The 55,644-nt window shown below is 73.3% G+C and carries 54 protein-coding genes and 1 riboswitch (1 of these 55 only partly in view); of the genes, 32 read left to right on the top strand and 22 right to left on the bottom strand.

Features of this window, described 5'->3' with window-relative positions; genetic code table 11:
• Positions 1–277 carry the beginning of a bifunctional diaminohydroxyphosphoribosylaminopyrimidine deaminase/5-amino-6-(5-phosphoribosylamino)uracil reductase RibD gene (gene ribD, locus AVL62_RS04760; RefSeq protein WP_083518697.1) on the bottom strand. The gene continues 836 nt to the left of window position 1, outside the view, so 277 of the gene's 1,113 nt are visible here — the first part of the coding sequence; it begins with the start codon at positions 275–277; the stop codon falls past the left edge of the window.
• Positions 278–389: 112 nt separating this feature from the next.
• A riboswitch (FMN riboswitch) is annotated at positions 390–520 on the bottom strand.
• A 392-nt stretch (positions 521–912) separates the two neighbouring features.
• Here ribD and AVL62_RS04755 point away from each other — a divergent pair.
• From AVL62_RS04755 to AVL62_RS04740, 4 genes are all read left to right on the top strand, one after another.
• The gene (locus AVL62_RS04755; RefSeq protein ID WP_058890527.1) at positions 913–2,583 is read left to right on the top strand and encodes a DNA repair helicase XPB; all 1,671 of its coding nucleotides are present in this window, start codon (positions 913–915) and stop codon (positions 2,581–2,583) included.
• 347 nt (positions 2,584–2,930) lie between these two features.
• Positions 2,931–3,638, top strand: coding sequence for a response regulator transcription factor (locus AVL62_RS04750; RefSeq protein ID WP_058890526.1), 708 nt, complete (start codon positions 2,931–2,933; stop codon positions 3,636–3,638).
• A 17-nt stretch (positions 3,639–3,655) separates the two neighbouring features.
• On the top strand, positions 3,656–5,146 hold the full coding sequence (locus AVL62_RS04745; protein ID WP_058890525.1) for a sensor histidine kinase: 1,491 nt from the start codon (positions 3,656–3,658) through the stop codon (positions 5,144–5,146).
• Between the two features lie 45 nt (positions 5,147–5,191).
• Positions 5,192–6,556, top strand: coding sequence for a S1C family serine protease (locus AVL62_RS04740; RefSeq protein WP_083518717.1), 1,365 nt, complete (start codon positions 5,192–5,194; stop codon positions 6,554–6,556).
• Between the two features lie 135 nt (positions 6,557–6,691).
• Here AVL62_RS04740 and AVL62_RS04735 read toward each other — a convergent pair whose 3' ends face one another.
• Positions 6,692–8,395, bottom strand: coding sequence for an ABC-F family ATP-binding cassette domain-containing protein (locus tag AVL62_RS04735; RefSeq protein ID WP_058890524.1), 1,704 nt, complete (start codon positions 8,393–8,395; stop codon positions 6,692–6,694).
• A 151-nt stretch (positions 8,396–8,546) separates the two neighbouring features.
• On the opposite strand from AVL62_RS04735, the gene AVL62_RS04730 reads away from it, so the two are divergent.
• The 3 genes from AVL62_RS04730 (at position 8,547) to AVL62_RS04720 (ending at position 12,502) form a co-directional block, all read left to right on the top strand.
• The gene (locus AVL62_RS04730) at positions 8,547–9,764 is read left to right on the top strand and encodes an NAD-dependent epimerase/dehydratase family protein (protein WP_058890523.1); all 1,218 of its coding nucleotides are present in this window, start codon (positions 8,547–8,549) and stop codon (positions 9,762–9,764) included.
• Positions 9,765–9,784: 20 nt separating this feature from the next.
• Complete coding sequence (locus AVL62_RS04725; protein ID WP_058890658.1) at positions 9,785–10,981, top strand: glycosyltransferase family 4 protein; 1,197 nt, start codon at positions 9,785–9,787, stop codon at positions 10,979–10,981.
• A gap of 249 nt (positions 10,982–11,230) precedes the next feature.
• Complete coding sequence (locus tag AVL62_RS04720; protein ID WP_058890522.1) at positions 11,231–12,502, top strand: Nramp family divalent metal transporter; 1,272 nt, start codon at positions 11,231–11,233, stop codon at positions 12,500–12,502.
• Between the two features lie 189 nt (positions 12,503–12,691).
• Here the strand turns inward: AVL62_RS04720 and AVL62_RS04715 are convergent, their stop codons facing one another.
• On the bottom strand, positions 12,692–12,997 hold the full coding sequence (locus AVL62_RS04715) for an MTH1187 family thiamine-binding protein (RefSeq protein WP_058890521.1): 306 nt from the start codon (positions 12,995–12,997) through the stop codon (positions 12,692–12,694).
• A gap of 179 nt (positions 12,998–13,176) precedes the next feature.
• Here AVL62_RS04715 and AVL62_RS04710 point away from each other — a divergent pair, with 179 nt between their 5' ends.
• Positions 13,177–15,318, top strand: coding sequence for a HelD family protein (locus AVL62_RS04710; RefSeq protein ID WP_058890520.1), 2,142 nt, complete (start codon positions 13,177–13,179; stop codon positions 15,316–15,318).
• Positions 15,319–15,339: 21 nt separating this feature from the next.
• Here the strand turns inward: AVL62_RS04710 and AVL62_RS04705 are convergent, their stop codons facing one another.
• Entirely contained in the window at positions 15,340–16,305 is a 966-nt protein-coding gene (locus AVL62_RS04705; RefSeq protein WP_058890519.1) for a glycosyltransferase family 2 protein, read from the bottom strand.
• A 113-nt stretch (positions 16,306–16,418) separates the two neighbouring features.
• Here AVL62_RS04705 and AVL62_RS17485 point away from each other — a divergent pair, with 113 nt between their 5' ends.
• Positions 16,419–17,096 (top strand): hypothetical protein, encoded by a 678-nt coding sequence (locus AVL62_RS17485; RefSeq protein WP_201023201.1) that lies wholly within the window; start codon positions 16,419–16,421, stop codon positions 17,094–17,096.
• A 1-nt stretch (position 17,097) separates the two neighbouring features.
• Here AVL62_RS17485 and AVL62_RS04695 read toward each other — a convergent pair whose 3' ends face one another.
• Positions 17,098–18,084 (bottom strand): phosphotransferase family protein, encoded by a 987-nt coding sequence (locus AVL62_RS04695; RefSeq protein WP_058890518.1) that lies wholly within the window; start codon positions 18,082–18,084, stop codon positions 17,098–17,100.
• A 220-nt stretch (positions 18,085–18,304) separates the two neighbouring features.
• Here AVL62_RS04695 and AVL62_RS04690 point away from each other — a divergent pair, with 220 nt between their 5' ends.
• A complete protein-coding gene (locus tag AVL62_RS04690) occupies positions 18,305–18,976 on the top strand; it encodes a hypothetical protein (protein WP_058890517.1) in 672 nt (223 codons plus the stop codon).
• Positions 18,977–19,583: 607 nt separating this feature from the next.
• Here AVL62_RS04690 and AVL62_RS17235 read toward each other — a convergent pair.
• On the bottom strand, positions 19,584–20,363 hold the full coding sequence (locus tag AVL62_RS17235) for a DUF4031 domain-containing protein (RefSeq protein WP_161937837.1): 780 nt from the start codon (positions 20,361–20,363) through the stop codon (positions 19,584–19,586).
• A 104-nt stretch (positions 20,364–20,467) separates the two neighbouring features.
• Between AVL62_RS17235 and AVL62_RS04680 the strand changes: the two genes are divergently transcribed.
• The gene (locus AVL62_RS04680; protein ID WP_010147143.1) at positions 20,468–20,764 is read left to right on the top strand and encodes a WXG100 family type VII secretion target; all 297 of its coding nucleotides are present in this window, start codon (positions 20,468–20,470) and stop codon (positions 20,762–20,764) included.
• A gap of 289 nt (positions 20,765–21,053) precedes the next feature.
• Here AVL62_RS04680 and groL read toward each other — a convergent pair whose 3' ends face one another.
• Positions 21,054–22,679 (bottom strand): chaperonin GroEL, encoded by a 1,626-nt coding sequence (gene groL, locus AVL62_RS04675; RefSeq protein WP_058890516.1) that lies wholly within the window; start codon positions 22,677–22,679, stop codon positions 21,054–21,056.
• Between the two features lie 280 nt (positions 22,680–22,959).
• Positions 22,960–23,796, bottom strand: coding sequence for an MBL fold metallo-hydrolase (locus AVL62_RS04670; protein ID WP_083518695.1), 837 nt, complete (start codon positions 23,794–23,796; stop codon positions 22,960–22,962).
• A 166-nt stretch (positions 23,797–23,962) separates the two neighbouring features.
• Here AVL62_RS04670 and AVL62_RS04665 point away from each other — a divergent pair, with 166 nt between their 5' ends.
• A complete protein-coding gene (locus AVL62_RS04665) occupies positions 23,963–24,409 on the top strand; it encodes a universal stress protein (protein WP_058890514.1) in 447 nt (148 codons plus the stop codon).
• Complete coding sequence (locus AVL62_RS04660; protein ID WP_058890513.1) at positions 24,406–26,085, top strand: sodium:solute symporter family transporter; 1,680 nt, start codon at positions 24,406–24,408, stop codon at positions 26,083–26,085. The genes AVL62_RS04665 and AVL62_RS04660 overlap by 4 nt, the downstream gene beginning before the upstream one ends.
• A 119-nt stretch (positions 26,086–26,204) precedes the next feature.
• On the opposite strand, the gene AVL62_RS04655 is transcribed toward AVL62_RS04660, so the two are convergent.
• Positions 26,205–27,872, bottom strand: a complete 1,668-nt coding sequence (locus AVL62_RS04655; protein WP_058890512.1) for a formate--tetrahydrofolate ligase — start codon at positions 27,870–27,872, stop codon at positions 26,205–26,207.
• Positions 27,873–28,165: 293 nt separating this feature from the next.
• Here AVL62_RS04655 and AVL62_RS04650 point away from each other — a divergent pair, with 293 nt between their 5' ends.
• The 11 genes from AVL62_RS04650 to AVL62_RS04600 all read left to right on the top strand — a co-directional run bounded on the left by AVL62_RS04650 (position 28,166) and on the right by AVL62_RS04600 (position 36,494).
• On the top strand, positions 28,166–28,456 hold the full coding sequence (locus AVL62_RS04650) for a DUF3263 domain-containing protein (protein ID WP_058890511.1): 291 nt from the start codon (positions 28,166–28,168) through the stop codon (positions 28,454–28,456).
• Between the two features lie 22 nt (positions 28,457–28,478).
• On the top strand, positions 28,479–29,156 hold the full coding sequence (locus AVL62_RS04645) for a uracil-DNA glycosylase (protein WP_058890510.1): 678 nt from the start codon (positions 28,479–28,481) through the stop codon (positions 29,154–29,156).
• Positions 29,157–29,242: 86 nt separating this feature from the next.
• The gene (locus tag AVL62_RS04640) at positions 29,243–30,133 is read left to right on the top strand and encodes an SGNH/GDSL hydrolase family protein (protein ID WP_327281536.1); all 891 of its coding nucleotides are present in this window, start codon (positions 29,243–29,245) and stop codon (positions 30,131–30,133) included.
• A gap of 10 nt (positions 30,134–30,143) precedes the next feature.
• The gene (locus AVL62_RS04635) at positions 30,144–30,821 is read left to right on the top strand and encodes an aldolase/citrate lyase family protein (protein ID WP_058890509.1); all 678 of its coding nucleotides are present in this window, start codon (positions 30,144–30,146) and stop codon (positions 30,819–30,821) included.
• A gap of 75 nt (positions 30,822–30,896) precedes the next feature.
• A complete protein-coding gene (locus AVL62_RS16980; RefSeq protein ID WP_058890508.1) occupies positions 30,897–31,292 on the top strand; it encodes a TOBE domain-containing protein in 396 nt (131 codons plus the stop codon).
• Positions 31,289–32,083 (top strand): molybdate ABC transporter substrate-binding protein, encoded by a 795-nt coding sequence (gene modA / locus AVL62_RS16515; protein WP_153011671.1) that lies wholly within the window; start codon positions 31,289–31,291, stop codon positions 32,081–32,083. The genes AVL62_RS16980 and modA overlap by 4 nt, the downstream gene beginning before the upstream one ends.
• The gene (locus AVL62_RS04620) at positions 32,080–32,880 is read left to right on the top strand and encodes an ABC transporter permease (RefSeq protein ID WP_058890507.1); all 801 of its coding nucleotides are present in this window, start codon (positions 32,080–32,082) and stop codon (positions 32,878–32,880) included. The genes modA and AVL62_RS04620 overlap by 4 nt, the downstream gene beginning before the upstream one ends.
• A complete protein-coding gene (locus AVL62_RS04615) occupies positions 32,877–33,962 on the top strand; it encodes an ABC transporter ATP-binding protein (RefSeq protein WP_058890506.1) in 1,086 nt (361 codons plus the stop codon). Before AVL62_RS04620 ends, AVL62_RS04615 begins: the two co-directional genes overlap by 4 nt.
• Before the next feature lie 168 nt (positions 33,963–34,130).
• The gene (locus tag AVL62_RS04610; RefSeq protein WP_058890505.1) at positions 34,131–35,285 is read left to right on the top strand and encodes an acyl-CoA dehydrogenase family protein; all 1,155 of its coding nucleotides are present in this window, start codon (positions 34,131–34,133) and stop codon (positions 35,283–35,285) included.
• Between the two features lie 17 nt (positions 35,286–35,302).
• Positions 35,303–36,091: an SDR family NAD(P)-dependent oxidoreductase gene (locus AVL62_RS04605; protein ID WP_058890504.1), complete on the top strand. Its 789-nt coding sequence runs from the start codon at positions 35,303–35,305 to the stop codon at positions 36,089–36,091.
• Positions 36,092–36,146: 55 nt separating this feature from the next.
• A complete protein-coding gene (locus AVL62_RS04600) occupies positions 36,147–36,494 on the top strand; it encodes a hypothetical protein (protein WP_058890503.1) in 348 nt (115 codons plus the stop codon).
• Between the two features lie 28 nt (positions 36,495–36,522).
• On the opposite strand, the gene AVL62_RS04595 is transcribed toward AVL62_RS04600, so the two are convergent.
• The 3 genes from AVL62_RS04595 to AVL62_RS04585 form a co-directional block, all read right to left on the bottom strand.
• Positions 36,523–36,978, bottom strand: a complete 456-nt coding sequence (locus tag AVL62_RS04595; protein ID WP_058890502.1) for a DoxX family membrane protein — start codon at positions 36,976–36,978, stop codon at positions 36,523–36,525.
• A gap of 37 nt (positions 36,979–37,015) precedes the next feature.
• On the bottom strand, positions 37,016–38,698 hold the full coding sequence (locus tag AVL62_RS04590) for an AbgT family transporter (protein WP_058890501.1): 1,683 nt from the start codon (positions 38,696–38,698) through the stop codon (positions 37,016–37,018).
• A gap of 72 nt (positions 38,699–38,770) precedes the next feature.
• The gene (locus AVL62_RS04585) at positions 38,771–40,120 is read right to left on the bottom strand and encodes an amidohydrolase (protein ID WP_058890656.1); all 1,350 of its coding nucleotides are present in this window, start codon (positions 40,118–40,120) and stop codon (positions 38,771–38,773) included.
• A gap of 307 nt (positions 40,121–40,427) precedes the next feature.
• On the opposite strand from AVL62_RS04585, the gene AVL62_RS04580 reads away from it, so the two are divergent.
• Together AVL62_RS04580 and AVL62_RS04575 are read left to right on the top strand one after the other, a co-directional pair.
• Entirely contained in the window at positions 40,428–41,429 is a 1,002-nt protein-coding gene (locus tag AVL62_RS04580; protein WP_153011670.1) for a hypothetical protein, read from the top strand.
• A complete protein-coding gene (locus tag AVL62_RS04575; RefSeq protein ID WP_058890499.1) occupies positions 41,426–42,217 on the top strand; it encodes a class F sortase in 792 nt (263 codons plus the stop codon). The genes AVL62_RS04580 and AVL62_RS04575 overlap by 4 nt, the downstream gene beginning before the upstream one ends.
• A 283-nt stretch (positions 42,218–42,500) precedes the next feature.
• On the opposite strand, the gene AVL62_RS04570 is transcribed toward AVL62_RS04575, so the two are convergent.
• From AVL62_RS04570 to AVL62_RS04550, 5 genes are all read right to left on the bottom strand, one after another.
• Entirely contained in the window at positions 42,501–42,935 is a 435-nt protein-coding gene (locus tag AVL62_RS04570) for a hypothetical protein (protein ID WP_058890498.1), read from the bottom strand.
• A 46-nt stretch (positions 42,936–42,981) separates the two neighbouring features.
• Positions 42,982–43,194 carry a DUF2945 domain-containing protein gene (locus AVL62_RS04565; protein WP_058890497.1) on the bottom strand — a complete coding sequence of 71 codons (213 nt, stop codon included), beginning with the start codon at positions 43,192–43,194 and terminating at the stop codon, positions 42,982–42,984.
• Positions 43,195–43,266: 72 nt separating this feature from the next.
• Positions 43,267–43,491, bottom strand: a complete 225-nt coding sequence (locus AVL62_RS04560) for a hypothetical protein (RefSeq protein ID WP_058890496.1) — start codon at positions 43,489–43,491, stop codon at positions 43,267–43,269.
• Between the two features lie 85 nt (positions 43,492–43,576).
• Positions 43,577–43,969: a hypothetical protein gene (locus AVL62_RS04555; protein ID WP_058890495.1), complete on the bottom strand. Its 393-nt coding sequence runs from the start codon at positions 43,967–43,969 to the stop codon at positions 43,577–43,579.
• A gap of 23 nt (positions 43,970–43,992) precedes the next feature.
• The gene (locus AVL62_RS04550; RefSeq protein ID WP_058890494.1) at positions 43,993–44,880 is read right to left on the bottom strand and encodes an alpha/beta hydrolase; all 888 of its coding nucleotides are present in this window, start codon (positions 44,878–44,880) and stop codon (positions 43,993–43,995) included.
• Positions 44,881–45,222: 342 nt separating this feature from the next.
• Between AVL62_RS04550 and AVL62_RS04545 the strand changes: the two genes are divergently transcribed.
• Complete coding sequence (locus tag AVL62_RS04545) at positions 45,223–46,002, top strand: hypothetical protein (RefSeq protein ID WP_058890493.1); 780 nt, start codon at positions 45,223–45,225, stop codon at positions 46,000–46,002.
• A 433-nt stretch (positions 46,003–46,435) separates the two neighbouring features.
• Here the strand turns inward: AVL62_RS04545 and AVL62_RS04540 are convergent, their stop codons facing one another.
• Positions 46,436–46,951: a hypothetical protein gene (locus AVL62_RS04540; protein ID WP_058890492.1), complete on the bottom strand. Its 516-nt coding sequence runs from the start codon at positions 46,949–46,951 to the stop codon at positions 46,436–46,438.
• Between the two features lie 115 nt (positions 46,952–47,066).
• On the opposite strand from AVL62_RS04540, the gene AVL62_RS04535 reads away from it, so the two are divergent.
• Together AVL62_RS04535 and AVL62_RS04530 are read left to right on the top strand one after the other, a co-directional pair.
• A complete protein-coding gene (locus AVL62_RS04535; protein ID WP_083518714.1) occupies positions 47,067–47,771 on the top strand; it encodes a phosphatase PAP2 family protein in 705 nt (234 codons plus the stop codon).
• Between the two features lie 64 nt (positions 47,772–47,835).
• Complete coding sequence (locus tag AVL62_RS04530; protein WP_058890490.1) at positions 47,836–48,237, top strand: nuclear transport factor 2 family protein; 402 nt, start codon at positions 47,836–47,838, stop codon at positions 48,235–48,237.
• A gap of 12 nt (positions 48,238–48,249) precedes the next feature.
• Here the strand turns inward: AVL62_RS04530 and AVL62_RS04525 are convergent, their stop codons facing one another.
• Positions 48,250–49,383: a pyridoxal phosphate-dependent decarboxylase family protein gene (locus AVL62_RS04525; RefSeq protein WP_327281524.1), complete on the bottom strand. Its 1,134-nt coding sequence runs from the start codon at positions 49,381–49,383 to the stop codon at positions 48,250–48,252.
• Positions 49,384–49,385: 2 nt separating this feature from the next.
• Between AVL62_RS04525 and AVL62_RS18110 the strand changes: the two genes are divergently transcribed.
• Positions 49,386–49,535 (top strand): hypothetical protein, encoded by a 150-nt coding sequence (locus AVL62_RS18110; RefSeq protein WP_327281522.1) that lies wholly within the window; start codon positions 49,386–49,388, stop codon positions 49,533–49,535.
• A 131-nt stretch (positions 49,536–49,666) separates the two neighbouring features.
• On the opposite strand, the gene AVL62_RS17230 is transcribed toward AVL62_RS18110, so the two are convergent.
• Complete coding sequence (locus AVL62_RS17230) at positions 49,667–50,467, bottom strand: hypothetical protein (protein ID WP_058890489.1); 801 nt, start codon at positions 50,465–50,467, stop codon at positions 49,667–49,669.
• Positions 50,468–50,558: 91 nt separating this feature from the next.
• Positions 50,559–51,116: an SRPBCC family protein gene (locus AVL62_RS04515; protein ID WP_058890488.1), complete on the bottom strand. Its 558-nt coding sequence runs from the start codon at positions 51,114–51,116 to the stop codon at positions 50,559–50,561.
• Positions 51,117–51,345: 229 nt separating this feature from the next.
• On the opposite strand from AVL62_RS04515, the gene AVL62_RS04510 reads away from it, so the two are divergent.
• Positions 51,346–52,797: a DUF2252 domain-containing protein gene (locus AVL62_RS04510; protein ID WP_058890487.1), complete on the top strand. Its 1,452-nt coding sequence runs from the start codon at positions 51,346–51,348 to the stop codon at positions 52,795–52,797.
• 25 nt (positions 52,798–52,822) lie between these two features.
• Positions 52,823–54,286, top strand: coding sequence for a protein adenylyltransferase SelO (locus tag AVL62_RS04505; protein WP_058890486.1), 1,464 nt, complete (start codon positions 52,823–52,825; stop codon positions 54,284–54,286).
• An 18-nt stretch (positions 54,287–54,304) separates the two neighbouring features.
• Here the strand turns inward: AVL62_RS04505 and AVL62_RS04500 are convergent, their stop codons facing one another.
• On the bottom strand, positions 54,305–55,081 hold the full coding sequence (locus AVL62_RS04500; protein ID WP_058890485.1) for an SDR family oxidoreductase: 777 nt from the start codon (positions 55,079–55,081) through the stop codon (positions 54,305–54,307).
• Between the last annotated feature and the right edge of the window lie 563 nt (positions 55,082–55,644).

The following is a 55,644-nucleotide window of genomic DNA, read 5'->3' as shown; positions in this document are numbered from 1 at the left end:
GGGTGCGGCCGTGGTGCGTGCAGGGCTCGAGGGTCACGACGGCGGTGGCTCCCCGGGCGGCGTCACCGGCCGCGGCCAGGGCGGCGGTCTCGGCGTGCGGGGTGCCGGCGCCACGGTGGGCCCCCTCGGCGACGACCGAGCCGTCCGGCGCGAGCAGGACGCAGCCGACGCGGGGGTTGGGGTCCCGGGCGGGCCCGCGGCGGGCCAGGTCGACGGCGCGGTCCAGGGCTTGCCGCAGGACGGCGTCGGCGATCGTCGACTGCTGGGTGGCGGTCACCTCACGTCCTTCCCGGTCGATGCCCGGGGGGCGTGGGGAGGACGAGGTCGGGGCGGGTCGTCGCCGAGGTCGGGCCGTCGGCCCGACGAGACGGCGACGGGATAACCCGCCGACCCGCGCTGCCTCCCTTCCGGACTTTCACCGTCGGTCCTGGAGTTGCACCAGGTCAACCGGCCGCTGGCTGCGGTCGGGTCGCGGACTGTCACCGCCGGCTCGGAGTTGCACCGACCCCGGAGCGCGTATGTCGTTCCCCACCAGTGTAGACCCGCCCCGGGACCACCCCCACCGAGCGCCGCGAATGGTCGCCCTCACCCCCACCGAGCACCGCGAATGGTTACCCCCACCCCCACCGAGCGCCGCCAAAGGTTGCCCTCACCCCCACCGAGCGCCGCGAATGGCTGCGCTCACCCCCACCGAGCACCGCCAATGGCTGCCCCCACCCCCACCGAGCGCCGCCAATGGCTGCCCCCACCCCCACCGAGCGCCGCGAATGGCTGCCCCTGCCCCCACCTAGCGCCGCGCCCTCGGCCCCCACCCCCACCGAGCGCCGCGAATGGCTGCCCCTGCCCCCACCGAGCGCCGCGCCCTCGGCCCCGCGCGGAATGCGGGAGGGGCGGCATACCGTTGAGCGCACGATGAACGGCCCCCTGATCGTCCAGTCCGACAAGACCCTCCTCCTCGAGGTCGACCACGAGAGCGCCGAGGCGGCGCGGCGCGACATCGCGCCCTTCGCCGAGCTCGAGCGAGCGCCCGAGCACGTCCACACATACCGGGTCACGCCGCTCGGCCTGTGGAACGCGCGCGCCGCCGGGCACGACGCCGAGCAGGTCGTGCACGCGCTCCTCGAGCACAGCCGCTACCCCGTCCCCCAGTCGCTGCTGGTGGACGTCGCCGAGACCATGGCCCGGTACGGCCGGCTGACGCTCACCAAGGAGTCCGTGGAGGGCGAGGACGAGCCCGTCCTGCTCCTGCGCACCACCGACCGCGCCGTGCTGACAGAAGTGCTGCGGCACAAGAAGATCCAGCCCCTCGTCGGCGACCGCGTCGACGACGACACGGTGCGGGTCCACGCCTCCGAGCGCGGGCACCTCAAGCAGGAGCTGCTCAAGGTCGGCTGGCCCGCCGAGGACCTCGCCGGCTACGTCGACGGCGAGGCGCACCCGATCGGGCTGGACCAGGCCGACTGGTCGCTGCGGCCCTACCAGCAGCAGGCCGTCGACGGCTTCTGGGACGGCGGCTCCGGCGTGGTCGTGCTGCCCTGCGGCGCAGGCAAGACGCTCGTCGGCGCCGGGGCCATGGCCCGCTCGTCGACGACGACCCTGATCCTGGTCACCAACACGGTGAGCGCCCGGCAGTGGCGCGAGGAGCTGCTGCGGCGGACGACGCTGACCGAGGACGAGATCGGCGAGTACTCCGGGTCCCGCAAGGAGATCCGCCCCGTCACGATCGCGACCTACCAGGTGCTGACGCTCAAGCGGAAGGGTGTCTACCCGCACCTCGACCTGCTGGACGCCCGCGACTGGGGCCTCATCGTCTACGACGAGGTGCACCTGCTGCCCGCGCCGATCTTCCGGATGACCGCCGACCTGCAGGCGCGGCGTCGGCTCGGCCTGACGGCCACGCTGGTGCGCGAGGACGGCCGGGAGTCCGACGTCTTCTCCCTCATCGGGCCCAAGCGCTTCGACGCTCCGTGGAAGGACATCGAGGCGCAGGGCTACATCGCGCCCGCCGACTGCGTCGAGGTCAGGGTCAGCCTGTCCGACTCCATGCGGATGGCGTATGCCGTCGCCGAGCCGGACGAGCGCTACCGGTTCGCCGCCTGCGCCCCCGCGAAGGACGCGGTGGTCGAGCAGCTGGTCGGCCGGCACGAGGGGCAGCCGACGCTGGTCATCGGGCAGTACCTCGACCAGCTCGAGCAGCTCGCCGGTCGCCTGGACGCGCCGCTCATCACCGGCGAGACGACCGTGGCGCAGCGGCAGGAGCTGTTCCGGCAGTTCCGCGAAGGTGAGATCAGCCTGCTCGTCGTGAGCAAGGTCGCCAACTTCTCCATCGACCTCCCCGAGGCGAGCGTGGCGATCCAGGTGTCCGGCACCTTCGGCTCCCGCCAGGAGGAGGCCCAGCGGCTGGGTCGCGTCCTGCGGCCCAAGGGCGACGGCCGGACGGCGCACTTCTACACCCTCGTCGCGCGCGACACGGTCGACGCCGAGTTCGCCGCCCACCGGCAGCGCTTCCTCGCCGAGCAGGGCTACGCCTACCGTATCGTCGACGCCGACGACCTCGACGCCGCCGCCCCCGACCCCGCCTGACCACACCCCCTCCCTCCCGCACCGGACGCGTCGTCAGCACGCACCGGACGCGTGGTCGGCATACCCCGGACGCGTGGCCAGCACGCACCGGACGCGTGGTCGGCATACACCGGACGCACGGTCGGGTCTCTGACGCACCCATCGCGAGTCCGGAGCACACCAAGCGCGTGTCCGGTGGAGCCTGAGCACGCGTCCGGTGGAGTCGGAACAGACGTCCGGTGGAGCCTGAGCACGCGTCCGGTGCTGCTTGAGCGCGCGTCCGGTGCTGCCTGAGCACGCGTCCGGTGCGGGAGGGGCGCGCAGCGGATTCCCAGGAAAGTCCCAGTCTGCGCGCGCACCATGGGTGTATGACCGCGAGCCAGACCGAGCCGGAGGCCACGCTCCTCGTCGTCGAGGACGAGACGAACATCCGCGAGCTGCTCACGACGAGCCTGCGGTTCGCCGGCTTCTCCGTGCACGCCGCGCCGGACGGCCGCAGCGCGCTCCAGCTCTCCGGCGAGCACGACTTCGACCTGGCCGTGCTCGACATCATGCTCCCGGACATGGACGGCTTCACCGTGACCCGCACGCTGCGCGAGCGCGGTCTGGACCTGCCCATCGTCTTCCTCACCGCCAAGGACTCCCTCGACGACAAGATCAAGGGCCTGACCGTGGGCGGTGACGACTACGTCACCAAGCCGTTCAGCCTGGAGGAGGTCGTGGCCCGCATCCGTGCGGTGCTGCGCCGCACCCGGGTGGCCGACGAGGGCGACGACCACGCGCTGCGGGTGGCCGACCTCGAGCTCGACGAGGACAGCCACGAGGTGCGCCGGGCCGGCAAGGTCATCGAGGTCTCCCCCACGGAGTTCAAGCTGCTGCGCTACCTCATGCTCAACCCGGGCCGGGTGCTCTCCAAGAGCCAGATCCTGGACCACGTCTGGGACTACGACTTCAGGGGCGAGATGAACATCGTCGAGTCCTACATCTCCTACCTGAGGCGCAAGATCGACGTGGTCGGCGAACCCCTCATCCACACCAAGCGCGGCGTGGGCTACGTGCTGCGCGAGCCGCGCTGAGGCGGCATACCGCTCCCGTGCTGCAGCACCTGCGCCGCGCCGCCTACACCAAGCTCCACGGACTCTCCCTCACCCGACGCCTGGTGACCGTGCTGGTCCTGCTCGTCCTCGCCGCCTACCTCCTCACGACCTCGGTGACCATCACCATGCTGCGCGGTTATCTGGTCGACCGGGTGGACACCGACCTGGAGACCTACATCACCCCGCTCGCCGAGCGGGTGTCGGCCCAGCTGCTCGAGGACGCCACCGGTCGGCAGGACACCAGCGCCGAGCTGTGGTTGCCGCCGAACTCCTACTACATCCTGCTCACCCCCCTGGACGACGCGGCGCCGCCGGTCTCGCTCGCCTCCCGCGGCATGGACGACACGCCGGACCTGTCCCGGGTGGCCATCGACGACGGCCGCCTCGGCGAGCCCTTCACCGTCGGCAGCGACCAGGGCGCGGGCACCTGGCGGGTGCTCGCCCTGCCGCTGGAGAACGAGCAGGGACTGGTGTCCGGGACGATCGCGGTCGCCCTCCCCCTGGACGAGGTCGACAGCACGACCCGGCAGCTCGCCTTCCTCACCATCGTCATCGGCCTCACGACGATGGTGGTTGTCGGGGTGCTCGGCTGGTTCGCGGTGCGCCGCGCCTTCCGCCCGCTGACCCGCATCGAGGACACCGCCGCCGCCATCGCCGGCGGCGACCTCGCCCGGCGCATCCCGCCGCACGGCGTCCGCGACGAGGTCGGCTCGCTGTCGGACTCGCTCAACCGCATGCTCGCCCGCATCGAGCACTCCTTCGCCGTCCGCGAGGCGTCCGAGCAGCGGATGCGGGACTTCGTCGCGGACGCGTCCCACGAGCTGCGCACGCCGCTCGCCACGGTCAAGGGGTATGCCGAGCTGCACCGCTTCGGGGCGATGTCCGACCCCGAGGACGTCGCCGGGGCGATGCGCCGGATCGAGGACGAGGCCACCCGGATGACCCGGCTGGTGGAGGACCTGCTGACGCTGACCCGCTGGGACTCCCAGCCGCAGATGGCGCCGACCCGGGTGGACCTGACCGTGCTCGCCTCCGACGTCGTGCAGGACGCCCGGGTGCGGGCGCCGGACCGGACCGTGCGCCTCGTGCCCCTGGCCGGCAGCCTGCCGGACGTCCCGCCCGTGGTCGTCGGGGAGGACGGCGCGCTGCGGCAGGTGCTCACCAACCTCGTGGCCAACGCCCTCGCGCACACCCCCGGGGGCACGGCGGTCGAGGTGGCGGTCGGCCGGGTCGACGGCACCGTCGCGGTGGAGGTGCGCGACCACGGCACCGGGCTGGACGAGGACACCGCCGAGCGGGTCTTCGAGCGGTTCTACCGCGCCGACAAGTCGCGCAGCCGGGCCTCCGGCGGGACCGGTCTCGGCCTGGCCATCGTCGCCGCCATCGTGGGCCGTCACCAGGGGTCGGTGCGGCACCACCCCACCCCCGGCGGGGGCGCGACCTTCCGGGTGGAGCTGCCCGCGGACCGACGTCCAGCAGATTCCTAGTCGACACCCAGGCGGCACCGACCTGCGGGTGGTCTCATGGGACCCATGACCACCCCAGAGCACGACCCGCAGGGCCCGGCGTACGGGCAGAGCTCCGACGACGCCACCGCCCCCGTCCCCACCACCGGGCACCAGGGCCCGGGGTACGCGCAGCACCCCGGCGACGCCACCGCCCCCGTGCCCACCGCGACGCCCCAGGCCAGCGCCCCGCACCAGGGGTATGCCGCGGCGCACCAGGGCGCCGCGGCGTCCGGCTGGCAGCAGCCCACCCCGCCGCGCCGGCGCCGGCGCTACGGCGACATCGCGGTCGCGAGCGTCCTCGCGGCCCTGCTCGCCTCCGGCGGCACCTTCGCCGCCGTCGAGCTGGCTGGCGACTCGCCGAGCACGCAGAGCACCGCGTCGGGTGAGGGCGACGGCACGGCCAGCGGCGACGCCCGCGGGACGACGGTCTCCCTCTCCGGGGAGCAGGACTGGGCCTCCGTCGCCGAGGCCGTGACCCCCAGCACCGTCTCCATCGCGGTGGCCGGCGCGGCCGGCGAGGGTTCCGGGTCGGGCGTGGTGTGGGACACCGAGGGTCACATCGTCACCAACGCGCACGTCGTCGCCGGCGCCCAGCAGGTGCAGGTGACGCTGCCCGGTGGTCGGTCCTACCCGGCCGAGGTCATCGGCAGCGACCCCTCCAGCGACCTCGCGACCCTGCAGCTCGGCACCGTGCCGGACGACCTGCAGCCCATCGCCCTGGGCGACGACAGCGCGCTGGGCGTCGGTGACCCGGTCATGGCCGTCGGCAACCCGCTGGGGCTGTCGGGGACGGTCACGACCGGCATCGTCAGCGCCCTCGACCGCCCGGTGACCACGCAGGGGTCGTCCTCGGACCCGGCCGACCCGGGGGCCGCGGTGGTGACCAACGCCATCCAGACCTCCGCCGCGATCAACCCCGGCAACTCCGGCGGCGCCCTCGTCAACGCGGCCGGTGAGCTGGTGGGCATCAACTCCTCCATCGCCTCGCTCCCGACGGGGGGCACCGGGCAGAGCGGCTCCATCGGCATCGGCTTCGCCATCCCCTCCGGCAAGGTGCAGCTCATCGTCGAGCAGCTCATCGACTCGGGCACGGCGACCCACTCCTTCCTCGGCGTCGGTCTGGACAACGCCCAGGCCGAGGTGGACGGCGCCACCCTCACCGGCGCCGCCGTCACCCAGGTAGAGCCGGGCTCCCCCGCCGAGGGTGCCGGTATGCGGTCCGGCGACCTCATCGTCGGCATCGACGACGAGCCGGTCACCAGCGCGACCGCCCTCGTCGGCCAGGTCCGCGAGCGCGGTGCCGGCGACGAGGCCCGGGTGGCCTACATCCGCGACGGCGAGCAGGCCGAGGTCACGGTGACCCTGGCCGCCCGCCCGGACGAGGGCTGAGCCACCGGCCCACCGGCGCCCGTTGCCCGCGGGGCGTCTCCCAGCCGGTTGGTCATCTGACAGCCTCCTCGAACAGGCTGACCGTTGACCAACCGGCTGCCGGACGACCAACCGGCGGTCAGTCGGGCACCGACGTCAGCGGGCCCGCGCCACCCGCCCCTCGTCCCAGACCGGACCGTCGGTCTCCCGCACGCGGCCGTCGGCGGCGAGGACGAGGAAGCGGTCGAAGGACGCGGCGAACCACCGGTCGTGGGTGACCGCGAGCACCGTGCCCTCGAAGGCGTCCAGCCCCTCCTGCAGCGCCTCGGCCGAGTGCAGGTCGAGGTTGTCGGTGGGCTCGTCGAGCAGCAGCAGGGTCGCCCCGGACAGCTCCAGCAGCAGGATCTGCAGCCGCGCCTGCTGGCCGCCCGAGAGCGACTCGAAGCGCTGCTCCCCGGCCCGCGCGAGCTCGTAGCGGTCGAGCGCCCGCGCGGCCTCCTCACGCGGCATACCCCGTCGGTGCTCGTCGCCGCGGTGCAGGATCTCCAGCAGCGTGCGCCCGCGCAGGGCCGGGTGGTCGTGCGTCTGGGCGAACCAGCCCGGCCGCACCCGCGCGCCGAGCCGCGCCACCCCGGTGTGCCGGACCGGCGCCGGGACGACGTCGCCCACCGGGCGCTGCCCCGGCTCGGGGTCGCTGCCCCCGGCCGCGAGCAGCCGCAGCAGGTGGGACTTGCCCGACCCGTTGGAGCCGAGGACGGCCACCCGATCGCCGTACCAGACCTCCAGGTCGAAGGGCTGCATGAGCCCGGTCAGCTCCAGGCCCTCGCAGACGACGGCCCGCTTGGCGGTCCGCCCACCGCGCAGCCGCATCCGGACCCGCTGCTCGTGGCTCACCGCCTCTGGCGGCCCGGCCTCCTCGAAGCGGCGCAGCCGGGTCTGCGCCGCCTGGTACTGGCTGGCCATGTCGGCGTTGTAGGCGGCCTTGGCCTTGTAGCGCAGCATGAGGGCGCGCAGCGAGGCGTGCTCCTCGTCCCACCGCCGCCGGGCCTCCTCCAGCCGCGCGGTGCGCTCGGCGCGCGCCTCGTGCCAGGTGGCGAAGCTGCCCGGGTGCACCCAGAGCGTGCTGCCCGCGGCCCCCGGCTCGAGCGTGGCCACCCGGGTCGCGGCGCGGGCCAGCAGCTCGCGGTCGTGGCTGACGAGCAGGACGGTCTTGGGGCTCGCCCGCAGCTGCTCCTCGAGCCACCGCTTGCCGGGGACGTCCAGGTAGTTGTCCGGCTCGTCCAGGAGCAGCACCTCCTCCGGGCCGCGCAGCAGCGCCTCCAGCGCCAGCCGCTTCTGCTCCCCGCCGGAGAGGGTGTCGGTCCCCCGCCACTGCGCCCGCTCGAAGGGTATGCCGAGGGCCGCGACCGTGCAGACGTCCCAGAGCGTCTCCTGACCGTAGCCGCCGACGTCGGCCCAGTCGGCCAGCGCCTGGGCGTAGGCGAGCTGGGCCGGCTCGTCGTCGACGGTCATCACCGCGAGCTCGGCGGCGTCCAGCGCGCGGGCGGCCGCGCGGATGCGTGCCGGGGCCACGGACACGAGCAGGTCGCGGACGGTCGGCGGCTCGTCGCCGGCGCCGACCTCGCGGCCCATCGTGCCGATGAGCTGCGGCATGACGCCGAGGCCGCCGCTGCGGGACACCGAGCCCTCGTGCGGGCGCAGCTCGTCGGCGACGATCCGCAGCAGCGTGGTCTTGCCGCTGCCGTTCGGCCCGACGAGGGCGACCCGTGCCCCGTCGCCGACGCGCAGCCCGATGTCGCGCAGCAGCGGGCGGCCGTCGGGCAGCGTGTAGCCCACGGCCGCGACGTCGACGTGTCCCATGGGGTCCATCCTGCCTGCCCACGGCCGGTCGTCCCCACCCGTTTTCCGGCCCGCCCCGGTCCGGCGACACCCGTCCTCCCCGGCGGCATTGATACCTTGACCCGAGCATGCGCGCGGCCCGTGGCCCGCCCCCGACGTCAAGGAGTCACCCGTGAAGATCGCTGTCCTCGGCGGTGACGGCTTCTGCGGCTGGCCCGCGGCGCTGCACCTGTCCGACCTCGGCCACGACGTGGTCATCGTCGACAACCTCGTCCGCCGACGCATCGACGAGGAGCTGGGGGCCTCCTCGCTCACCCCGATCGCGAGCCCGGAGGAGCGCCTGGCCGCCTGGGAGCAGGTCGGCGGCCGGCCGATGGAGCTCGTCGAGCTCGACCTCGCGCAGGACTACGACGGCCTGGTCGCCCTCCTCGACGAGCGGCGCCCGGACGCGGTCGTGCACTTCGCCGAGCAGCGCTCGGCCCCCTACTCGATGAAGTCGGCGAGGCACAAGCGCTTCACCGTCGACAACAACACCAACGCCACGCACAACCTGCTCTGCGCCATGGTCGAGACGGGCCTGGACGCGCACCTGGTGCACCTGGGGACCATGGGCGTCTACGGCTACGGCACGGCCGGTATGGCGATCCCCGAGGGCTACCTCGACGTCGAGATCGCCGCGGAGGACGGCACGCGGGTGGCGCAGGAGATCCTCTACCCCACCAACCCGGGCTCGATCTACCACATGACGAAGTGCCTGGACCAGCAGCTCTTCGCCTACTACGCCAAGAACGACGCGCTGCGCATCACCGACCTGCACCAGGGCATCATCTGGGGCACCCACACCGAGCAGACGATGCGGGACGAGCGCCTCGTCAACCGTTTCGACTACGACGGCGACTACGGCACGGTGCTCAACCGCTTCCTCATGCAGGCCGCCGTCGGCTACCCGCTCACCGTGCACGGCACCGGCGGCCAGACCCGGGCCTTCATCCACATCCGCGACATGGTGCGGTGCGTGCAGATCGCCCTGGAGAACCCGCCCGCCACGGGCGAGCGCGTCAAGATCTTCAACCAGATGACCGAGACCCACCGGGTGCGCGACCTGGCCGAGCTCGTGGCCCGGATCAGCGACGCCGAGGTCGAGCTCGTCCCCAACCCCCGCCACGAGGCGGCCGAGAACGAGCTGCACGTGCACAACGAGACCTTCCTCGACCTCGGCCTGCAGCCGACGCTGCTCGAGGAGGGCCTGCTCATGGAGGTCGAGGACGTCGCCCGGCGCTACGCCGACCGCGCGGACCTCGACAAGATCCCCTGCACCTCGGTGTGGACCTCCCGGCAGCAGGCCGGCGTGCCGGCCTCGCGCGGGGCCGCCGTGGAACGCACGGCCTGAGCCCGGCGACGGCATACCGGATGCGCATCGCCCTCTTCACCGAGGTCTTCCTGCCCAAGGTCGACGGGGTCGTCACGCGGGTCACCCGCACCCTGGACCAGCTTGCCGACCTCGGCCACGAGGCGCTCGTCTTCGCGCCGGGCGAGCCGCCGGCCCGCTACGGGCCGCACCGCGTGGTCAAGGTCCGGTCGGTGTCGTTCCAGCCGTGGTACCCCGAGATCATGGTCGGGCTGCCGACCGCCCGCATCGCGCGCGGCATGCAGGCCTTCCACCCCGACATCGTGCACGCCGTCAACCCGGTGTGGCTCGCGGCCTACGGCGTCATCTCAGCCCGGCGGCGCAACCTGCCGCTGCTCGCCAGCTTCCACACCGACGTGCCCTCCTACACCACGCGGCTCGGCAACGGGCTGCACCTGCTGCGCGCGCCGAGCGAGGCGTGGATCACCGGGATGCACAACCTGGCCGAGGTCAACCTGTGCACGTCCGCGCAGATGGTGCAGCGGGCCCGCGAGGTGGGGATCCGGGAGGTCGACCTGTGGCCCAAGGCCGTCGACACCGAGGGCTACCACCCCTCCCGACGCAGCAGGGAGATGCGCGAGCGGCTCACCGGCGGGCACCCGGAGGCGCCGCTCGTGCTCTACGTCGGGCGGCTCTCCCGGGAGAAGGACCTCGACCAGCTGCTCGAGCCCATCCGCGCGCTGGCCGGTGAGGGGGTGCGGCTGGCCTTCGTCGGGTCGGGGCCGGCGCGTCAGGAGCTCGAGGCGATGTTCGCCGGCACCCCGACCGTCTTCACCGGCTACCTCGCCGGCGAGGAGCTGGCCGCGGCCTACGCCAGCGCCGACGCCTTCGCCTTCCCGTCCACCACCGAGACGCTCGGGCTGGTGGCGCTGGAGTCCATGGCCAGCGGCGTGCCGGTCGTCGGGGCCCGGGCCGGAGGCATCCCCTTCGTCATCGACGACGGCGTCACCGGCTTCCTCGTCGAGCCGGGCGACACGGCGGGGTATGCCGACCGTCTGCACCGCGTCCTGCTCGAGCCGGGGCTCAAGGACCGGATGGGCGCGGCCGCCCGCGCGGACGCGCAGACCCACTCCTGGCGGGCCTCGACCGAGTCGCTGGTCCGCTCCTACGAGCTCGCGGTCGAGCGGCACGTCGGCCGGCGCCCGGTGCTCAAGCCGCTGCGCGCCCGCACCCACCGCGACCTGCCCCCGCCCGGCTAGCGGCTCCGCCGCCGACCCACCGGGCGCCGCGAATGGTTGCCCCTGGCCCCACCGAGCGTCGCGAATGGTTGCCCCTGGCCCCACCGAGCGCCGCCAGTGGTTGCCGATGGCCCCACCGAGCGCCGCGAATGGTCGCCCATGGCCCCACCCGGGCGCCGCGAATGGTTGCCCCACACCCCACCGGGCGCCGCCCGTGGTTCTCGTCGTGGCCGCCGCCCCGGGAGGTATGCCGGTGCTAGCGTGCCGCCCATGGTGATCGACGGCGAGACCAGGACCGCGAGCGAGCGCTCGACGTGGCGCAGCCGGTGGGGCGCGGTGGGGCCGGGGCTGCTCGCCGCGTCGGCGGCGATCGGGGCCTCCCACCTCATCTCCTCCACCCAGGCGGGGGCGCTCTTCGGCTGGCAGCTCGTGTGGCTCATCGTCCTCGCCAACGTGCTGAAGTACCCGTTCTTCCGGTTCGGCCCGCAGTACGCCGCCGAGACCGGCCGCAGCCTGGTCGAGGGCTACGCGCGGCGGGGGAAGGCATACCTCTGGGTGTTCTTCGTGCTCGCCGCCGTGTCCTCGGTCATCTCCACGGCCGGCGTCGCGCTGCTGTGCACGGTGATCCTGGCCTACCTGCTGCCGGCGTCGTGGGGCCTCGGCGTGCCCGTGCTCGCGGCGGGGCTGCTCGCGGTGACGTGGGTGCTGCTCGTCGGTGGCCACTACAAGGCGCTGGACGGCGTCACCAAGGTCATCATGGTGCTGCTCGCCCTGTCCACGGTGGTCGCCGTGGTCATGGCCGCCTCCCAGGGGCCGGTGCGCCAGCCCGCCTTCGAGGACCCCTCGCCGTGGACGCTCGCGACGCTGCCCTTCCTCGTCGCGGTCATCGGCTGGATGCCGGCGCCGATCGAGATCAGCGCCCTCAACTCGCTGTGGGTCAAGGCCAAGGGTGCCGACCGCCGGCTGGCGGTGCGCGACGTCCTCTTCGACTTCAACCTCGGCTACGTCGTGTCCACGGTGCTCGCGGTGTTCTTCATCGGCCTGGGTGTCTTCGTGCAGTACGGCAGCGGCCAGGAGATGGAGATGGCCGGCGGCGCCTACATCCCCCAGCTCATGAGCATGTACGGCGCGGCGATCGGGCAGTGGGCGGTCCCGCTCATGGCGCTCATCGCCTTCGCGTGCATGTTCGGCACCGTCATCTCGGTCGTCGACGGGTATGGGCGCGCGGCCGCCGAGTCGCTGCGCCTCATCCGCGGGCAGGAGTCGATGAGCCGGCGCTCGAAGGACCTGTGGATCACCGGCATCTCGGTCATCGCGCTGGCGATCGTCGTCTGGATGAGCGCCTCGCTCGCCGACATGCTGCGCTTCGCGATGATCAGCGCGTTCCTCACCGCCCCGGTCTTCGCGTGGCTGAACTTCTCCATCATCCGCGGCGAGCGTCAGCTCTCGACGAGCATGCGGGTCCTGTCCTACGCGGGCCTGGTCTTCCTCGTCGGCTTCACGCTGCTCTTCCTCGCCTCGCAGACCGGCCTGCTGGCCTAATCAGCGGGCTGGCGGTGCCCTCCGGCCCGGAGGGGTCGCGACTGCACCGGGTATGTCGTGAGAACACCCCGGCGGGCGACATACCCGCTGCAGTCGCGCACCGCCGGAGGCGGGACCGGGCCGCCAACGTCGTGACGACCGAGACCGGCGTCGCCCGGGGCAGCGCGCGCTGTGGCCTGCCTCCGGCGCTCAGCCGTCGGAGAGGTGGGCGTTGACCCGGTCGACCTTCTCGGTGAGCTGGCCGGCATACCCCGGGCGCAGGTCGGCCTTGACCACGAGCGAGACCCGCGGGGAGTGCTGGGCAACGGCGTCGCAGGCCGCCTTGATGACCGGCATGACCTCGTCCCAGTCCCCCTCGATGGTGGTGAACATCGAGGTCAGCTCGTAGGGCAGCCCCGAGTCGCGGACCACCCGGATGGCGTCGGCGACGGCGGCGCTCACCGAGCCGGACTCGTCGGCGGACTGCGTGGGGGCGACGGAGAAGGCGAAGAGCATGCCACCACGCTAGCCCGCGGGCGGCAGGCCGGCACGACCGGCAACCATCCGCGACGCCCGGTGGGACTCAGGGCAACCATCCGCGACGCCCGGTGGGACTCGGGGCAACCATCCGCGACGCCCGGTGGGGGTATCGTGTCCTCCCCCCTCCTCACCACCCTCCCGCGAGGTATGCCGCGATGCCCGCTCCCGTCTCACGCCCCCCGACCTCGTCCACCTCGACCTCGACCACCTCGACCTCACCCACCCCGACCGACCCGCGCGCCGAGCTCGCCGCCGAGCAGGCGCGCCTCGAGCGCGCCCGGACCGAGCTGGCGCGGATGCGCGAGCACACGCTGTCGCTGACCGCCGACGGCGGCGACGCCATCGCCGGCGAGGCGCTCGCGCACACCCTGTGGCTGCGGGCCAAGGCGCTGCAGGACGACCCGGCGACGACGCTGTTCTTCGGCCGCATCGACCGCGAGGCCGCACCCGGCGACGGCATGGAGGAGCGGCTCTACATCGGGCGCCGCCACGTCTCCGACGGCCACGGCGACCCCGTCGTCATCGACTGGCGGGCCGGGGTGTCGACGCCGTTCTACCGCGCGGGCACCCACGACCCGATGGGCCTGCGCCTGCGGCGGCGTTTCGGGGTCGAGGGCGGGCAGATCACCGCCTTCGAGGACGAGCCGCTGGGGGGCACCGGCGACGGCGGGCCGGTGGGTGGGGCCGACCGGTCGTCCGCCGGCGCGTCTGGCGGGGCGAGCAGCATCCTCGCCCGGGAGATCGAGCGACCCCGGATCGGGCCGATGCGCGACATCGTCGCCACGATCCAGCCCGAGCAGGACGAGATCGTGCGCGCCGACGTGGCCACGACGCTGTGCGTGCAGGGCGCGCCGGGCACCGGCAAGACCGCCGTCGGGCTGCACCGCGCGGCCTGGCTGCTCTACGCCTTCCGCGAGCGGCTGGCCCGCACGGGCGTCCTCGTCGTCGGCCCCAACCGTGCGTTCCTCGAGCACGTCGGCGCGGTCCTGCCCTCGCTCGGGGAGGTCAGCGTCCGGCACACGACGGCCGACGACCTCGTCGTGGGCGGCACGTCCGCGCGGGTCCGCGCGACGGACAGCACCGAGGTGGCCCGGCTCAAGGGCGAGGCGCGGATGGCCGGGGTCCTGCGGGAGGCGCTCTGGGGCGCGGTGGGCCCCGCCACCGAGGCGCTCGTCGTCCCGCGCGGCTCGCGCCGGTGGCGGGTACCGGCCTACGAGGTGCAGGACATGCTCGAGGAGCTGCGCGGCCGGGGCGTCAGCTACTCCGCCGCCCGGGCCATGCTGCACCAGCGGCTCGCCCACGCGGTCATGGTGGCGATGGAGCGCTCCGGGGACTCCCCCGACGACCGGGTGCAGGACGCCGTGGCCCGGTCGGCGCCGGTGAAGGCCTACGTCAAGGCGGTCTGGCCCGAGGTGAAGCCGGGCGCCGTCCTCGCCCGGGTGCTGTCGACCGGGGAGCACCTGGACGACGACCAGCAGGCCCTGGTCTGGGAGGAGCCGCCCCGGACGGCGGCCGGGGCGCGCTGGAGCGCCGCCGACCTGGTGCTGCTGGACGAGCTGGCCGACCTGCTCGACCGGACACCCAGCCTCGGGCACGTCGTGCTCGACGAGGCCCAGGACCTGTCCCCCATGCAGCTGCGCGCCGTCGGGCGCCGGGCCTCCACCGGCTCGCTCACCATCCTGGGGGACCTCGCGCAGGGCACCACACCGTGGTCGACGGCCTCGTGGGAGGAGTCGTTGCGGCACCTGGGCAAGGACCTCTCCGCGCCGACGACCCACCTGGAGGAGCTGGTCCGCGGCTTCCGGGTGCCCTCGGCCGTCATCGACTTCGCCGCCCGGCTGCTCCCGGCCATCGCCCCCGACCTGGCTCCCCCGGAGTCGGTGCGGTCCAACCCCGGCCGGCTGGACGTCATACCCGTGGACGACGCGGTCGCCGGCGCCGTGACGGCGACGACCGACGCCGCCGCGCACGAGGGCTCGGTCGGGGTGATCGTTCCCGACGCCTGGATGGAACGGGCCGGGGCGGCGCTGCGTGCCGCCGGGGTCGAGCACGAGGTCATGGACGGGACGCACGCCGAGGAGGGCCTGGGCGTGCGGGTCTTCCTCGTCCCGGCGACGGTGGCCAAGGGCCTGGAGTTCGACCAGGTCGTCGTCGTCGAGCCGGCTGCGATCGCCGCCGCCGAGCCCGACGGGCGCACCGGCCTGCGCCGGCTCTACGTCGTCCTCACCCGGGCGGTGAGCGGCCTCACCGTCGTGCACGCCGAGCCGCTGCCCGGGCCGCTCGCCGCCACCCCCTGACCCGGGGCGGCACCACAGACCTCAGTCCCGCGGCTCCTCGCCGGTGAGGCTGTCGTGGGCGACGTAGTAGGTCGGGCGGCCGAGCTGCATGGTGTAGGTCCGCCCGACGTACTCCCCCAGGATGCCCAGGCACAGCAGCTGCACCCCGCCGACGGCCGTGACGACCATGAAGGTCGAGGTCCACCCGGGGACGGTGAGGCCGACGGCATACCCCACCAGCGCGTAGACGAGCAGCACCAGCGCGACGAGCGCGCCGACGAAGCCCAGCCAGGTCGCGAGCCGCAGCGGGGCCAGGCTGACGCCGGTGATGGAGTCGACGGCGAGACGGACCATGCGGGAGAGGGGGTACTTCGAGGTGCCGGCCGCCCGCTCGTCACGGCGGTAGGTGAGCACGCCGGAGGGGAAGCCGAGCGAGGGGACGACGAGCCGCAGCACCCGGTGGTGCTCGGGCAGCGCGGTCACCGCCTCGACGGTCGCCCGCGACATGAGCCGGTAGTCCCCCGCCTGCGTGGGCCCGTGGTCGGCGCCGAGGCGCCGCATGGTGTCGTAGTAGCCGTGGGCGGTGACCCGCTTGAAGCGCGTGTCGGTGCGGCGGTCGTCGCGCACGGCGTAGACGACGTCCAGCGCCTCCTCCCGGGCCAGCCGGACCATGTCGGCGATGAGCTCGGGCGGGTCCTGCAGGTCGGCGTCGATGGTCACGACCAGCTCCCCGCGCGCCCGCTCCAGCCCGGCCGAGATCGCGGCCTGATGGCCGGCGTTGGCGCGCAGCCGGACGATTCGCAGCTGCGGCCAGGTATGCCGTGCCCGCTGCAGCACGACGGGGGTCGCGTCCGTGCTGCCGTCGTCGACGACGAGCACCTCGTAGTCGACCTCCAGGGCGTCCAGGACCGGGCGCAGCCGCTGCACGAACAGCGGCAGCACGTCCTGCTCGTCGAAGACCGGCACGACGACGGTCAGCGCGCTCGCGCCATGCTGTGCAGCGGTCATCGTGCCTCGCGGGTCGCCGGTCGGTGGTCGGCCGATCCTAGCCCGCCTCGCACCACCCCGGCCGACGTCATACGGTAGGGCCGAGCAGTTCCCGCGCCATTCGAGGAGAGAGCATGCACCCCACCCACGCACCGCTGAGGATCGCCACCGGCGCCTTCGTCCTGAACTCCGGTCTCGGCAAGCTCAAGGCCGGCGAGGAGGAGGCCGAGCAGATGCACGGCTGGGCCTCCAGCGTCTACCCGGTGTTCAAGGACATGAAGGCGGGCGACTTCACCAAGGCCCTGGCCTACGCCGAGATCGGGCTCGGTGCTGCGCTGCTGCTGCCGACCGTGCCGTCCGCCGTCGCCGGGGCCGGCCTGGCCGCCTTCGGCGTCGGGCTCACCGGGCTCTACCTCAAGACCCCGGGCATGACCCAGGAGGACGGCATCCGGCCCACGCCGGACGGCATCGGGCTGGCCAAGGACGTGTGGCTGGTCGGCGCGGGCCTGACGCTGGCCACGCAGTCGTTCCTCTCCGGCACCAAGCACGCCGCGCAGTCGGTCGCCGACGGTGTCGGCAACGCCGCCGGTGCCGTCGCCGGCGGTGTCACCGGCGCCGCCGGTGCCGCGGCCGCCGGGGTCACCGGCGCGGCCAGCTCGGTCGGCCACGGCCTCGCCGACGCCGTCGGCGTGAGCGGCAAGGGCAAGGCCAAGGGCACGCTCAAGGGTCTGTCCAAGGGCGCCCACACCGCCCGCGAGGACCTGTCCGAGGCGCTCGCCGACCTCGCGGACTCGCTGCTCGGCAAGCGCTGAGTCAGCCCAGCCACCTCTCGAGGCCGTCGCGCAGCTGCGCGGCGGCCTCGAGGTATGTCGTGCGCCGTGCGGGGTCGGTGGCGGCCGCCGCCACCCGGTGCAGGTGCGGCTGGATGAAGAAGGTCTCGTGCAGCAGCCAGACCTCGCGGCGCACCAGCAGCGACCCGAGGTCGACCGGGGCCCCGAGCCGCTCGCGCTCGCGGGCGTAGGCCTGCGCCTGGGCCCGGACGCGGCGCTCGTCCATCGGGGCGTACCACGGGTCGGCGTGCACCGGCCCGCCGGAGAAAGCCAGGTCCCGCGCGGGATCGCCCACGTGCCCCCACTCCCAGTCGACGAGCCGGGGGACACCGCCGTCGACGACGACGTTGCTCAGGCAGGCGTCGCCGTGGACCAGGACGGTCTCGACCGAGCCGAACGCCGGGAGGCTCTGCTCGCTGCGGCGCAGCACCGCGGACCAGAGCGGGTCCAGCACGGCCGCCGGGCCCGGCTCGTGCTCGCGCCACCAGTCGCGCGCGGCGTGCGCGGCCGCCACCGGGTCCGGGGGTGCCGGTGCGGGGAGTCCCTCGGTGCGACCGCCCACGTGCAGGCGGGCCAGGGCGCGGGCGAGCGCCGCGAGGAGCTCGTCGGTCCAGTCGGCGGGGGCGCGCACCTCACCCGGGACCGCCGTGCTCACGAGGTATGCCGTGGGGTCGCCCTCCGTCGGCAGCCGCACCGCCACGGGGCGGGCGGCGAGGTCGGCGTCCGCGGGCACCCGGGTGAGCAGGTCCAGCTCGGCGTCCAGGCCGAGCGGCAGCTCGTGCACCGGCCGGTGCGGCACGCGCACGGCCAGACCTGGCTCGACCTCCCACACCGCGCACGACTCGCCCCGCCCCAGGAGGCGCACCTGCGGGCGGCCTGGCGGCACGGCATACCCGGCGGTGGTGAACCACCCGGGGTGGGCGGCGGCCAGGTCGGCGACCCCCTCGGCGTCCAGCTGGGTCGGCAGCACCGCCCGATCGTCGCACGGCGCGCCGTCCCGTTCGTGGGTCGCCACCCCGGCGCCGGTGGGGCGTGCCGCCCTCGGACGTCGAAGGCGGCTCGGGCCCTCGACCGTGCGTCTCGTCGGACGGGCACCACGCGGGCCCGTCTCGCACGATGCGCCCGCAGAGTCGCGTGGTGCCCGTCGGGGCGCACGCGGGCGCCTCCCGCGCTCGTGCCAGAGTGGCCGGGTGACGCACCCCGCCGAGGCCCTCCTCGACCGCTGGCTCGCCGACGCCGCCCTGCTCGCGCCCGAGGCGGGCCGCGACCTGTGGCTGGCGGAGGGGTCGCTGCTGCTGCGCGGCTGGTCCGAGCCGCAGCGGCGCTACCACACGACCGAGCACCTCACCGAGGTCCTGGCCGCCCTCGACGAGCTGCAGGAGGCCGGTGCGGTCGACGCGGACGAGGCGCTCGTGGCGCGGACCGTCGGGTGGTACCACGACCTCGCCTACGACCCCCGCGCCGCACCCGGCAGCAACGAGCACCGCAGCGCCACCCTGGCCCGCGACCACCTGCACCGCCTCGGCGTCGACGACGGCACGGTCGACGCCGTCGAGGCCGGCGTGGTCATGACGCTGGACCACGAGGGTCCCGGCGAGGGTGGTGCCGCCACGGACGCCGTCCACGACGCCGACCTGTGGATCCTCTCGGCGCCGCCCCCGCGGTATGCCGCCTACCGCGCCCAGGTCCGCGAGGAGTACGCCCACGTGCCCGAGGACGCGTTCCGCGCCGGCCGCCTCGGGGTCATGGGGCCGCTGGCCGCGCGCGAGCGGCTCTACCGGACCAAGCACGCGCACGAGCACTGGGACGCCCGCGCCCGGGCCAACCTGCAGGCCGAGCTGGCGGAGCTGCGGCAGGCCTGAGCGCCCACGCCGCTGCGGTGGGGCTGCGGCAGGCTCTGCGCCCACGCCGCTGAGGTGGGGCTGCGGCGGGCCTGAGCGCCCACACCGCTGCGGTGGGGTTGCGGCCAGGTGGCGAGCAGGGACGTCACCTCATCTGTCCTACGTGTCACACGCGCCCCGCACTGCGGAGACGTGTCTCGATGCCGGGGATATCACCCCGGCTCGCGTGACTTTCCCTGCAGCGGGATGCGTATGGGGCCAGCGTGACCCATGTGAGGTCGACGGCTCGGCCGGACTTCACCGGTCCCGCACGCCACACGCGCCCCGCAGTGCGGAGACGTGTCTCGATGCCGGGGAAATCACCCCGGCTCGCGCGACTTTCCCCGCAGCAGGGTGCCCGAGGGGTCCGTGTGACTCATGTGGCACAGTTCCCGCCGGTGGCGGTGCCTCACCCACGGACGCCGATCCCCTCGGCGGTCCGACCCGCGGGCACCCCGAGCACGACCTGCGCAGGCCCACCCCCTAGGCACGACCTGCGCAGGCCCACCCCCGAGGCACGGCCTGCGGAGCCCCACCCCCGGAGGCACGGCCTGCGCAGGCCCACCCCCGAGGCACGACCTGCGGAGCCCTACCCCCGGGCCCACCACCACTCGGCGAGCGGCCACCAGGCCGCCCGGCCCGCGACACCCCGCGCCTCGGCCAGACTCAGCCAGCGCGCCTCGAGCACCTCGACCCCGTCCGGCCGCAGCGGCACCGGGGAGGGCAGCGTGGCGGCATACACCTGGACGTAGTTGTCGCCCTCGTCCCAGCTGCGGGCGCCGTGCCCGGGCGGCAGGGTGATCCGCTGGTAGCCCACGGCGACCAGCCGCTCCTGCTCCAGCTCGACCGCGATCTCCTCGGCGACCTCGCGCACGGCCGCCGCCCGCGCGGAGGCATCCGTGACCTCGCGCTTGCCGCCGGGGGCGCCCCAGCCCTCCCGGGTCGAGTTGCGCACGAGGGCCATGCGCTCTGGGACCCCCTGCGCCCGGGCCAGCACCACCGACGCCCCGGCGCCGAGACGCTCCAGCGGGGAGGCGACGACCTCCAGCAGGTGCGGGGTCGGCGCGGCCCCCGCCAGCCCGTCCTCGACCCGGGCCAGCGGCCGCTCCCCCTTGCGCTTGCGGAAGCGCAGCCCGCTGTCCCGCAGCCGCCGGGCCAGCTCGGTGCCGCTCACCTCGGCCGCGCCCGCGGCCACGACCTCGGCATACCGCTCCTGGGGTATGTCGTAGTGGTCCCCCTCGAAAGAGCGTTGCGGGATGCCGACCCCGGCCGCGAAGGCGTGCAGCTCGGCGAGCGAGGTGTCGCTCGCGACGTGCGACCACAGCCGCCCGTGCGCCGGCCAGCGGGGCGGGTCGACGAGCACGGTCACGTCCCGGAGCCTACCTGTGGACAACTTCTGCGCGGTCCTCGAGAGGCGGGCTAGCGTCGTGCGCACGAGGTGGCCGACCGGCCGCCGCACGAGGGAGGGACCCCATGAGCAACACCTTCGCCGTCGACACGGCACGCATCGCCGCCGCCTCCGGTGACATCGAACGGATCGCCGCCAGCATCGAGGGGGAGGTCCGGTCCATGATGGCCAAGCTCAACGCGCTCCAGGACTGCTGGCGCGGGTCGGCGGCCGGCAGCTTCCACAGCGTCACCCAGGACTGGAGCGCGACCCAGGAGAAGGTCCGCACGTCCCTGCAGCAGATCTCGACGACGCTGCGGACGGCGGGCCAGGACTACGAGCTGGTCGAGCAGACCAACCGCACCCGCTTCACCCCCCAGTGAGCCGGCGGCCTCGTCCGGCGCAGGGGGCGTGGACGAGGCGCAGGATGTCCCGGGTGGAGCGTCATCCCTGCGGGTGACGGGCGACGCCGCAGCGGTCCGCAGGCCGGACCCGGCGCGTCGCTGCGCCGGCCGCACCCCGTGAGGCGGTCGGCGCGGGGCCCCCATCCCCAGTCGTCACCTGGCTCCCCGGGCACACGCCGACGGGCGGCCCCTCCACGAAGGAGGGACCGCCCGTCGGTCGTTGGTCGCCCGCGAGGAACGCAGGCGCGTCAGGTCTGACCCCGCAGGATCAGAAGTCCATGCCGCCCATGCCACCGTCGGCGCCGGCCGGCATGGCCGGGGCCTTCTCCGGCTTGTCGGCGATGACGGCCTCGGTGGTGAGGAAGAGCGCGGCGATGGAGGCGGCGTTCTGCAGGGCAGAACGGGTCACCTTCACCGGGTCGGCCACGCCGAAGCCCAGCATGTCGCCGTACTCACCGGTCGCGGCGTTGAGGCCCTCGCCCGGGGTGAGGTTGCGGACCTTCTCGGCCACGACGCCGCCCTCGAGACCGGCGTTGATGGCGATCTGCTTGAGCGGAGCCTCGATCGCCACCTTGACGATGTTGGCGCCGGTCGCCTCGTCACCGGTGACCGACAGCCCGTCGAAGGCGCGGGACGCCTGGATGAGGGCGACGCCACCACCGGCGACGATGCCCTCCTCGACGGCGGCCTTCGCGTTGCGGACAGCGTCCTCGATGCGGTGCTTGCGCTCCTTGAGCTCGACCTCGGTCGCCGCACCCGCCTTGATGACGGCCACGCCACCGGCCAGCTTGGCCAGCCGCTCCTGCAGCTTCTCGCGGTCGTAGTCGGAGTCGGAGTTGTCGATCTCGGTGCGGATCTGGGAGACCCGGCCGGCGATCTGGTCGGCGTCGCCGCCGCCCTCGACGATGGTGGTCTCGTCCTTGGTGACCACGACCTTGCGGGCGGTGCCCAGCATGTCGAGCTCGGCGGTCTCCAGCTTGAGACCGACCTCCTCCGAGATGACCTGGCCACCGGTGAGGATGGCGATGTCGGCCAGCATGGCCTTGCGCCGGTCACCGAAGCCCGGGGCCTTGACGGCCACGGACTTGAAGTTGCCGCGGATCTTGTTGACGACCAGGGTCGCCAGACCCTCGCCCTCGACGTCCTCGGCGATGATCATCAGCGGCTTGCCGGACTGCATGACCTTCTCCAGCAGCGGCAGCAGGTCCTTGACCGAGGAGATCTTGGAGTTGACGACCAGCACGTAGGCGTCCTCCAGGACGGCCTCCATGCGCTCGGTGTCGGTGACGAAGTAGGGGCTGATGTAGCCCTTGTCGAAGCGCATGCCCTCGGTGAGCTCGAGCTCCAGGCCGAAGGTGTTGGACTCCTCGACGGTGATGACGCCCTCGTTGCCGACCTTGTCCATGGCCTCGGCGATCATGCCGCCGATCTCGGTGTCGGCCGCGGAGATGCTCGCGGACTGCGCGATCTGCTCCTTGGTCTCCACCGGCTTGGCCATGTCGAGCAGGTCGTCGTTGACCGCCTTGACGGCGACCTCGATGCCCCGCTTGAGGGCCATCGGGTTGGCGCCGGCGGCGACGTTGCGCAGGCCCTCCTTCACCATGGCCTGGGCGAGGACGGTCGCGGTGGTGGTGCCGTCACCCGCGACGTCGTCGGTCTTCTTGGCGACCTCCTTGACCAGCTCGGCGCCGATCTTCTCGTAGGGGTCCTCGAGCTCGATCTCCTTGGCGATGCTCACGCCGTCGTTGGTGATCGTGGGGGCGCCCCACTTCTTCTCGAGCACGACGTTGCGGCCCTTGGGGCCGAGGGTCACCTTCACGGCGTCGGCAAGGGTGTTCATACCCTTCTCGAGCCCGCGGCGAGCCTCCTCGTCGAAAGCAATGGTCTTGGCCATCTGAGTTGCTTCCTCCACATGTGGATGGACGGGTGACCGGGTGCCGCCCGCGACGGACGAGCCAGGAGGCGCGAGGATCTGGTCTCCCCGGCTCCCGACCCTCGACAGGCCGGTCGGATTATCACTCTCGTGGTGAGAGTGCTAGGTCCATGATGAGCACTCGGGGCCCTCGAGTGCAAATGACCGGGCCGGTATGCCGTCCCGCACCCGCTCACCTCCCTGCGGCGCCCGCGAGGGGCGGGCCCGCGAGCGCCCGACCGGGAGCGGTCGGGGCGGTGCGTCAGTGGCGCAGCTCGAGGGTGCGGACGGCCGCGAGCCGGAGCGTGTCCTCGGTCAGGCCCAGGCCCCGGCCGGCGTTGGCGAGGGAGTCGACACCGGCGATCCCGGTGCCCAGCACCTCGGCGAACCGCTCGGCCATCGCGGCCAGCTGGCCGGCCTGGCTCTCGACGAAGGACCGGTCGACCACCCGGCCGTGGCCGGGCACCCAGGTGTCCGCCAGCCCAGCGGCGGGCTTGTCCAGCAGCGCGCTCAGCGTGGGCGCCCACTCCAGCGGGTAGGCGTCCTCCATCGCCGGGTCCGCGCCCTCCTCGACCAGGTCGCCCGCGAAGACGACTCCGACGTCGGGGACCGCCACGGACAGGTCGTGGTCGGTGTGCCCGCGCCCGGCGAAGAGCAGCTCGACGCTGCGGTCCCCGAGGTCGAGGACGGTGTCCTCCTCGACGAGGTAGAACGGCAGGACGATCTCGGTGTCCTCCACCTCGTCCGCCAGCCCCTCGCGGTCGGTCGAGCGCAGGTGCTCGACGACCTGGCGGCGCTGGTGCTCCCCGGTGCGCCGCAGGTCGTCGGCGGCGCCGGAGTGGGCATAGATCTGCGAGTCGCGGAACGCGACGTTGCCGAAGCAGTGGTCGTAGTGCGCGTGGGTGTTGACGACGACGAGCTCGGTGCCGGTGATCTCCCGCACCGACTCCAGCAGGTCCTGGCCGAGGGAGCGGTAGCTGCGGGTGTCGATGACGAGGGACCGCTCGCTGCCCACCACGAGCCCGCAGTTGAGCTTGAGCTCCTCGTGCCGGCGGACGTGGACCCCGGGAGCCACCTCTCTCCAGGTCACCTCAGTCATGCCGCCCGAGTCTAGGTGCTGGACGGACCCCGGCCCGCCCGCCCGTCCGGACGTGGCGGGTCGGCGCGCTGGTTACCGCAGGGTCACTCTCGACTGGCGGGCCCGTGCCGGGCACGGCAGGGTGGGGGCCGGACAACCGCACGCCCGCAGCGCCCGGAGGGGTTCAATGACGTTCCCGACCCGCATCCTGTACGCCACCGACGGATCCCCGAGCGCCGCCCTGGCGCGCGCCCGCACCGTCGACCTGGTCCGGCATACCGACGCGGAGGTGCACGTCGTGCACGTCGCGCTGGTGTCGCCCTGGACCAACCCGACACCGCTCAGCCCCGGACAGCGAGAACGTCTCCAGCTCGAGGCGAGACCGGTGCTGGACGCCGGGGCGGGCGCCCTGGAGGCGGAGGGGGTGACCGTCACCGGCACCTACCTGCGCACCGGTCGGGCGACGGACGAGATCCTGCGCCTGCGCGACGAGATCGACGCCGACCTCATCGTCATCGGCAGCCGGGGGCAGAACGCCTTCGTGCGCGTCCTGCTCGGCAACGACGCCGAGGGGGTCGTCCGGCACGCACCCTGCGCGGTGCTCGTCGTCCGCAACGAGGGGGAGACCCGATGATCTCCGACGTGCTGCTCCCGCTCTCCGGCTCCTCCGGCGGGGGGATGCCCGACTTCACCGTCCGCGCCCTCGACCTGTCGGTCATCATCGGCTACCTGGTCCTGAGCCGCATCATCCCGCTCGTGGCCGGCGCGCGGATGAAGCGCAAGGCCCACGCCGAGGCCAAGGCCAGCGGCAAGGAGAGCGACGCCTCGGAGGACTACTTCCTCGGCGGGCGCAACTTCATCTGGCCCTTCGTCGGCCTCTCGCTGGTCGCCACCAACATGTCGGGGGCGACCTTCGTCGGTCTGGCCGGTGGCGCCTACGAGCAGGGCATCTCGATCTTCGCCTACGAGTGGATGTCGGCCGTCATCCTCGTCGTCTTCATCTTCTTCATCCTGCCGTTCTACCTGCGCTCCAAGGTCTTCACGCTGCCGGAGTACCTCGAGCAGCGCTACGACCGGCGCTCGCGGATGGCCTTCGCCGGGTTCAACCTCTTCGCCAACATGTTCATCGACATGGCCGCGGCGCTCTTCGCCGGGGCGGTGGTCGTCAAGGTCCTCTACCCCGACATCCCCATGATCGTCTCGGTGGCGGTGCTCGCCATCCTCGCGGCGATCTACACCGTCATCGGCGGCCTCGGCGCGGTGATGATCAGCGACTCCATCCAGGCGACCGTCACCCTCATCGGCGGCGTCATCGTCCTCATCGCGACCTTCAACGCCATCGAGTCCTGGGACTCCATGGCGCAGGCCGCGGGCGACGAGAAGATGAGCCTCATCCTGCCGGCCGACAACGCCGACCTGCCGTGGCCCGGGCTCATCACCGGTGTCCTCGTCGTGGGGCTCTACTACTGGACGACCAACCAGCTCGTCGTGCAGCGCACCCTGGGCGCGAAGTCGCTCGACCACGGTCGCTGGGGCTCGCTGCTGGCCGGCTTCATCAAGCTGGCCTTCCTCTTCCTGTTCATCTTCCCCGGGGTCATGGCGATCTCGCTCTACCCCAACCTCGACAACCCCGACACGGTCTTCCCGACGCTGGTCTTCGACCTGCTCCCCGTCGGCCTGCGCGGCCTCATCCTGGCGGCCGTCATCGCGGCCATCACCTCGACCGTCGACTCGATCCTCAACTCGGCCTCGACGATCGTGACGATGGACTTCGTCAAGACGCTGCGCCCGGACACCTCGCAGCGGGCGCTCGTCTTCACCGGTCGCGTGGCGACCGTGGTCGCGCTGGTCGTGGCGATCCTCTGGGCCCCGTTCATCGCCCAGTTCGACACCCTCTACAACTACCTGCAGTCGGTGCTGTCGTTCCTGGTCCCGCCGGTCGTCGCGGTCTTCCTGGCCGGCATCGCGTGGAAGCGGATCAGCGCCACCGCGGCGTTCCTCACGCTCGTCATCATGCAACCGGTGGGGCTGATCACCTTCATCCTCACCCAGGTGCTGCCCGAGGAGCCCACGATCCAGTTCCTGTATGCCGCGGGCATCAGCACCGCGCTCTCGGTGCTGCTCCTCGTGGTCATCAGCCTGCTCGGACCGTCCCCGGACGAGTCGAAGACGGCCGAGCTCACCTGGAAGTCGGAGTACTGGACCGAGGAGTCCCAGGCGCTGCAGGGCACCGCGGTGTGGGCGAACTACCGGGTGATCTCGGTCGTCCTGCTGGCCCTGACGGCGGCCATCGTCGTCATCTGGGCCTGACCGGCATACCGGAGCCTCCTCGGGCTCCCACCGGCCGGGCAGCCTCCACTCCTCAGCAGGAGGTGTTCCTCTGCGGTGATGCATCACGCCAGAGGAACACCTTCTGCGGATGACTCCGCTCAGCTGAGACCGGTGATGGTGCCGTCCTCGGCGATGTCCATGCCCAGTGCCGCGGGGACCTTGGGCAGCCCGGGCATCCGCATGATGTCCCCGGTGAGGGCGACGACGAAGCCGGCGCCGGCGTTGACGACCAGCTCGCGGACGGTGATGGTGAAGCCGCGGGGGGCGCCGAGCAGGCTCGGGTCGTCGGAGAAGGAGTACTGCGTCTTGGCCATGCAGACCGGCAGGTCGCCGAAGCCGCCGTCGGTGAGCTCGGCCAGCTGCGCGCGGGCGGCCGGGGCGAACTCGACCCCGTCGGCACGGTAGACCCGGGTCGCGATCGTCTCGATCTTGTCCCGCAGCCCCGCCGCGGCGTCGTACAGCGGGGCGTAGTCGCTGCCCCGCTCGCACAGCTCGACGACCGTGCGGGCCAGCTCCTCGCCACCCTCGCCGCCGCGGGTGAAGACCTCGGAGAGCGCGACCTCGACACCGAGCTGGCCGCAGCGCTCCCGGACCAGGTCGAGCTCGGCGTCGGTGTCGCTCGGGAAGCGGTTGAGCGCGACGACGACCGGCACCCCGAACGCCTGGAGGTTCTCCAGGTGCTGCTCGAGGTTGGCCAGGCCGTCCCGCAGGGCGCCGAGGTCCTCGGTGCCGAGCTCGCCCTTGGCGGCGCCGCCGTTGAGCTTGAGGGCGCGCACCGTGGCGACGATGACCGCCGCGTCCGGGCGCAGCCCGGCCGCGGGGCAGACGATGTCGAAGAACTTCTCCGCGCCCAGGTCGGCGCCGAAGCCGGCCTCGGTGACGACGTAGTCGGCGAGCTTGAGCGCCGTGCGGGTGGCGAGCACCGAGTTGTTGCCGTGCGCGATGTTGGCGAACGGGCCGCCGTGGATGATGGCCGGGGTGTTCTCCAGGGTCTGCACCAGGTTGGGCTTGACCGCGTCCTTCATGAGCATGGCCATGGCCCCGGCCGCCCCGAGCTGCCCGGCGGTCACCGGCTGCTTGTCGTGGGTGTAGCCCACGATGATGCGACCGAAGCGCTCCTTGAGGTCCTCCAGGCCGGTGGCGAGGCAGAGCGCGGCCATGATCTCGCTGGCCACGGTGATCTCGAAGCCAGACTCGCGGACGACTCCGTCACCCTTCCTGCCCATGCCGATGACGATGTTGCGCAGGGCGCGGTCGTTCATGTCGAGGACGCGTTTCCAGGTGACGCGCTTGGGGTCCAGACCCAGCGGGTTGCCCTGGTGCAGCGAGTTGTCGACCAGCGCGGCGAGCAGGTTGTGCGCCGAGGTGATGGCGTGGAAGTCGCCGGTGAAGTGGAGGTTGATGTCGTCCATGGGGACGACCTGGGACCAGCCGCCGCCGGCGGCGCCGCCCTTCATGCCGAAGCACGGGCCGAGCGAGGGCTCGCGCAGGGTGGTGATCGTGCGCGCGCCGATCCGGTTCAGGGCCATGGACAGCCCGACGTTGGTGGTGGTCTTGCCTTCGCCGGCCGCCGTCGGGTTGATGGCCGTCATCAGGACGAGCCTGCCGTCCGGCCGGTCCTGCAGGCGGTCGAGGACGTCGAGGGAGATCTTGGCCTTGTGGTGCCCGTACGGCTCGTACTCCTCCTCGCGCAGCCCCAGCCGCTCGGCCACCCGGCCGATCCGCTCCAGCGTGGCCCCCTGCGCGATCTCAACGTCGGTCAACATCCCTGCCTGCCTCCTCGCAGCCGGTGATCACGGGCGCCGACCGGTGATGCCCAGCACGGTCCACGGTGATCGTCAGCACAAACTACAAGGCGCTGCCGCCCGCCCGGCAAGATGCCGCTGGAGTGGCGTGGGTCACACTCCTGCACCGGACGTGCGTCCGGCCCGCACCGGACGCGCGTCTGGCACGCACCGGACGCGTGAGGGCACGCTGACGCAAATCACACGGGTGTAAGTCCGGTGCCGTAGACTCCACGGAAGATCCAGCCGGACCACCATGAGGAGAGGACGCATCCATGGGTGCTGCCAGCCATGTGCAGCAGGTCGAGCCTCCCGCCGGGCTGTCGGCGCGCGACCAGGAGATCCTCGACTTCGAGAACCGCCACTGGACCTACGCCGGCTCCAAGGAGCAGGGCATCAAGGACCTCTTCGACCTGAGCTCGACGCGCTACTACCAGCTGCTCAACCAGCTCATCGACAACGAGGCCGCGCTCGCCTACAAGCCGCTGCTCATCAAGCGACTGCGTCGCGACCGTTCCCGCCGTCAGCGGGCGCGCTCGATGCGACGCCTGGGTATGCAGAGCTGAGCCACGGCATACCCTGGGCGGCGTGAGCCCGACACCCCTGCGCGACCTCGTGCACCCGAGCTGGGCCGAGGCGTTGGCGCCGGCCGAGGAGACGGTATCGCGGATCGGGGAGTTCCTCCGCGCCGAGGTCGAGGCCGGACGGGGGTACCTGCCGGGCGGCCCGCACGTGCTGCGCGTCTTCACCCGCCCGCTGGACGACGTGCGGGTGCTCGTCGTCGGGCAGGACCCCTACCCGACCCCGGGACACGCCGTCGGGCTCAGCTTCTCCGTCGCGCCGGACGTGCGCCCGGTGCCCCGCAGCCTGCAGAACATCTACACCGAGATGGTCGACGACCTCGGCGTGCCGCGGCCCAGCACCGGGGACCTCTCCCCCTGGGCGGACGCCGGCGTCATGCTCCTCAACCGCGTGCTCACCGTCCGCCCCGGCGCCCCGGCCAGCCATCGCGGGCAGGGGTGGGAGGAGGTCACCGACCTGGCCATCGACGCCCTCGTCCGGCGCGGCGGCCCGCTCGTCGCGATCCTCTGGGGCCGCGACGCCCGCAACCTCGGGCCCCGGCTGGGCGACGTGCCCCGCGTCGAGAGCGCCCACCCCTCACCGCTGTCCGCCCGCCACGGCTTCTTCGGCAGCCGGCCCTTCAGCCGGGCCGACGAGCTGCTGCGGCAGCAGGGCGGCGCGCCGATCGACTGGAGGCTGCCCTGAGCACCCACGACCGCACCGCCACCGCGACCCCGCCGCAGCACCGCCTCGCGGAGGGCCGCGACCAGCACGCCCACCCCCTCCGTCTGGTGCACGGCGAGGCCGGGCCCACCGTGCACGGCGAGGCCGGCAGCATCCGTCCCGTCCCCCGGGCCTGGGCGCGCTACGTCGCGATCGGCGACTCGTTCACCGAGGGCATGAGCGACCCGGACCCGGACACCCCGGACACCTACGTCGGGTGGGCCGACCGGCTCGCCGGGCTGCTGTCGGGGCACGTCGAGGACTTCGGCTACGCCAACCTGGCCGTGCGGGGCCGCACCCTCACCGACGTCGTCGGCCCGCAGCTGGAGGCGGCGCTCGGCCTCCAGCCCGACCTGGTGAGCATCGTCGGGGGCGGCAACGACATCCTGCGCCCGCGCGCCGACATCGACGACCTCGCGGCCCGGCTCGACACCGCGGTGGCGCGGATCCGCGCCACCGGTGCGGACGTGCTCATGGCGACCCCCACCGACCCCGCGGGGGCGCCGATCATCGGTCGCACGCGGGGGCGGGCCGCGGCATACATCGCCCACATCTGGTCGATCGCCCAGCGCCACGGCTGCTACGTCCTCAACCAGTGGGCGTGCGACTTCCTCAAGGACTGGCGCATGTGGTCGCCGGACCGCATCCACATGACCCCCGAGGGCCACCACCGCGTCGCGCTCACCGCCTACGTCGCGCTCGGGCACAGCGCCGAGGACGCCGCCGGCACCGACTGGCGGGCGCCGCTGCCGCCGCAGGCCCCGGCGGCCACCGTGGACACCCTGCGCGGTCACGCCCGGTGGGCCCGCGAGTATGCCGGGCCCTGGGTCCAGCGACGCCTCACCGGGCGTTCGTCCGGGGACAGCGTGCTCGCCAAGCGTCCCGAGCTGGGTCCGGTGACGCGGTCGGCCCGTCCCGAGGCCGGCCGGCCGCCCACGCAGGACACCCCGGAGCACTGAGAGGCCGCCCATGTTCGAGACCCCCTACGGCCTCTGGCTGACCGTCCTGGCCCCCGACCAGCTTGAGGTGCTGCCCGAGCGCGGCCTCGGCTGGCTCGGCGTCGACCTCCAGCACGGCAGGTATGCCGTCTCTGACCTGCCCGGGCTGCTGCGCGCCGCCCCGGTGCCGGTGCTGGCGCGCGCCGCCTCGGCGGACGCCGCGCACCTGGCGCAGGTGCTGGACACCGGCGTGGCCGGGGTCGTCGTGCCCGGGGTGACCTCGGCGGAGGGGGCGGCCGCGCTCGTGCAGGCCGTCCGTTTCCCGCCCGAGGGGGTGCGCAGCACCGGACTCACCCGGGCGGTCCTCACCGGCGCACCCGAGCGACCGCTGCTGCTGCCCATGGTCGAGACGGCCGGGGCGCTGGAGGACGTCGAGCGCATCGCCGCGCTGCCCGGCGTGGACGGTCTCTTCGTCGGGCCATACGACCTGTCGCTCTCCCTGGCCCGCCCCGGCGTGACCGACGAGCAGGTCGTCGCCGCCATCCGGCGGGTGCGGGAGGTGTGCACCGGGGCGGGGCTGCTCGCGGGGGCCTTCTCCGGTGACCGCGAGCTCGACCGTCTCCTGCCCCCGGGCTTGGACCTCCTCGCCGTCGACACCGACGTGACCGTGCTGCGCAGCGGGCTCGAGACGTTGCTCGGCACGGGCTGAGGGAGGGCGCAGAACCGCCCGCCTCCCGGGCATACCCCCTGGCAGTGACGCAGATGCGTGACTATCCTCAGCATCATGACGCAGATGCGAGTGTCCGAAGCGGCCTCCCTCCTCGGCGTCTCCCCCGACACCGTCCGTCGCGCCATCGACGCCGGACGCCTCGCCAGCACCCGGGACGCCGCCGGCCGCACGGTCGTCGAGGGCGCCGACCTCGCCGCGCTGGCCCAGCAGCAGGCGCACCCGGCCGACGTCGGGGCCGTCGGCGCCTCCTCCGCCCGCAACCAGCTGCGCGGCATCGTCACCCGCATCGTCAGCGACCCGGTGATGTCGCAGGTCGACATCCAGGCCGGGCCGTTCCGGCTGGTCTCCCTGCTGTCGACCGAGGCGGTCGAGGAGATGGGGCTGGAGGTCGGCTCGGTGGCGATCGCCACCGTCAAGGCGACCAACGTCGGGGTCGGGGTGCCCGCGTGAGCAGGGGGGGGCACGCTGCCTCGGCCCGGCTCCTCGCGCTGCTGGCGGCCGCGTCCCTGACGCTCGCCGCCTGCACGCGCGACGCTGCCCAGCCCGACAACGCCGACGAGCCGCGGGACGCCCTCACCCTCACCGTGCTGGCCGCGAGCTCACTCACCGACGTGCTCGAGCCCGTCGTGGACGGCTTCGAGGTCGACCACCCGGGCCTGACCGTGCGCGCCAGCTTCGCCGCCAGCTCGACCGTCGTACAGCAGGTCAACGAGGGCGCCCCGGCCGACGTCGTCGCCCTCGCCGGCGAGTCCTCGCTCGAGCCGCTGGAGGAGGGACGTCGTCGCGGCCCGGTCAGCCTCTTCGCCACCAACCAGCTCGAGATCGCGGTGCCGACGGACAACCCCGCGGGGGTCGCGAGCCTCGACGACCTCACCGACGACGGCCTCACCCTGGTCGTGTGCGCCGAGCAGGTGCCGTGCGGCCAGGCGACGGCGCGCCTGCTGGCGCAGGAGGGGTTGGAGCCGCAGATCGCGTCCTACGAGAGCGACGTGCGGGCGACCCTGACCAAGGTGGAGCTGGGCGAGGCCGACGCCGGTCTGGTCTACCGCACCGACGTCGCGGCGGCCGGCGACCGGGTGGCCGGCGTCGAGATCCCCGAGGACCGCAACGTCGTCAACCGCTACCCGGCCGTGGCCGTCTCCGACCGCGAGCTGGCCCAGGCCTTCGTGGACCACCTGCTGTCCGACGGCGTGCAGTCGCGCCTCGTCGAGGCCGGCTTCGGACCGGCCCCCGAGCAGTGAGGGCCGCCCCGACCCGCGAGCGGCCGACCACCGGCTCGTGGTCGCTGCGGGTCCCGGCCCTCATCGGGATCGCGTTCGTCGTGGTGCCGCTGCTCGCCCTGCTCGCCCGCACCGACTGGCCGCAGCTGGGCACCCACCTGTCCTCCCCCGTCGTCGGGCAGTCGCTGCGGCTCTCCGCCGTGACGACCAGCGCCACCATGGTGCTCGTGTGGCTGCTGGGCACGCCGCTGGCGTGGCTCCTGGCCCGGTCGGACCACCCGCTCACCGCGTGGGCCCGGGCGGTCATCACCGTCCCCCTGGTCCTGCCGCCGGTGGTGGGGGGCGTCGCGCTGCTCATGGCCTGGGGCCGGCGCGGCGTGGTCGGCGGCCCGCTGGAGGCGTGGTTCGGCATCACCGTGCCGTTCACCACCGTCGCCGTGGTCATGGCCGAGCTCTTCGTGGCGCTGCCGTTCTACGTCGTCTCCGTCGAGGGGGCGATGCGCGGGCTGGACCGCCGGGTCGACCAGGTGGCGGCGACGCTCGGTGCGGGACCGGTGCGCACCTTCGTGCACGTCGTCGTGCCGCTGGTCCTGCCGGGCATCGCCGCCGGGTCCGCGCTCGCCTGGGCCCGGGCGCTCGGGGAGTTCGGTGCGACGATCACCTTCGCGGGCAGCTTCCCCGGGCGCACCCAGACCGCCCCCCTGGGGGTGTACGCCGCGCTCGAGCAGGACCCGGACGCCGCCCTCGCGCTCTCGGTGGTCATGCTCGCGGTGAGCGTGCTCGTCCTCGGCGGCCTGCGCAGCAGGTGGCTGCGGTGAGCGGGCTGACGGCCGACCTGCGGGTCCACCGCGGCGAGCACGTCGTGGAGGCCCGGCTGGACGCCCCCGCCGGGGTCAGCGCGCTGCTGGGGCCCAACGGCTCGGGCAAGACGACCCTGCTGCTCGCGCTGGCCGGCCTGCTCCACGCCGAGCGGGCCGTGGTCGAGGTGGCGGGCCGCACCTGGGCCGGCGACGGGGTCGACCTCCCGCCGGCGCGACGCAGCGTCGGCCTGGTGCTGGCCGACCCGGTGCTCTTCGGCCACCTCAGCCTGCTCGACAACGTCGCCTTCGGCCCGCGCTCGCGAGGTATGCCGCGGCGCGCCGCCCGCGCCCGTGCCCGGGAGGAGCTGGACCGGGTGGGGCTCGGCGAGCTGCTCCGGCGCCGGCCCGCGCAGGTGTCCAGCGGGCAGGCGCAGCGGGTGGCCCTGGCCCGGGCCCTGGCCACCGACCCCGACGTGCTGCTTCTCGACGAGCCCCTGTCGGCGCTGGACTCGCAGACCCGGTCCCGCACCCGCGCCGACCTCGCGACCCGGCTGCGCGCCTACCCGGGGGTCACCCTCATGACCACCCACGACCCGCTGGACGCGTTGACGCTGGCCGACCGGCTGCTCTTCCTCGAGGAGGGTCGGGTGACCCAGACCGGCACGCCGGCCGAGGTGGTCGCCCGGCCGCGCACGGCCTACGTCGCCTCGCTGGTCGGCCTCAACCTGCTCACCGGCACGCTGGTGGACCAGGAGGGGTGGGCGGTCGAGCTGCTGTCCGACGGCGGGCGACCCGGGGGCCGCCTGGTGCTCGCCGAGGCGCCGGAGGGCGCCTCGGTCGGCGAGCAGGTCTGGGCGAGCGTCAACCCCGCGGCGGTCGCGCTCTTCTCGCAGCGGCCTCAGACCTCCGCCCGCAACCTGTGGTTGCTCCAGGTCGAGTCGGTGACCGTCACCGGCCAACGCGCCCGGGTCCACCTCACGGGCGACGTCGACCTCGTCGCCGAGGTGACCCTGGGGGCGGTGGCGGCGCTCGACGTCCAGCGCGGGCGCGAGCTGTGGGCCGCCGTCAAAGCGACCGAGATCCACGCCTACCCCGCCTGACCCCTCCCACCGGACGCGTGCTCAGCACCCACCGGACGCGTGCTCAGCACTCACCGGACGCGTGGTCAGCACCCACCGGACGCGTGGCGGGCACGAGAACCGTGGCCGCGAACACTCAGCCCGGTCCGGTTAGCAGGTGACGCGACGTCCGGAACTATCGTCCTGCGCATGGTGCCAGTGACGCGCGTGCTCCCCACCGAGGAGGCCGGCGACCTCCTGGCCCTGGTCCGCGAGATCGCCGACGAGCAGCTGCTCCCGCAGGTCGACGAGGCCGAGGCGGCCGCCCGCTTCCCCCGCGAGGTCTTCACCATGCTCGGCCAGGCCGGGCTGCTGTCCCTGCCGTTCCCGGAGGGCTTCGGGGGCGGCGCGCAGCCCTACGAGGTCTACCTCCAGGCGGTCGAGGAGATCGCCCGCGGGTGGATGTCGGTCGCGGTCGGCGTCTCCGTGCACTCGCTCACCGCCTCTCCCCTGGCGACCTTCGGCACCGCCCAGCAGCAGGAGGAGTGGCTGCACGGCATGCTCTCCGGCGACCAGCTCGGCGCCTACTGCCTGTCCGAGCCGCAGGCCGGCTCCGACGTCGCCTCGATCCGCACCCGGGCGGTGCGCGAGGGTGAGGACTACGTCATCACCGGCACCAAGGCGTGGATCAGCCACGCCGGGCACGCCGACTACTACACCCTCTTCGCCCGCACCTCCGACGACGGCGGCCGTGGGCTGTCCTGCTTCCACGTCCCGGCCGACGCCGACGGGCTGGTCCTGGGCGAGCCGGAACGCAAGATGGGGCTGCACTGCGACACGGTCCGCGAGGTGGTCTTCGACGGGGTCCGCCTCCCGGCCCACCACCGCGTCGGCGCGGAGGGCGAGGGTATGCCGATCGCGCTCGCCGCGCTCGACGCGGGCCGCCTCGGGATCGCCGCCTGCGCCGTGGGCCTGGCGCAGCGCGCGCTCGAGGTCGCGACCGCCTACGCCGCCGAGCGGGAGCAGTTCGGCCGGCCCGTCGCGAGCAACCAGGGGCTGGCCTTCCTGCTGGCCGACATGGCGGCGGCGGTCGGGTCGGCGCGGGCGACCTACCTGCACGCGGCACGTCTCAAGGACGCCGGGCTGCCGCACGGCCAGGAGGCCTCGACCGCCAAGCTGGTCGCCACCGACGCCGCCATGCGGGTCACCACCGACGCGGTCCAGGTGCTCGGCGGCTACGGCTACACCACCGACTTCCCGGCCGAGCGCCTCATGCGCGAGGCCAAGGTGACCCAGATCTTCGAGGGCACCAACCAGATCCAGCGCCTGGTGATCTCCCGTCACCTGCTGGCCGCGCACTCCTGACCCCGAGAGGACCCACCATGCAGATCACCGAGCGCACCGTCGCCCTCGTCACCGGCGCCGCCAGCGGGCTGGGCGAGCAGAGCGCCCGACGCCTCCTCGAGGCCGGCGGGCGGGTCCTGCTGGTCGACCTGCCCGGGGGGCGCGGCGAGGAGCTCGCCGACGAGCTCTCCGCCGAGCACGGCGAGGGCCGGGTGGCCTTCGCCGCCGCCGACGTGCGGGACGCCGAGCAGGTCGCCGCCGCCGTGCGGGCGGCGGTCGACCTCGGGGAGCTGCGGGTCGTCGTCAACTGCGCCGGTGTCGCCACGCCCGGCCGGATCCTCTCGCGGCGCGGGGTGCTCGACCTCGAGGCATACCGCACCGTCGTCGAGATCAACCTCATCGGCACCTTCAACGTCCTCCGCCTCGCGGCCGAGGCCATGGCGGGCAACGAGCCCGACCTCGCCGAGCACGGGGACCGCGGCGTCGTCGTCATGACCGCCAGCGTCGCGGCCTTCGACGGCCAGATCGGGCAGGCGGCCTACGCCAGCTCCAAGGCCGGTGTCGTCGGTCTGACCCTCACCGCAGCCCGCGACCTCGCCGACAAGGGCATCCGCGTCATGACGATCGCGCCCGGTGTCTTCGAGACGCCGATGATGGCTGGCCTGGGCGACGACGTGAAGGACTCCCTCGAGGCGCTGGTGCCCCACCCCTCCCGGTTGGGCCGGCCGGAGGAGTACGCCTCGCTCGTCGCCCACATCGTGGAGAACCCCATGCTCAACGGCGAGGTCATCCGCCTCGACGGTGCGCTGCGGATGCCCCCGCGCTGAGCCCCACCCGTCCGCCTGCCGCGCGACCCGTGAGGCGGGCACCTATCGTCGGGGGATGAGCTACCCCCTGACCAAGACGATGGCCGCGCTGACCGCCGGGTATGCCGTCTTCGCCGCCGTCCGCCCCTCTCACCTGTCCTCCGCGCTCGACGAGACGGGCGCTGCGGCGCGGGCCACCGACCGGCTCGCGTGGACCTATGCCGTGCGCGACCTCAGCACCAGCGCGCTCGCCTTCGTGCCCGGCCTGGCGCCGGTCGCCGGGCTGCTGCGCATCACCGGTGACCTGGGGGACGCCGCCGTCCTCGGCACCACCGGGCCGGAGTCCGAGCGGGCCAAGCTCGCCGGCGTCCCGCTGACCTGGGCCGCCCTCAACGCGGCAGCCCTGCTCATCGACCGGCGCTGACCCCCCAGGCGGGCCGACCCGGCCCGCGCTACCCAGGCTCCCCCTCGCGGGCCGACCCGGCACCCGCTCGACGCCGCCGGAGCCGGTGCCGGTCACGCCACGCCGCCGTGGACCACAGCGCCCAGAGCACGAGGAGCGGCTGGAAGAACAGGCGTGCCAGACGCGCGGCGTCGGAGTCCAGGCCGAACGCGTCCCGGCCCTGGAGGTACTGCGCGACGTTGCCGGGGAAGATCGCCACGAAGAACGCGGCCGTCAGCCACCCGACCGGCACCCGCCAGCGCGGCAGGAGGACCAGGGCCAGACCCAGCAGCACCTCGACCACCCCCGAGAGCAGGACGACGAGGTCGGCGTCGAGCGGCACCCACGCCGGCACCTGGGCCTGGAAGTCGGCGCGGGCGAAGGTCAGGTGGCCGGTGCCGGAGAAGACGAGGAAGACACCGAGCAGCACCCTGGCGACGACGCGGGCGAGGTGGTGCACGCTCATGCGGCCAGCCTAGGCGGCACCTCCGACGGTCCCCGGCTCAGCGCAGGAAGATCCCGTTGCCCGGCCCGAGCGGCAGGTCGAAGAAGTACCAGATGCCGACGAGCGTGGCCCACGACACCCAGAACGGCACGACGAAGACGATGAGCCGGGCGATGACGGTGCCCAGGCCGGCGTCCGGCTCGTAACGGCGCAGCAGCCCGAGGATGACGATCATGTAGGGGTTCAGCGGCGTGATGACCTGCGTCGCCGAGTCGCCGACCCGGAAGGCCGCCTGGGTGAAGGCCGGCTCCAGCCCGATGAGGGCGAACATCGGCACGAAGACCGCCGCCATGATCGTCCACATCGAGGACCCGGAGACGATGAAGAGGTTGAGGCAGGAGGCCAGCAGGATGAAGCCCAGCACGGCCGGGAAGCCGGTGAGACCGCTGGCCTCGAGCCCGGCCGCCCCGTTGACCGCGATCCAGGCCCCGATCCCGGTCCAGTTGAAGAGCGCGATGAACTGCCCCAGCACGAAGGCCAGGATGAGGAAGCTCATCATGTCCTTCACCGCCGAGCTCATCATGCGCACGATGTCGCTCATGCCCGACACCGTGCCGACCACGCGGCCGTAGACCACCCCCATGGTCATGAAGTAGGCGAAGACCAGGAAGACGATCGAGTCCAGCAGCGGGGAGCTCGGCAGGAAGCCGCCCTCCTCGTTGCGCCACGGCGAGCCCGGCACCAACAGGGCCGCCAGCACGACCACGGTGAGCAGCCCCGCCGCGGCCAGGGACCACCACAGGGCCCGCGTCTCGACCGCCGACAGCTCGGGGTCGACGGTGTCGCCCGAGGTGTCGGCGTCGTTCGGTGCCTCGACGTCGACCGCCTGGTCGCCACGGGCGTCGCGACCCCGTCCGGTCTCGTCCCCGGTCACCTCCGCGGTGCCGGCCCCGCCCCGCTCCGCCGCCTCCTCACCGGCGTCGACCTGCGCGGTCGGCACGTCCTGCGTGACCATCCGCGGCTCGAGGATCCGGTCGATGATGAAGCCGCAGACCAGGCCCAGCAGCAGCGCCGCGACGACGTTGAAGTAGTAGTTGGAGACGGGGTTGACCGGGGTGGTCTCGATGCCCGGCAGCGACTCCATCACCCCGGTCGTGATGCCGGCGAAGAGCGCGTCCAGCGAGGTGGGGACCAGCGCGGTCGAGTAGCCGGCGCCCACCGCCGCGAAGCCCCCGAGCAGCCCGGCCACCGGGTGCCGCCCCGCCGCCTTGAAGACCAGCGCGGCCAGCGGCGGGATGATGATGAACGCCGAGTCCGCCATGACCGAGCCGGTCACGCCGACGATGCCCACGACATACGGCAGCATCCACCGCGGCGCGGAGCCGAAGGACTTGCGCACGACCGCCGCCAGCATCCCGGTCTTCTCGGCCACGCCCACGGCCAGCAGGATGGTGAGCACCGTCTGCAGCGGCGGGAAGCCGATGAAGTTCGGGCCGAGGTTGCTGGTGAACCAGGCCAACCCCTCACCGGTGAACAGCCCCCGGATCTCGATCGGGCCGTCCTCGGTGCCGGGCACGGTCACCGCGACGTCCGCGAGCGCCATCGCGGTCGAGACGACCCCCGTGATGAGCAGCAGGACGAGGAAGAGCGTGAACGGCTCGGGGAGCTTGTTGCCCCACCGCTCGATGGTGGTGAGGAGCCGGTCGCCGATGCTCCGGCGTTCCTGCGTGGCAGTGGTCATGGCGTCCCTCCGGTATGACGTGGGCCGGGCGGCGGACGCCGCTCGGTCAAGTGGTGCCCGGGCGGGCGCCGCTCAGTCGAAGTAGGTGGCGGGGTCGAGGGCCCCGCCCGCGGCCTCGAACTCCTCGCGCGCCGCACGTGCCAGCTCGTCGTCGGCGAGGAAGTCCCACGCCGTGTGGGCCAGCCCGACCGCGCCGTCGACGGCGGCCCGCTCGGCCGCCTCGGTCGCGGCGGCCGCGGCGAACTCCTCGGTGTGCAGCGCGACGTCCGGACCGGCGATGGCGATCATCGGGTGGATGCCGGGCACCCGGACGCTCACGTTGCCGAAGTCGGTGGACCCGGCGAGGACGTCGGGAACCGTCCCGGCCGGGAGCACCTGCCGGCCCCGCTCCCCCAGGCTGCGCACCCAGCGCCCGCCCAGGGCGGCGTTGCCGCGGATGGGCAGCGAGGGCGGGTAGTGGTCCCACTCCAGCTCGACCGCGGTGTCGGTCATCGTCGCGGCGCCCTGCATGACCCGTTCGACGCGGCCGGACAGGTCGACGAGGGTCTGCGGGTAGGCCGAGCGCACGTAGAGCTGCAGGGTGGCCGAGCCGGTGATGATCGAGGGGCGCGTGCCGCCCTCGGTGATGACGGCGTGCACGCGGTCCGAGGGCGGCATCTGCTGGCGGAGCAGCCCGATCCCCTGGTAGGCCAGCGCGGCGGCGTCGAGGGCGTTGCGGCCCTGGAACGGCTGGGCGGAGGCGTGCGCGGGGTGACCGGTGAAGGTGGCCCGCAGCAGCCGACGGCCCAGGAAGAGGGTGTCGACCACGTCGTAGCCGAACGGGTGCGTCATACAGGCGGCGTCGAGCCCTTCCCAGGCGCCGCCGCGGGCCATGACCTCCTTGCCGGTGTGCCCCTCCTCGGCGGGGGTGCCGAGGAAGACGACCCGGCCCTGCACCTCGCTGCCGGCCTCGGCGACCAACCGCGCCAGCGCGATGAACGCCCCGACCCCGGTGGCGGCGATGACGTTGTGGCCGCAGGCGTGGCCGAGGCCGGGCAGCGCGTCGTACTCGCTCAGCACGGCCACCGTCCGGTGCCGGTCGGGGTCGAACCCGGGGGTGGCGACCTCGGCGCGCAGCGCGGTGTCGACACCGTGGGCCCCGACCTCGACGGGTATGCCGGTGCGCCGGGTGACGAGGTCGGCGAGCAGGGCGGCCGAGCGGTGCTCCTCGTAGGCCAGCTCGGGGTCGGCGTGCAGCTGCCGCACGACCGCCTTGAGGTCCTCGGTGCCCTCCTCGACCAGGGCGCTCAGGTGCTCGATATCCTCCTGCGGCGCTCCGGCGAAGGGGCTGTCGGGCGGGTCGGCCGCGGCGACGGTGGCGCGGGTCTGCCGCTCGAGCTCGTCGAGGAAGGCGGTCGAGATGCGAGGTGCGTCAGGCTGCATCTGCAGCACACTACTCAGGTTGAAAGCGCTGTCGAGGCGGACGACGGCCATGGGCGCGACCGGCGGCACGCTTGGGTGTCGTCGCCGGCTCCCCGGTCGGTAACGGGCGGACACCGGCCGCCGTGCCCCGGTGGAAGCCCGTGACCTGCGACGACACCGGCAGCAGCACGTGACGCAGATCACAACGGCGCTCTGCCTCGTCCTCTGTCCAGGTGCCCGCTGGTGACCTAGCATTCCGTCGACGGGGCGCCGCTCCGACCGGCCTCAGCGGCCGCGGATGCACCTCGCACAGACCCCGGAGACGCACATGTCCCTACCCCGCCCCACCCTGCGGCCCCCCGTCCAGCTCCTCACCGTCCTGCTCGCCGCCCTGGCGCTCGTCCTCGCCTCGCTCCTCGTGGTCCCGGCCGCCTCGGCGCTGGAGGACGACGCCTCGCAGACCGCCGAGCCCGCCCCGGCCGAGGACGAGGACACCGAGACCCCGGCGGACGAGCAGACCCCCGAGGACGCGGTGGTGCAGGCCCTGCCGGCCGAGGACTTCGTCGTCGAGTACGTCGGCCCCGAGTGCTGGGACAGTTCCTACAACGTCTACGTCGAGTACGCCGGGGACGACACGGACCTGCGCCTCGTGCTGCAGGAGGAGGTGGACGGCAGCTGGGTGACGCTGCGGACCGAGCGCTTCATGGCGGGATTCGCCGCTGTCTGGGGCGACTGGCTCGAGGAGGGTGAGACCGCGACCTACCAGGTGCTGGTCTACGACCGCACGGCCCCCGCGGAGCAGACCCTACTGCACGGCCCGCTGACCGCCACCGGCGTCTCGACCGAGAACTGCGACGAGTTCGACTCCCTCCCCGAGGAGGAGTGGACCTCGGCCGAGGTCACCTGCGGGGCGGTGACCTTCACCAGCCGCACGGACGAGGAGGTCGTCGTCGTCTACTACGGGGCCGACGACGAGTACTCCGAGGACTCCTTCTTCCTCGCCCCCGGTGCGTCCTCCACCGTGGAGGTCTCGGCGGACCTCATCTACTGGGTCAGCGCGACCGGGATCGGCGAGGACCTCGAGCCCGTCACCGACGAGTGGCTGTTCGCCGGCGAGGGTGAGGTCGAGGTCGAGCAGGACTGCGCCCCGGAGCCGGGTGAGCCCACGACCCCCGGGCAGCCGGGTGACGGGCAGCCGGGTGACGGCGGCCACCAGATCCCCGGCAGGGTCCAGACCGACGGTGGCGCCGCCCCGCTGGTCACGGGCCTGGGTCTCGGCCTGGCCCTGCTGTCCCTGGCCGGGCTCGGCCTGGTGCGCCGCGGCGCGTGACCGGCACGGACGACCGCCCCCGCCCGGCGCGCCGGGCCGTCACCCTGGCGCTGCTGTCGCTGGTGCTGGTCGGCGTCCTGGTGACCGTTTGGGGGTGGCGGGGTGCGCCGACGGCCGCCGGTCCGGACACGGGCGCCCCGCCCGCGGTGACCTCCGCACCGGACGTCGCGGAGGTGACCGGCCCGGCGCGGTCGACCCCGACGCCGGACGCCGCGACCCGCACGTCTCCGCCGCAGGCGCCCGCCGCCACGCCGACCACGACACCCACCCCGGCGTCGGCCGGGATGACGGCCGACCCGCAGGCCGGACCCGTCCACGTGACCATCACCCGGGGCGAGGAGGTGCTCGTCGACGCCCCCGTGGCGCTCACCCAGCTCAACGACCGCGACGAGCTGAACCCGCCTCCGGGGGTGGTGGGCTGGTACGGCCCGCCCCAGTGGTCGACGGTGCCCGGCGACCTGTCCGCCTACCCCGGGGTGCTGGCGGGGCATACCAGCTATGACGGGGTCCGGGACGTCTTCCACCGCCTCGGCGAGGTCCGGGCCGGGGACGTCGTCGTCATCCGCTACGCGGACGGCCAGGAGGCGAGCTTCGGCGTCGACGCGGACGCTCGGTCCGTGCCGAAGAACGAGGTGACCGAGAAGGCCGCCACGGACTACGCCTGGGTGTGGAGCCTGGACGAGCCGGGCCGCGCGGTCTCGCTGTTCTCCTGCGACCTGGCCCAGGGCCTGGACGTCACCGGGCACAGCCTCAACAACTGGGTGGTCCAGGCCACCCGGACGACCTGACACCGGTGACCTTCCCCGCGCGGCGCAGGAGATCACGTGACGCCGCCTGGTCGACACCAGCCGCCTGGTGGACCAGCAGCCGCCTGGTGGACCAGCAGCCGCCTGGTGGACCAATAGCCGCCACGTCAACCATGAGCCTCGAGGAGGAGGCTGTCAGATGACCAGCTGGCTGCCAGACGGCATACCGGCTGACAGACGGGTGGCCTCGGGCCGAGGACGCAGGGCAGACAGCCGCCGCCCGCCGCCGCTGCCGCCCACCGCCTGGCCGCCGCCGACCTCCCGCTCAGGAGCCTCCCGTCGGACCGCCGACGTGCCACGCTCGCAGCCGCTCGAGCTCGGCGGGCGGGACGGCGAGCAGGGTGATGACCCGGCCGTCGCGGCGGACCGCCTGCACCCGCCAGGCCCTCCTCCCGGGCTGGTCCGTGCGCAGGTCGAGGATGTCGGCGCGGGTGAGGCGGGTCGTCCGCCCGCCCGAGGTGACGACGACGGCGTCGTCCTCGAGCCGCGTGCCGCTGCGCTCCCGGCGGCTGGCCCAGACCAGGAACGCGCCATACCCGCCCCACAGGCCGACGAGGGCGATCTCGAGCCCTCGCCAGGGGTAGGCCAGCGCCAGCGCGGTCACGGCGCTGACGATGACCGCGCCGCCGATCGCCGCGCGCAGCGTCGGCAACCAGCGGGGCTGCACCAGCCACTCGCTGGACGGGTCCGGTGCGCTCACGCCCCCAGGGTAGGAACCTGCGCCCGCCCCGTCGCCCCGACCGCGCTCAGGCGCGCTCGACCTCGCTGCTGAGCTTGAGCACGGTGGTGCCGTCCTCCTGCTCGATGACGTAGGCAGGGTCGTCGTCACTGCCCTTGCGCTTGATGGTGTTGCCCTTGCTCTGGCGCTCGACCGTGTCGTGGTGGACCTCGGTGACCTTGCCCTCGGCGTAGTCGTCGCCCCACTTCCAGCGGACCTTCGTGCCGGTGCGGATCGCCATACCTGCTCCTCTCCTGCGTCGTCGACGCCGGCCACCACCCCCGTCGGGCGGCAGCCGGCGAAAGGGGTGTCCTCAGAGGACGGTCGTGGACTCCTCGAGCTTGAGCGCCACGCCGAGCGCGAAGAACGTCGGCGCCCACTCACCGACGAACAGCCCCCAGCGGTCGGCCTGGGCCTTGCTGTCGTCCTTCTTGCCCCGCGAGACGAAGTGACTCACGAAGGACAGTCCGATCGAGGCGAACCCGGCCGCGTAGCAGTGGTCGGACCGCAGCCCGTAGGACGAGAGTGTGGTGAGCATGTGTCTCCTCGGTGTGTCAGGGGGCTGGGTCTTCATCGTGGGTCACCGTCGCGTGGCGCGCAGCGTGAACGACCCCGGGTATGCCTCAGCGACCCTTCAGCGAGCGCCGCACCTGACGCACGTCCGTGATCGGCACCCCCGGGAGCTCGACGGCCTGACCGGTCGTGAGCAGCGCGACGACACCACCCCGGCGAGGGTCCTCCTGGATGGTCTTGATCACCGCGGCCGGCACCTGGGTGGCGCGCAGCCCGTTGTGCACGACGAGCCCCTCCCTCGACGCCTGGGTGCTCCCGCCGGTGCGCAGGTAGGCCAGCACGATGAGCACGAGCACCGCCAGGCGCACGACGAGCCCGAGCAGGTCGTCCCCCACGGCCAGGTCTCCCCCGGCATAACGGGCGATGGTGAAGCCGACGACGAGGACGAAGGCGAGCAGCAGCGCCCAGGACAGCGCCTTGGGCCGGTGACGGGTCCAGGTCATGCGGCACGTCCCATGAGGCCAGACTAGGGGCGACCCCGGCCGGACACGCCGACCCGCCCGTCCCGCTGGGTCGCCTCCACGAGTCGGACGACCGCGTCCACCAGCGGGGGACCTGTCATCGCCGGGTCGTTGTGACCGACGCCGGGGAGGACGACCTCCTCGACGAGGGTGGGGGCTGCCGCGGCCACGCGGGCGCTCAGCTCGCTGGGCACGATGAAGTCCTCCTCGGCACGGACGACGGTGACGGGGACCGTCGTCTCGGTGATACGGGAGAGCACGTCGAAGCGGTCCCGGAGCAGCGCCCCCACCGGCAGGATCGGGTACTGCGCGCGCCCGACGTCGACCAGGTCGGTGAAGGGTGAGCGCAGCAGCATGGCGCGCGGTGGTCGCTCCTCCGCCAGCCGCGCCACCACCCCGGTGCCGAGGGACTCGCCGACGTAGACCACCCGGTCCGGGGGGAAGCCCTCGCGCTCCAGCAGGTCGGACATGGCGAGCGCGTCCTGCGCCAGACCCTCCTCCGACGGGGTGCCCGGGTTGCCTCCGTAGCCGCGGTAGTCCATGAGCAGCACGGTGAAGCCGCGCTCGCTGAGCCGTCGGCCGACGTCGGCCCGACCCTCCCGGTTGCCGCCGTTGCCGTGGGCGAAGAGGACCGCCAGGTCACGGTCCGCCGACGCCTCGGCCGGCACCAGCCAGGCCCCGAGCTCCAGCCCGTCGGAGGTCACCGCGGTGACGTCGCGAGCCCCGGGCAGCACCTCGGCGGCCGGCGGCACCGGCGACCGGTCCGGGAAGTAGATGACGTACCGCTGCAGACCCCAGACCGCCACGAGCGTCACCGCCACGACGGCGAGGAGCACGACCCCCACGCGCAGGAGCCGGCGGAGCAGCCGCCGGCGGCGGGACGTCTGAGGCATGGGCCCATGATCGCCTGCAGGCCGGGTCGGCCGAGGCCCGGGCCCGCCTCACCCGCCGTCGAGCCGCTGCGGACCACCCACCACGAGCGTCCGGACCCGGTCCGTCGCCTCGTGCGCTCCTGGGTCGGGCTGTCCACCATGGCGATGCGGAAGTTGAGGTCCGAAATTCTTTGCACAACCTTTAGCCGTCAACTTCTTGCCCGCACCGGCGAGAGGCGGAACACTCGACTGGTCGTCGTGCGGTCGCCTCTGCTGCTCCCTGCCGGGTCGGTGTGCCGCCACCCCCGAGCCGGGGTCCCACCGCAGGGCAGAGATGAGTATGAGATGCCACCCTCCCGCCGTGTGCTGCTGCGAGCCGCCGGCCTGGCACCGATGATCCTTCCCGCGCACCACCGCAACGGGCACGGCGGCACCAAGCCCTCCCCCACGCCCACCCCGACCGACCCCGGCCCGGCGGGTGACCTCTCGTTCGCCGGGGTCAACTGGCTGCGGCGTACCTGGCCCGGCGCACCCCACTACAACGGCCAGTGGTCGGGGGACAACGTCGTCCAGAACGCCGACGGGACGGTGACGCTGCGCCTGACGAACCCGGGCGGGTCGCCCGTGGCCGCGGAGCTGCTGTCGACGCGCGCCGGCTGGGGCTACGGCAGCTATGCGCTCGACTTCCGGGCCGACGTCGACGTGGTCTCGCAGTCGGTGGTCTGGGGCAACCTGTTCACCTACGACTCGACCCAGCCCTGGGACGCCAGCCACAACGAGATCGACGCCGGCGAGATCTCGGCCTGGGGCGTGCCCGGCATCGCTCCGCGCCTCACCGCCGGGTACTGGCTGCCCGGGCCCACCAACGTGCTCAGCCACAACGAGTCCCTCCCCCGCGGTCTGCGGGTGTTCCGCACGACGATGACGTGGGGGCCGGGCACCGTGTCGTTCGCGACGTATGCCGGTGCGACCGCCGCGGACACGCTCATCGCCTCCTCCCGCGTCGACAGCTCGGCCCTGCCGGTCCCGGCCGCCGAGCGCGTCCACCTCAACCTGTGGGTGACCGACGCCAACGAGGACGACGAGAGTCAGGCGGCGCCGTTCGAGGTCACCGTCACCGGCTTCGGCTTCACCCCGGCCTGAGCGCCAGCCCTGCGCGCGGCCGGAGGCCGCGCCGCTCAGCGCTCGCCGCGACGTCGCTCCACGGTCTGCGGCGCTCGCGCGGCTGACGCACCACGAGCCAGTCACCGTCGGCCACGGTCCGACCTCACGCCACGACCCGTCCATCGATAGTGACACCGCCTGCGCTTGTTAGCGCTCGGTACGCGTCCGAGAATCCGGACCCGTGTGCTTTCGTGGCCCTGTAGGGGCTACGAACCCACACACACAACAGTCGGGGCGGTTTCAGCCCTCCTGCGGGGAGGCCTCCGCGGAACTCAGGACATCGCTTGCGAGGCAATCGGGCCGTTGACGGGTCGAACGTCACGAGCAGACCACGCGTCCCGGGTGGGCGAAGGTGCGTCGGTGGAGTCGCGACCGAGTCCGACGGTCGCTCAGCCTCGTGCCCGGCGGGTGGTCAGCCGAACGCGCCGCGCGTGAGCCGGCGGTGCGCCGCGACGACGTCGTCCAGCTGTCGCAGGGCCCGCTCCTCGAGGGCGCGGAACTCCTCCGCGTCCAGACCGAGGGCCCCGGCGTGGACGGCCAGCGACCGCCACAGCCCGGACTTGCCGCTGATGCCCGCCTGGACCACCTCGAGCTCGAGCAGGGGCGTCAGCGGGGAACGGCGCCGCACCCGGCCGTTGAGCTTGAGGCGGCCCGCCATCTCACCGGCCCTCGCCAGCAGCAGCTTGGCGGGACTCGGCCGCAGACCCAGCGTGCGGATCACGTCGACCAGCGTCTGGCGGTCCTCACGGACCTCCTGCTCCAGCTGCGCGATCTCGGCGGCGACGGGCAGGTCGTCGTCGTGGTCGCGCATCATCGTCAGGCGCTGCAGCAGTCCCGTGGCACCGCTCAGGTGGTCCTGCAGGTAGATCTGCAGCAGCTCGCGCTCCGGCAGGTCCTCGGCCCGCTGCCCTGGCGACTCGTTACCCATCCCCCGACCCTAGGCACCAGACCGCCCCCGGCAACCCGAGCAGCCACCCCCTGCACCGTGTATGCCGCGCCGCTCCGGAGGGTGCGTTCCCCCCTGGGTGGGCAGAATGGGCCGGATGCGACGAGGGACGACGGACGTGACGGCGGCGGAGGTCGACCTCGACACCCGGCGCCCGCGGACCACGACGGCCGTCGTCGGCGTGCTGCTGGTCACGCTCGGCTGCGCCCTGGGGTGGTGGGCGTCCGTGCAGGGTGGCCCCTGGCCCGTGGACGTCTGGTGGAACGGGGTGGTCTCCGGCCACCGGGTGCCCGCGCTGCTGGAGTCCGCGCGGGTGCTGGACCTCCTGGGCGCGGGCGTCGTCGGCGTGTACGTCATCCCGGTCGGGGCGACCCTCGCCCTGACGCTGTCCGGCCGGCGGTGGGCGGCGGCATACCTCCTCACCACGTTGGTCGTCAGCGCCGTCCTCGTGCAGGTGCTCAAGCACGTCGTCGGGCGAGCGCGCCCCGACGGCATCCTCGTCGTCGTCGACGAGGGGTCCTTCCCCTCCGGCCACACCGCGAACGCCGCCACCCTCGCGGTGGTGGCGGCAGTGCTGCTCCCCGTGCTCTGGGTGCGGGTGGTGGGCACCGTCGCCGTCCTGCTCATGGCCCTGAGCCGCACCTACCTGCACGCCCACTGGCTGTCCGACACCCTGGGTGGCGTCCTGCTGGGGAGCGGCGTGGCGCTCCTCCTGGCGGCCGCCTTCTGGGGGCCGCTCGCGAGGGAGCGCGACGTCCCGGAGGCTGACACCCGTGGAGACGGTCACCGGTCCCCGACGTGAGTCCGGCGCGGCTGACGGGTTGCCGACCTTGCCGCCCGTGGGTCCCCGTGGCATGGTCAGCCGCATGGAAGGTCTCGTCGCCGCCGAGCGCCGACTCCTCGAGGCGCAGCGTCAAGGTGACGTCGAGGCCCTCGATGAGCTGCTGCACCCGGATGTCGTCGCCATCGGACCGGACGGGGCGACCTTCACGAAGGAGGACGACCTCGACGCCTACCGGTCCGGCGCACTGCGGATCACGTCCCTCGTCGAGCGCTCGGTCGAGGTCCGGGACGACGGACCGAGCGGGGTGTCGCGCACCGTCGTCGACGTCGAGGCCGTGCAGGGCGGCGCTCCCGCTGACGCGCGGTTCGGCTACACCCGGCTGTGGGTGGTCGCGGACGGCCGCTGGCAGGTCCTGGCCGCGGCCTTCGGACCGGTGGAGGCCAGGGATGATCCCGGTCCGGCGCCGGGCCGCTCCCCTGGCTGAGCCCGAGGGGCCTCAGGCGATCTCCGTGGCCACCCGGCGCACGGCCTCGACGCTCCGCTCGACGTCCTCGTCGGTGGTCGACCAGTTGCTGACCGAGATCCGCAGGACCCGCTGCCCGTGCCAGGTCGAGCCGGTCATCCACGTGGTCCCGTCCGCGAGCAGCCGCCCGACCACCTCGTCGGTCCGCTCGTCGGAGCCGAACGTCGCGCAGACCTGCGTGAAGACCACGTCGTTGAGCACGGTGACACCGGGCATGGTCCTCAGCGCGTCGGCGAGACTGGTGGCGTGCCGGCAGAGCCGCTCGACCAGCTCGGCGACCCCGTCCCGACCGAGGCAGCGCACCACCGCCCACACCGGCACCGCCCGCCCGCGGCGCGAGAGCTCGGGCACCTTGTCCAGCGGCTGGCACACCTCGTCACGCAGCAGGTAGGCACCCTGCACCCCCATCGCCGCCTGGAGCGCCGCGGCGTCGCGCACGACGCACAGCCCGCTGTCGTAGGGCACGTTGAGCGTCTTGTGGGCGTCGGTCGCCCACGAGTCGGCGCCCTCGTGGCCGCGCATCAGGTGCCGGTATGCCGGTGACGCGGCCGCCCACAGACCGAAGGCACCGTCGACGTGCACCCAGGCACCGTGCCGGTGGGCGGTCTCGACGGTCTCCTCGAAGGGGTCGCTGGCCCCGGAGTGGATGTTGCCGGCCTGGAGGACCACGACGGCCGGGCCGGGCCCTGCCTCGGCCAGGGACTCCTCGAGCGCGTCGGGCCGCACCCGACCCTGATGATCGACCGCGACCACGTCAGGGGCGCCGAGGCCGAGGTAGCGCAGCGCGACGTCCACCGTGTCGTGCCGCTCGGCCCCGACGACGACGCGGACCGCCGGACCTCCGCCGAGCCCGTGCCGCGCCACGTCCCACCCTGCCCGGCGGAGCACGTCGTCACGCGGGGCGGCCAGGGCGGTGAAGTTGGCCATCGTGGCCCCGGTCGTGAAGCCGACCGCGCTCTCCCCCGGCAGACCGAGCAGGTCGAGCAGCCAGGCGCCGGCGAGGTCCCCGACCGCGCTGTGGGCCGGGGTGACCGTGCGCAGCCCGGCGTTCTGGTCCCAGGCGCTCACCAGCCAGTCGGCAGCCATCGCGGCCGGGTGCTGTGCCACCGATGACGAACCCGAAGAAGCGGCCCGCGGCCATGGCGGTCAGCCCCGCGTCGCTGGCCTCCGCGAGCAGCGCGACGGCCTCCTCCGGCGGGCACCCGTGCTCCGGCAGGTCGGGCCCCAGCGCGTCCACCACCTGCTCGATCGACGCCTGAGCGGGCACCGGTCGCTCCCCCAGCGAGTCCAGCCAGCGGAGGGCGTGCTCGTGCGCGACCTCCAGCGGCCGCGAGTAGGAGCTCATCCTCCGGAGTGTCCTCCTGCCGGGCTCCTGGCCACAAGCACGTGCTCAGGTCTGCTCGTGCTCGTCGAGCAGCCGGAGGACGGCCCGGGTCATGACCGGGTGGGTGACGTGGTGCGTCGTCAGCCAGTCCAGGACCGCCCGCGCGGCGTCGACGTTGTGCTCGTAGCCCGGGACCATCCGGTGCAGCGGGAGGTCCGTGGGCAGGTCGGCCCGCTCGATGCGGCGGGTCGACTCGAAGTGGTCGGGGTGGTCCAGCCGGGAGGCGGGGTCGAGGCGCACGAGCGCGAGGACCCGGTCCACGGCATACACCTGGATGAAGCGCATGGCGGTCAGGCGCTCTCCCCGCAGCTCGCGGTGGAGCCCGACGTAGAGGTTCGTCAGGGCCTCGTCGCGGTGGAAGTCGACGGTGTCGACGGCGGTGGGTCTCGCCGGCGCCGGTGAGCCCGTCAGCGGGTCGTGGCCGTCGCGCGACCAGACCACTCGCGCGCCGACGACGGGCAGGGCGGCGAGCTGGTCGGACGTGAAGACCGCGTACTCCACGAACAGCCCGTCGGCGAAAAGCGCCTTCCGGCCGTGGGGGTCGTTGACGAAGCTGTAGGCGACGGCGCCGCCGAAGCCGGCGAGCCACCCCGGGTCCTGCAGGTAGCCGTCCTGGGCGGAGGCGCTGTCGACGACGACGAAGAAGTCGATGTCGGAGTGCTCGTCGAAGCGGTGGGTCTCCTGCCCCGCCGACCCCAGGCCGAGTACGGCCAGGACGTGGTCGTCGGTCGCCAGGTGAGCTGCCAGACGGTCGAGGCGGAGCAGGGTGGGGTGCAGCGGTGGGGCGGGAGGGGTCGGTCGCGACATGGCGTCGTCCTTTCGATGGAGGTCGACGTGTCAGCCCGTACGGGGTGCTCCCACCGGGGTCGCGACGGGTCCAGCGTAGTCCCGGGGTGCGTCAACCGCTGGACTCCACTGCCCGAGGACGCGGCCCGGTCCCTTCGACGCGATCACGGATCCCTCTCAGCATCCGCTCGGTCATCACGGCACTCACCATCGACACGGCCTCGACCAGCAGCGACGCCCAGGGGCTGAGGTAGAGGTAGCGCTCCCTCACGACCAGCCTGGTGGGCCCACCGGACTGAGGAGGCAGGACGAAGGCCCAGGTGAAGTCGTAGGGCATGGAGGGATCACCCGAGCCGTCCTGGCCGGTGGCTGAGACCGCACCTCGCACGACCAAGGCGTGCGGTGGCTCGACCATCGCGACCTTCAGTGCGACGTCGGGGTGCAGGCGGAAGTCGTCCCCGACCGACGGGTGCTGCCACTCCTGCACCACCCGGGTCGCGCTGACCATCTGGCACCCGACCAGGTTCTCGAGCCAGTCGTACGAGTAGAGGCCTCCTCGGCCCTGACCCATCTGCGCCACCCACGGCCACACGGCTTCGGCCGGGGCGTCGATGCTGATCGCCCGGGTCGCCACCAGGTCGGGACGAGGCAGGAGGTCGTCCCCAGGCACGCAGGCAGTGCGCGAGACACCTCGTCGGGCAGTTCACTCCGCCGCTGACAGGGCAGCCTCGTACCCCTCCCGCGTCGCCGCGATGAAGAGCTGAGTCGCCCGGCCGGGTGTTGCACCATCGGCGCGGACACGCGAGGGTGAGGTCTGTGCCACACGACCCCGTCCACACCGCGCGGGCCCGAGCTCTCCCCCGCGGACCCCGGCACACCGCACCAAGGCACCGGGTCCGGTGACCCCCGCCTCCACCGGCCACCGGGTGCTCGCGACGGTCGACAGCACGGCATACGCCTCCATCCGCAAGCGGCCCACCTCGCGGGCGGAGCGCTATGCCATGGGCAAGGCGCTGCGCAAGGAGGTCCCGCGCACGAGCCTGGGTGACTGGACTCCCCGGCCCGGACGGCCGGACCCGGTGGCGCTCATCCAGGAGTCGCACGAGGGGCGGCGCAGCGAGCTGGTCCCGGTGCGCGTGGGCCGGATGGTCGCCAACCCCTACGGCTTCCTGCGGGGCACCGCCGTGGTGATGGCCGACGACGTCGCGCACCTGCCGGCGACCGGGATCATGCCGGTGATCGGCGGCGACGCGCACGTCGGCAACTTCGGGTTCTACGCCTCCCCCGAGGGCGAGCTGGTCATCGACCTCAACGACTTCGACGAGGCCCACCCCGGCTGCTGGGAGTGGGACCTGCGCCGCCTGGTCGCCAGCATCCACGTCGCCGGGCGCACGAACGGGCTGTCCGAGAAGGAGTGCGAGGCCGCCGTGCGGGCGTGCGTCGCGGCATACCGGGGCGAGCTGAGGTTCCTGGCCGAGCAACCCCTCCTCATGCGCTCCTACAACCGGCTCGACGTGCACCGGATGCACGAGACCGCGACTGAGAAGACCCTGCGCAAGGAGATCCACCGGTCGGCCAAGCGGGCACGGAAGCGCACCAGCGACCGCGCGCTCCCGAAGTTCACGACCGAGCAGGCCGGGCGACGGGTGATCGTCGAGGACCCGCCGACCATCACCCGGGTCAGCGACGAGGAGCGAGAGGCCCTGGCCGAGGCGCTCGACGGCTACCTCCTCACGCTCGCGCCGCACTGGCGCCGGGTGGTCGGCGGCTACACCCTGGTCGACATCGCGCACAAGGTGGTGGGCGTCGGCAGCGTGGGGCTGCGCGCCTACGTCGCGCTGCTGGAGGGCAGCACCCCCGACGACGTGCTGTTCCTGCAGCTCAAGCAGGCCAGGCGTTCGGTCATCGCCCGCCACGTGCACGGCGACTCCGCGCTGCACGAGCACCAGGGCCAGCGGGTGGTCGAGTACCAGCAGGCGCTGCAGACGGTCAGCGACCCGCTGCTGGGGTGGGCGACCGTCGGCGACGACCACACCTACTACGTGCGCCAGTTCCGCAACAGCAAGGGCACCATCCCCCTCGACGCCATCGACGCGCCGGCGCTGGCCGACTACGCCGGCATCGTCGGTCACCTCCTCGCCAAGGGGCACGCCCGCACCAGCGGGGCGTCCATGATCGCGGGGTATGTCGGTGGCTCGGACAAGGTGGACGTCGCCCTGAGCCGGTTCGCCCGGTTGTACGCCGACCAGACCGAGGCCGACCACGAGCAGCTGCTGGCCGCCGTCACCCGCGGCGACCTCCCCGTCCAGGAGGGTGCGCTGGACGGCGCGAGCTCCGCCTTCCGCCCCTGAGGGGTCTCTCGCCTACGCTCGACAGATGAGTGTCGTGCCCCGGCAGACCCTGTCCTTCGGCCACCAGTTCGCCAGCGAGCTGGGTGAGCTCGCCGTGCCGTGGCAGGCGGAGGAGGCCCCGGACCCCCGGCTGCTGGTGCTCAACGAGTCGCTGGCGGCGGAGCTGGACCTCGGCCCGTCCTGGCTGCGCGGTCCCGAGGGTCTGCGCCTGCTGACGGGGCACCTCGTCCCCGACGGCGCCACCCCGGTGGCGCAGGCCTACGCCGGGCACCAGTTCGGCGGCTACTCGCCCCGCCTGGGCGACGGCCGGGCGCTCCTGCTCGGCGAGGTCGCCGACAGGGCGGGGCGACTGGTCGACATCCACCTCAAGGGCTCCGGTCGCACGCCCTTCGCCCGCGGCGGTGACGGCCTGGCCGCGGTCGGTCCGATGCTGCGCGAGTACGTCACCGGCGAGGCCATGCACGCCCTGGGCGTCCCGACCACCCGGTCGCTGGCCGTGGTGGGCACCGGGCGGCAGGTGCAGCGGGAGACGCTGCTGCCTGGCGCGGTGCTCACGCGGGTCGCCTCAAGCCACCTGCGCGTCGGCACTTTCCAGTACGCCCGTGCGACGGGCGACACCGATCTCCTGCGACGCCTCGCCGACCACGCGATCCGCCGGCACCACCCCGAGGCCGCGGCGGCCGAGAACCCCTACCTCGCGCTGTTCGAGGCGGTCGTCGCCGGCCAGGCGCAGCTCGTCGCCCGGTGGATGCTGGTCGGGTTCGTCCACGGGGTGATGAACACGGACAACATGACGATCTCCGGGGAGACGATCGACTACGGACCCTGCGCGTTCATGGAGGCCGTCGACCCGGCGACGGTCTACAGCTCGATCGACACCGGCGGACGGTATGCCTACGGCAACCAGCCCGGTGTCGCCCAGTGGAACCTCGCCCGCCTCGCCGAGGCGCTGCTGCCCCTGCTCCACACCGAGCAGGAGCAGGCGATCGAGCTGGCGACGGGCTCCCTCGAGACGTTCTCCGCGCAGTTCGCGTCGGCCTGGTCGAACGGCATGCGGGCCAAGCTGGGCCTGGCGGACCGGGTGAGCGCCGAGGTCGTCGAGCCCCTGGTCGCCGAGCTCCTGAGTCTCCTGCAGGACAACCACGTGGACCACACGTCGTTCTACCGCCGCCTCGGCGATGCGGCCCGCGGGGACGCCGAGCCAGCCCGTGACCTGTTCCTGGACAGGGCCGGTTTCGACGACTGGGCCGGGCGGTGGCTCGCCCTGGGTCCGCAGGCGCAGCGGATGGACCGGGTCAACCCCGTCTACATCCCCCGCAACCACCTGGTCGAGGAGGCTCTCGCAGCAGGCAGCGAGGGCGACCTGGACCCGATAGTTCGCCTCCTCGGCGCCGTCACCGATCCCTACCGGGAGCGCCCCGGCCTCGAGCGGTATGCCGAGCCTGCACCGACGGACTTCGGTCGCTACCGGACGTACTGCGGCACCTGACGCGCTACGCCTGGGCGGTCACCCCTGCAGCAACGACTGGGCCCCGTCGACCCAGACCTCGGTGCCGCTGATGTGGCTGGCCGCGTCCGAGGCGAGGAAGGTCACCAGGTCGGCCACCTGCTGCGCCGAGCCGGGGGTGCCCTGCGTGAGCGGGATCTCCCCCTGCGGGAACTCGACCGGGATCTTCACGTCCTCGTTCGCGGCCTGCGTGTTGTCGTCGATCTCGGTGTCGATGGCCCCGGGGCACACCACGTTGAGGCGGATCTTGCGGGGTCCGAGCTCGACCGCGAGCATCTTGGTCAGCGCGACCTGGCCCGCCTTGCTCGCGGAGTATGCCGTGGCGCCGGAGTTGGAGAACATGCGCGTACCGTTGACCGAGGAGACCACGACGACCGAGCCGCCGCCCTCGGCCAGGTGCGGCACCGCGTGCTTGATGGTGAGGAAGGTGCCGGTCAGGTTGATGTCGACCGTGGACCGGAAGTCCTCGACGTCGAGGTCCTCGATGCCGGCCCACGTGCCGTTGACCCCGGCGTTGGCGACGACGACGTCGAGCCGCCCGAAACGCTCCACGGTCTCCTGGACCATGCGCCGGGCGTCGTCCTCGTCGCTGACGTCCCCCGTCACCACCAGGGCCTGGCTGCCGCCGGCCTCGAGGTCGGCCGCGACCTCCTCCAGCTCCTCCCGGGTCCGACTGACCAGCGTGACGTCCGCCCCCTGCGCAGCCAGCGCCCGTGCGCTCGCCTCCCCGATGCCCGACCCCGCGCCCGTCACCAACGCGACCTTGCCCTTCAGCATGCTGTGCTCCTTTCCTGCCGTCGCTCCTGACGCGACGGGTCGACCCAACCTACGAGGTGCGCCAGGCATCGGCAGGATGTGTAGCCATACCCGGGCTGCACCGGCGCGCACCCGCCCTGCGTCGGGGCTCCATGACTACCTGCCAGGACGCACTGTGGCACCGTGCGGCACCCGGGCCGAAGACCTCTGTCTGGAGCCGGCAATGGCCGACAGCCCCTGCTCCGGAAGGCCCGACGGCTGAGCCGATGCGTGACCGGCGTCATGTAGCTGGTCGTGGGTCTTGGTGCTTGTACGCCCTTTCGGAACCCGACGGCGAGTCAGCCGTGTCCGCGCCCGCACCACCACCGGTTGCCACGTCAGACCCGTACCCAGCCCCCACGGAGTGCCCAGGCGGGCGACGGCGCCGTGATGGCCGTTCACGGGTATGACGACGCCCCGGTCCGCACACGGGGTGCGGCCGGGGCTGTCGTCAGGGCGAGGTCGGGGTCGCCGGGGTGGGGCTGGGGTCAGCCGACCCGTCCGTAGCCAGAGACGCCGTCGAACACCGGGCGCAGATCGAGCAG

Origin of the sequence: Serinicoccus chungangensis, from assembly GCF_001483745.1 — a bacterium.
GTDB lineage: Bacteria > Actinomycetota > Actinomycetes > Actinomycetales > Dermatophilaceae > Ornithinicoccus > Ornithinicoccus chungangensis_A.
This window is presented reverse-complemented; position numbering and strand designations above follow the sequence as displayed.

Bases quoted from the DNA above. Each gene is read 5' to 3' on its own strand.
- AVL62_RS04755 (WP_058890527.1), top strand. From the start codon at position 913: ATGAACGGCCCCCTGATCGTCCAGTCCGACAAGACCCTCCTCCTCGAG.
- AVL62_RS04750 (WP_058890526.1), top strand. From the start codon at position 2,931: ATGACCGCGAGCCAGACCGAGCCGGAGGCCACGCTCCTCGTCGTCGAG.
- AVL62_RS04740 (WP_083518717.1), top strand. From the start codon at position 5,192: ATGACCACCCCAGAGCACGACCCGCAGGGCCCGGCGTACGGGCAGAGC.
- AVL62_RS04735 (WP_058890524.1), bottom strand. From the start codon at position 8,395: ATGGGACACGTCGACGTCGCGGCCGTGGGCTACACGCTGCCCGACGGC.
- AVL62_RS04725 (WP_058890658.1), top strand. From the start codon at position 9,785: ATGCGCATCGCCCTCTTCACCGAGGTCTTCCTGCCCAAGGTCGACGGG.
- AVL62_RS04720 (WP_058890522.1), top strand. From the start codon at position 11,231: ATGGTGATCGACGGCGAGACCAGGACCGCGAGCGAGCGCTCGACGTGG.
- AVL62_RS04715 (WP_058890521.1), bottom strand. From the start codon at position 12,997: ATGCTCTTCGCCTTCTCCGTCGCCCCCACGCAGTCCGCCGACGAGTCC.
- AVL62_RS04710 (WP_058890520.1), top strand. From the start codon at position 13,177: ATGCCCGCTCCCGTCTCACGCCCCCCGACCTCGTCCACCTCGACCTCG.
- AVL62_RS04705 (WP_058890519.1), bottom strand. From the start codon at position 16,305: ATGACCGCTGCACAGCATGGCGCGAGCGCGCTGACCGTCGTCGTGCCG.
- AVL62_RS17485 (WP_201023201.1), top strand. From the start codon at position 16,419: ATGCACCCCACCCACGCACCGCTGAGGATCGCCACCGGCGCCTTCGTC.
- AVL62_RS04680 (WP_010147143.1), top strand. From the start codon at position 20,468: ATGAGCAACACCTTCGCCGTCGACACGGCACGCATCGCCGCCGCCTCC.
- groL (WP_058890516.1), bottom strand. From the start codon at position 22,679: ATGGCCAAGACCATTGCTTTCGACGAGGAGGCTCGCCGCGGGCTCGAG.
- AVL62_RS04670 (WP_083518695.1), bottom strand. From the start codon at position 23,796: ATGACTGAGGTGACCTGGAGAGAGGTGGCTCCCGGGGTCCACGTCCGC.
- AVL62_RS04665 (WP_058890514.1), top strand. From the start codon at position 23,963: ATGACGTTCCCGACCCGCATCCTGTACGCCACCGACGGATCCCCGAGC.
- AVL62_RS04660 (WP_058890513.1), top strand. From the start codon at position 24,406: ATGATCTCCGACGTGCTGCTCCCGCTCTCCGGCTCCTCCGGCGGGGGG.
- AVL62_RS04655 (WP_058890512.1), bottom strand. From the start codon at position 27,872: ATGTTGACCGACGTTGAGATCGCGCAGGGGGCCACGCTGGAGCGGATC.
- AVL62_RS04650 (WP_058890511.1), top strand. From the start codon at position 28,166: ATGGGTGCTGCCAGCCATGTGCAGCAGGTCGAGCCTCCCGCCGGGCTG.
- AVL62_RS04635 (WP_058890509.1), top strand. From the start codon at position 30,144: ATGTTCGAGACCCCCTACGGCCTCTGGCTGACCGTCCTGGCCCCCGAC.
- AVL62_RS16980 (WP_058890508.1), top strand. From the start codon at position 30,897: ATGACGCAGATGCGAGTGTCCGAAGCGGCCTCCCTCCTCGGCGTCTCC.
- AVL62_RS04610 (WP_058890505.1), top strand. From the start codon at position 34,131: ATGGTGCCAGTGACGCGCGTGCTCCCCACCGAGGAGGCCGGCGACCTC.
- AVL62_RS04605 (WP_058890504.1), top strand. From the start codon at position 35,303: ATGCAGATCACCGAGCGCACCGTCGCCCTCGTCACCGGCGCCGCCAGC.
- AVL62_RS04600 (WP_058890503.1), top strand. From the start codon at position 36,147: ATGAGCTACCCCCTGACCAAGACGATGGCCGCGCTGACCGCCGGGTAT.
- AVL62_RS04595 (WP_058890502.1), bottom strand. From the start codon at position 36,978: ATGAGCGTGCACCACCTCGCCCGCGTCGTCGCCAGGGTGCTGCTCGGT.
- AVL62_RS04590 (WP_058890501.1), bottom strand. From the start codon at position 38,698: ATGACCACTGCCACGCAGGAACGCCGGAGCATCGGCGACCGGCTCCTC.
- AVL62_RS04585 (WP_058890656.1), bottom strand. From the start codon at position 40,120: ATGCAGCCTGACGCACCTCGCATCTCGACCGCCTTCCTCGACGAGCTC.
- AVL62_RS04580 (WP_153011670.1), top strand. From the start codon at position 40,428: ATGTCCCTACCCCGCCCCACCCTGCGGCCCCCCGTCCAGCTCCTCACC.
- AVL62_RS04565 (WP_058890497.1), bottom strand. From the start codon at position 43,194: ATGGCGATCCGCACCGGCACGAAGGTCCGCTGGAAGTGGGGCGACGAC.
- AVL62_RS04560 (WP_058890496.1), bottom strand. From the start codon at position 43,491: ATGCTCACCACACTCTCGTCCTACGGGCTGCGGTCCGACCACTGCTAC.
- AVL62_RS04555 (WP_058890495.1), bottom strand. From the start codon at position 43,969: ATGACCTGGACCCGTCACCGGCCCAAGGCGCTGTCCTGGGCGCTGCTG.
- AVL62_RS04550 (WP_058890494.1), bottom strand. From the start codon at position 44,880: ATGCCTCAGACGTCCCGCCGCCGGCGGCTGCTCCGCCGGCTCCTGCGC.
- AVL62_RS04540 (WP_058890492.1), bottom strand. From the start codon at position 46,951: ATGGGTAACGAGTCGCCAGGGCAGCGGGCCGAGGACCTGCCGGAGCGC.
- AVL62_RS04535 (WP_083518714.1), top strand. From the start codon at position 47,067: ATGCGACGAGGGACGACGGACGTGACGGCGGCGGAGGTCGACCTCGAC.
- AVL62_RS04530 (WP_058890490.1), top strand. From the start codon at position 47,836: ATGGAAGGTCTCGTCGCCGCCGAGCGCCGACTCCTCGAGGCGCAGCGT.
- AVL62_RS18110 (WP_327281522.1), top strand. From the start codon at position 49,386: ATGACGAACCCGAAGAAGCGGCCCGCGGCCATGGCGGTCAGCCCCGCG.
- AVL62_RS17230 (WP_058890489.1), bottom strand. From the start codon at position 50,467: ATGTCGCGACCGACCCCTCCCGCCCCACCGCTGCACCCCACCCTGCTC.
- AVL62_RS04505 (WP_058890486.1), top strand. From the start codon at position 52,823: ATGAGTGTCGTGCCCCGGCAGACCCTGTCCTTCGGCCACCAGTTCGCC.
- AVL62_RS04500 (WP_058890485.1), bottom strand. From the start codon at position 55,081: ATGCTGAAGGGCAAGGTCGCGTTGGTGACGGGCGCGGGGTCGGGCATC.